The sequence below is a fragment of the Micromonospora craterilacus genome (genome assembly GCF_003236315.1).
GTDB classification, from domain to species: domain Bacteria; phylum Actinomycetota; class Actinomycetes; order Mycobacteriales; family Micromonosporaceae; genus Micromonospora; species Micromonospora craterilacus.
On record NZ_POTY01000010.1, the window covers coordinates 1 to 51586 of the forward strand.

General features: G+C 72.8%; 42 protein-coding genes and 4 pseudogenes. 24 read left to right on the top strand and 22 right to left on the bottom strand.

The features are described 5' to 3' along the window. The 3 genes and pseudogenes from C1I95_RS03325 to C1I95_RS03335 form a co-directional block, all read right to left on the bottom strand. A pseudogene (locus tag C1I95_RS03325) lies at window positions 1-368 on the bottom strand (hypothetical protein); the annotation flags it as partial. A 279-nt stretch (window positions 369-647) separates the two neighbouring features. Continuing rightward, window positions 648-1145 (bottom strand): hypothetical protein, encoded by a 498-nt coding sequence (locus tag C1I95_RS03330; protein ID WP_146605623.1) that lies wholly within the window; start codon window positions 1143-1145, stop codon window positions 648-650. A gap of 109 nt (window positions 1146-1254) precedes the next feature. Then, window positions 1255-2502 (bottom strand): acyltransferase family protein, encoded by a 1248-nt coding sequence (locus C1I95_RS03335; RefSeq protein WP_233513342.1) that lies wholly within the window; start codon window positions 2500-2502, stop codon window positions 1255-1257. Window positions 2503-2658: 156 nt separating this feature from the next. Between C1I95_RS03335 and C1I95_RS03340 the strand changes: the two genes are divergently transcribed. From C1I95_RS03340 to C1I95_RS34720, 4 genes are all read left to right on the top strand, one after another. Next, on the top strand, window positions 2659-3783 hold the full coding sequence (locus tag C1I95_RS03340) for a glycosyltransferase (RefSeq protein WP_111212267.1): 1125 nt from the start codon (window positions 2659-2661) through the stop codon (window positions 3781-3783). Continuing rightward, window positions 3780-4829 carry a pseudaminic acid synthase gene (gene pseI, locus C1I95_RS03345; RefSeq protein ID WP_111212268.1) on the top strand — a complete coding sequence of 350 codons (1050 nt, stop codon included), beginning with the start codon at window positions 3780-3782 and terminating at the stop codon, window positions 4827-4829. The genes C1I95_RS03340 and pseI overlap by 4 nt, the downstream gene beginning before the upstream one ends. A gap of 740 nt (window positions 4830-5569) precedes the next feature. Further along, a complete protein-coding gene (locus C1I95_RS03350) occupies window positions 5570-6040 on the top strand; it encodes a hypothetical protein (protein WP_146605624.1) in 471 nt (156 codons plus the stop codon). 91 nt (window positions 6041-6131) lie between these two features. Then, entirely contained in the window at window positions 6132-6503 is a 372-nt protein-coding gene (locus tag C1I95_RS34720) for a hypothetical protein (protein WP_146605625.1), read from the top strand. 183 nt (window positions 6504-6686) lie between these two features. Here the strand turns inward: C1I95_RS34720 and C1I95_RS03355 are convergent, their stop codons facing one another. From C1I95_RS03355 to C1I95_RS03370, 4 genes are read right to left on the bottom strand one after another with little or no spacing between them, the layout of a single operon-like run. Further along, window positions 6687-7142 carry a hypothetical protein gene (locus C1I95_RS03355; RefSeq protein ID WP_233513343.1) on the bottom strand — a complete coding sequence of 152 codons (456 nt, stop codon included), beginning with the start codon at window positions 7140-7142 and terminating at the stop codon, window positions 6687-6689. After that, window positions 7126-7884, bottom strand: coding sequence for an SDR family NAD(P)-dependent oxidoreductase (locus C1I95_RS03360; RefSeq protein ID WP_111212270.1), 759 nt, complete (start codon window positions 7882-7884; stop codon window positions 7126-7128). Before C1I95_RS03360 ends, C1I95_RS03355 begins: the two co-directional genes overlap by 17 nt. Continuing rightward, entirely contained in the window at window positions 7877-9226 is a 1350-nt protein-coding gene (locus C1I95_RS03365) for an AMP-binding protein (protein ID WP_111212271.1), read from the bottom strand. The genes C1I95_RS03360 and C1I95_RS03365 overlap by 8 nt, the downstream gene beginning before the upstream one ends. After that, the gene (locus C1I95_RS03370) at window positions 9223-9474 is read right to left on the bottom strand and encodes an acyl carrier protein (RefSeq protein ID WP_111212272.1); all 252 of its coding nucleotides are present in this window, start codon (window positions 9472-9474) and stop codon (window positions 9223-9225) included. Before C1I95_RS03370 ends, C1I95_RS03365 begins: the two co-directional genes overlap by 4 nt. A gap of 37 nt (window positions 9475-9511) precedes the next feature. On the opposite strand from C1I95_RS03370, the gene C1I95_RS03375 reads away from it, so the two are divergent. Beyond that, a complete protein-coding gene (locus C1I95_RS03375) occupies window positions 9512-10063 on the top strand; it encodes a GNAT family N-acetyltransferase (RefSeq protein WP_233513348.1) in 552 nt (183 codons plus the stop codon). A gap of 80 nt (window positions 10064-10143) precedes the next feature. Here the strand turns inward: C1I95_RS03375 and C1I95_RS03380 are convergent, their stop codons facing one another. Beyond that, window positions 10144-11868 (bottom strand): glycosyltransferase family protein, encoded by a 1725-nt coding sequence (locus tag C1I95_RS03380; protein ID WP_158566272.1) that lies wholly within the window; start codon window positions 11866-11868, stop codon window positions 10144-10146. Window positions 11869-12142: 274 nt separating this feature from the next. Between C1I95_RS03380 and pseB the strand changes: the two genes are divergently transcribed. The 7 genes from pseB to C1I95_RS03415 are packed head-to-tail and all read left to right on the top strand — an operon-like array spanning window position 12143 to window position 19448. After that, window positions 12143-13126 (top strand): UDP-N-acetylglucosamine 4,6-dehydratase (inverting), encoded by a 984-nt coding sequence (pseB, locus tag C1I95_RS03385; RefSeq protein ID WP_111212274.1) that lies wholly within the window; start codon window positions 12143-12145, stop codon window positions 13124-13126. Beyond that, the gene (locus C1I95_RS03390; RefSeq protein ID WP_111212275.1) at window positions 13123-14280 is read left to right on the top strand and encodes a DegT/DnrJ/EryC1/StrS family aminotransferase; all 1158 of its coding nucleotides are present in this window, start codon (window positions 13123-13125) and stop codon (window positions 14278-14280) included. Before pseB ends, C1I95_RS03390 begins: the two co-directional genes overlap by 4 nt. Before the next feature lie 10 nt (window positions 14281-14290). Then, window positions 14291-15124 carry a hypothetical protein gene (locus C1I95_RS03395; protein ID WP_111212276.1) on the top strand — a complete coding sequence of 278 codons (834 nt, stop codon included), beginning with the start codon at window positions 14291-14293 and terminating at the stop codon, window positions 15122-15124. After that, entirely contained in the window at window positions 15121-16965 is a 1845-nt protein-coding gene (locus tag C1I95_RS03400) for a class I SAM-dependent methyltransferase (protein ID WP_111212277.1), read from the top strand. Before C1I95_RS03395 ends, C1I95_RS03400 begins: the two co-directional genes overlap by 4 nt. A gap of 22 nt (window positions 16966-16987) precedes the next feature. Next, a complete protein-coding gene (locus C1I95_RS03405; RefSeq protein ID WP_111212278.1) occupies window positions 16988-17731 on the top strand; it encodes a cytidylyltransferase domain-containing protein in 744 nt (247 codons plus the stop codon). Beyond that, window positions 17728-18792 (top strand): PseG/SpsG family protein, encoded by a 1065-nt coding sequence (locus C1I95_RS03410; RefSeq protein ID WP_111212297.1) that lies wholly within the window; start codon window positions 17728-17730, stop codon window positions 18790-18792. The genes C1I95_RS03405 and C1I95_RS03410 overlap by 4 nt, the downstream gene beginning before the upstream one ends. A 20-nt stretch (window positions 18793-18812) precedes the next feature. Beyond that, window positions 18813-19448 (top strand): alpha-ketoglutarate-dependent dioxygenase AlkB, encoded by a 636-nt coding sequence (locus C1I95_RS03415; protein WP_111212279.1) that lies wholly within the window; start codon window positions 18813-18815, stop codon window positions 19446-19448. Window positions 19449-19514: 66 nt separating this feature from the next. Here the strand turns inward: C1I95_RS03415 and C1I95_RS03420 are convergent, their stop codons facing one another. The 5 genes from C1I95_RS03420 to C1I95_RS03440 form a co-directional block, all read right to left on the bottom strand. Further along, complete coding sequence (locus tag C1I95_RS03420; protein ID WP_111212280.1) at window positions 19515-21065, bottom strand: tripartite tricarboxylate transporter permease; 1551 nt, start codon at window positions 21063-21065, stop codon at window positions 19515-19517. Then, on the bottom strand, window positions 21062-21646 hold the full coding sequence (locus C1I95_RS03425; RefSeq protein WP_111212281.1) for a tripartite tricarboxylate transporter TctB family protein: 585 nt from the start codon (window positions 21644-21646) through the stop codon (window positions 21062-21064). Before C1I95_RS03425 ends, C1I95_RS03420 begins: the two co-directional genes overlap by 4 nt. A gap of 2 nt (window positions 21647-21648) precedes the next feature. After that, complete coding sequence (locus C1I95_RS03430; protein ID WP_111212282.1) at window positions 21649-22695, bottom strand: Bug family tripartite tricarboxylate transporter substrate binding protein; 1047 nt, start codon at window positions 22693-22695, stop codon at window positions 21649-21651. Window positions 22696-22839: 144 nt separating this feature from the next. Continuing rightward, window positions 22840-23508, bottom strand: a complete 669-nt coding sequence (locus C1I95_RS03435; RefSeq protein ID WP_111212283.1) for a response regulator — start codon at window positions 23506-23508, stop codon at window positions 22840-22842. Continuing rightward, window positions 23505-25085: a sensor histidine kinase gene (locus tag C1I95_RS03440; RefSeq protein WP_199523590.1), complete on the bottom strand. Its 1581-nt coding sequence runs from the start codon at window positions 25083-25085 to the stop codon at window positions 23505-23507. Before C1I95_RS03440 ends, C1I95_RS03435 begins: the two co-directional genes overlap by 4 nt. A 155-nt stretch (window positions 25086-25240) precedes the next feature. Between C1I95_RS03440 and C1I95_RS03445 the strand changes: the two genes are divergently transcribed. Further along, window positions 25241-26221: a Bug family tripartite tricarboxylate transporter substrate binding protein gene (locus C1I95_RS03445; RefSeq protein WP_233513344.1), complete on the top strand. Its 981-nt coding sequence runs from the start codon at window positions 25241-25243 to the stop codon at window positions 26219-26221. 55 nt (window positions 26222-26276) lie between these two features. Here the strand turns inward: C1I95_RS03445 and C1I95_RS03450 are convergent, their stop codons facing one another. The 4 genes and pseudogenes from C1I95_RS03450 to C1I95_RS37065 form a co-directional block, all read right to left on the bottom strand. Beyond that, the gene (locus tag C1I95_RS03450) at window positions 26277-28760 is read right to left on the bottom strand and encodes a DNA gyrase/topoisomerase IV subunit A (RefSeq protein ID WP_111212284.1); all 2484 of its coding nucleotides are present in this window, start codon (window positions 28758-28760) and stop codon (window positions 26277-26279) included. 30 nt (window positions 28761-28790) lie between these two features. Next, window positions 28791-29426: pseudogene (locus C1I95_RS37055) on the bottom strand (toprim domain-containing protein); the annotation flags it as partial. A gap of 9 nt (window positions 29427-29435) precedes the next feature. Beyond that, window positions 29436-30908 (bottom strand): annotated as a pseudogene (locus C1I95_RS37060) (Hint domain-containing protein); the annotation flags it as partial. After that, a pseudogene (locus tag C1I95_RS37065) lies at window positions 30882-32300 on the bottom strand (ATP-binding protein); the annotation flags it as partial. The pseudogenes C1I95_RS37065 and C1I95_RS37060, both read right to left, overlap by 27 nt. Window positions 32301-32658: 358 nt before the next feature. On the opposite strand from C1I95_RS37065, the gene C1I95_RS03460 reads away from it, so the two are divergent. The 8 genes from C1I95_RS03460 to C1I95_RS03495 all read left to right on the top strand — a co-directional run bounded on the left by C1I95_RS03460 (window position 32659) and on the right by C1I95_RS03495 (window position 39566). Next, window positions 32659-33918 carry an SGNH/GDSL hydrolase family protein gene (locus C1I95_RS03460; RefSeq protein ID WP_111212285.1) on the top strand — a complete coding sequence of 420 codons (1260 nt, stop codon included), beginning with the start codon at window positions 32659-32661 and terminating at the stop codon, window positions 33916-33918. 92 nt (window positions 33919-34010) lie between these two features. Continuing rightward, window positions 34011-34868 (top strand): alpha/beta hydrolase family protein, encoded by an 858-nt coding sequence (locus C1I95_RS03465; RefSeq protein WP_111212301.1) that lies wholly within the window; start codon window positions 34011-34013, stop codon window positions 34866-34868. Window positions 34869-34944: 76 nt separating this feature from the next. Then, the gene (locus C1I95_RS03470) at window positions 34945-35586 is read left to right on the top strand and encodes a hypothetical protein (protein WP_111212302.1); all 642 of its coding nucleotides are present in this window, start codon (window positions 34945-34947) and stop codon (window positions 35584-35586) included. A 70-nt stretch (window positions 35587-35656) separates the two neighbouring features. Continuing rightward, on the top strand, window positions 35657-36037 hold the full coding sequence (locus tag C1I95_RS03475) for a hypothetical protein (RefSeq protein WP_111212286.1): 381 nt from the start codon (window positions 35657-35659) through the stop codon (window positions 36035-36037). 107 nt (window positions 36038-36144) lie between these two features. After that, on the top strand, window positions 36145-36867 hold the full coding sequence (locus C1I95_RS03480) for a Pr6Pr family membrane protein (RefSeq protein ID WP_199523591.1): 723 nt from the start codon (window positions 36145-36147) through the stop codon (window positions 36865-36867). Then, window positions 36864-37895: a glycoside hydrolase family 88 protein gene (locus C1I95_RS03485; RefSeq protein ID WP_233513346.1), complete on the top strand. Its 1032-nt coding sequence runs from the start codon at window positions 36864-36866 to the stop codon at window positions 37893-37895. The genes C1I95_RS03480 and C1I95_RS03485 overlap by 4 nt, the downstream gene beginning before the upstream one ends. Before the next feature lie 95 nt (window positions 37896-37990). Next, a complete protein-coding gene (locus C1I95_RS03490; RefSeq protein ID WP_111212287.1) occupies window positions 37991-39037 on the top strand; it encodes an NAD(P)-dependent alcohol dehydrogenase in 1047 nt (348 codons plus the stop codon). 13 nt (window positions 39038-39050) lie between these two features. After that, on the top strand, window positions 39051-39566 hold the full coding sequence (locus C1I95_RS03495) for a 2'-5' RNA ligase family protein (RefSeq protein ID WP_111212288.1): 516 nt from the start codon (window positions 39051-39053) through the stop codon (window positions 39564-39566). Here C1I95_RS03495 and C1I95_RS03500 read toward each other — a convergent pair. The 4 genes from C1I95_RS03500 to C1I95_RS03515 are packed head-to-tail and all read right to left on the bottom strand — an operon-like array spanning window position 39563 to window position 44463. Next, window positions 39563-40468: a siderophore-interacting protein gene (locus C1I95_RS03500; protein WP_111212289.1), complete on the bottom strand. Its 906-nt coding sequence runs from the start codon at window positions 40466-40468 to the stop codon at window positions 39563-39565. The genes C1I95_RS03495 and C1I95_RS03500 overlap by 4 nt on opposite strands. 37 nt (window positions 40469-40505) lie before the next feature. After that, window positions 40506-42605: an iron ABC transporter permease gene (locus tag C1I95_RS03505; RefSeq protein WP_111212304.1), complete on the bottom strand. Its 2100-nt coding sequence runs from the start codon at window positions 42603-42605 to the stop codon at window positions 40506-40508. Window positions 42606-42610: 5 nt separating this feature from the next. Continuing rightward, complete coding sequence (locus C1I95_RS03510) at window positions 42611-43591, bottom strand: ABC transporter substrate-binding protein (RefSeq protein ID WP_111212290.1); 981 nt, start codon at window positions 43589-43591, stop codon at window positions 42611-42613. A gap of 38 nt (window positions 43592-43629) precedes the next feature. After that, window positions 43630-44463 (bottom strand): ABC transporter ATP-binding protein, encoded by an 834-nt coding sequence (locus C1I95_RS03515; RefSeq protein WP_111212291.1) that lies wholly within the window; start codon window positions 44461-44463, stop codon window positions 43630-43632. 314 nt (window positions 44464-44777) lie between these two features. Here C1I95_RS03515 and C1I95_RS03520 point away from each other — a divergent pair, with 314 nt between their 5' ends. After that, window positions 44778-46487 carry a hypothetical protein gene (locus tag C1I95_RS03520; protein WP_111212292.1) on the top strand — a complete coding sequence of 570 codons (1710 nt, stop codon included), beginning with the start codon at window positions 44778-44780 and terminating at the stop codon, window positions 46485-46487. An 88-nt stretch (window positions 46488-46575) separates the two neighbouring features. On the opposite strand, the gene C1I95_RS36125 is transcribed toward C1I95_RS03520, so the two are convergent. After that, entirely contained in the window at window positions 46576-47151 is a 576-nt protein-coding gene (locus C1I95_RS36125) for a hypothetical protein (RefSeq protein WP_233513347.1), read from the bottom strand. A 410-nt stretch (window positions 47152-47561) separates the two neighbouring features. Here C1I95_RS36125 and C1I95_RS03530 point away from each other — a divergent pair, with 410 nt between their 5' ends. Together C1I95_RS03530 and C1I95_RS03535 are read left to right on the top strand one after the other, a co-directional pair. Beyond that, window positions 47562-48524 (top strand): AraC family transcriptional regulator, encoded by a 963-nt coding sequence (locus C1I95_RS03530; RefSeq protein ID WP_158566274.1) that lies wholly within the window; start codon window positions 47562-47564, stop codon window positions 48522-48524. A 120-nt stretch (window positions 48525-48644) separates the two neighbouring features. Further along, window positions 48645-51392 carry an AAA family ATPase gene (locus C1I95_RS03535; protein ID WP_111212294.1) on the top strand — a complete coding sequence of 916 codons (2748 nt, stop codon included), beginning with the start codon at window positions 48645-48647 and terminating at the stop codon, window positions 51390-51392. Window positions 51393-51586: the final 194 nt, after the last annotated feature.

Here is a 51586-nt window from a genome sequence, read left to right on the forward strand (position 1 = left end):
GGCGTACGGGGGGCGGGCAGCGCGGCGGCGCGCGTGAGCCGCCGGGTCGCGGACTCCGCCTCGTCGTACCCGGCCCAGGCACGGTCGAGTTCCGCCTGGGCGGCCTGCCACGCGTCGCGTCGCCGACGGGCGTTCTGCGCGGCGCCGGTCGCCGCCACCGCCACCTCACCGGCGTAGCGGTGCAGGTCGGCCGCGGCGGTCACGGCGGGATCCTCGACCGGGCCGGCGGGTTCATCGTCGGCCGGCCGGGCCGGCTCGGGCCGGGCGACCAGGGCGGTGAGTACGCCCAGCGCGAGCACGAGCAGCACCGACCAGATGGCGGCGGCCCGGGGTACCTCGATCAGGAACTGGTAGACAACGCTCTCCATGGCGGTTCCTCATGGCAGGTGGTGCGGTGACGGTGGCCGCGCCGACGCCGGGTCACCTGATGGCGGTACCACGGGTCGGGCGGTGGGAGGTGCATCCGAGGGAGACGGCGCCCGTGACCGGGCCCGGTCGCAGCAGCCCGGTGCCGGCGTCCTGCCGGCGTGGGCGGCGCGACGGTGGCGGACCGGGACGACGGTGCGGCGGTCGTCCGGTACCGCCGGGCACCGGGCGGTGGATCCAGGTTCTCCGGCAACACCGCCGCGATCGACCGGCGAACGGACTCAGGCGCGGGGCGGAGCGCGAGCGGTGCTGGCACCCGGAACGGCCGCGACGGGAGCGGGCACGACCGCAGCGGCACCGGTCCCGGCGGCGGGCAGGTGCGGCTGGGCCGGCACCCCCGGCAGCGTTCCGGGCCCGCCGCCCAGGTCGGCGCGGTCCCCGAGGTCGACCCCGCTCGGTGCCGCGGCGTCGACCGACCCGCTCGCCGCGGCCAACTTCCACCCGCTGGACGCTGGCGGCACCACCGGGCCCGCCGACGGGTGGGCGGGAGCCCCCGCGGCGAACTGCCCGGCCGGGGTGAGCTGCGCGGCGGGCGCAACAGTTGCGTTGAGCTGCCCGGCGAGCGCATCCGCCGTGGGGACCGGCCCGGCGGGCGCGGCGTGGGCGGGCATCGCCCAGGCCCCGATCGTGAACGCGGCGGCGACCGCGAAACCGGTCAGCAGTCGGTTGACCCAGCGCGCCAGCCACCACAGGGGACGGGCGGACGCGACGGGAGGCACCACGCCACGCTACCGCCACGACCACCGGCCCGCACCGTCACCGGGCGTGTCGCACCAGGACTCACCGCCGGTCGGCGCGGCTCGTCCCGCAGGTCACCGGCGACCCGCCTCACCGTCCGGGATGGACGCCCGATCCGTTCTCGGCGTACGTCGCCGGGCTCGTGTCATGCTGCGGGGCCCTCGGCCGGGGCACCGCGCTCGCCGGCACGGCCGGGGGTGAGCCGTCCGGCGGCGTGGCCTGCGGCGGCCCGCCCGATGCCGCTCGGCGCGGTGCCAGCCGGCGCATCATCGGCTGTTCCACGTACCGGTGCAGCAGCGCGGCCAGCGCCAGGGTGAGCAGCAGGAAGCCGATCACCGCGGTGGCGCCCCACCAGCCGGGCAGGCCCGTTCCCCAGTCGCCGGTGATCCGCAGGATCGTCATGATCACGAATACGTGCACCAGGTAGAAGGCGAACGAGACCTCACCGAGCCAGACCATCGGGCGGGACCGCAGCGGCGAGCGACGCCCGTGCACGTCGGCGTCCGCCGCCGCGGCGATGACCAGGACGTACGCCGCCGAGAGCAACGCCGCCCAGAGCTCGGCCCGGATCCACTGGGAGGCCACCACCCAGGTCCCCACGAAGATCAGGGTGGCCACCGGCAGCCGCGGACCTCGCCACCGGCCGCGCAGCATGAGTTCGGCGGCGGCCACGCCCATCCAGAACTCCAGCGACCGGACCAGCGGGAACACCTGGGCGAACCACCAGCGGCTCTGCTCCGGCACCAGCGCCTGGCCCGGCCAGAGCGCCAGGATCAGCAGCGGCACCGCGACCACCACGGCCCACAGCATCCACGGCCTGGCCCGCCGCACCAGCGGCAGCGCCAGGGGCAGGCAGAGGTAGAAGAACAGCTCGCAGGAGAGCGACCAGCTCACGTTGTTGACGCTGTAGAAGTACCCGGGCCGGGGATCCCAGGCCTGGAGCAGGAACAGATTCTCCAACGCGGCCACCGGGTTGATCGGGTCGGCGAACCAGAACGCCGCCAGCATGGCCAGTGCCCACAACACCAGGTGGTTCGGGTAGATCTTGGCGAACCGGCGCCGCCAGAACCGCCGCCGGGAGTCACCCGGCCGGGCCGACCAGACCAGCACGAAGCCGCTGAGGATGAAGAAGAACTGCACCCCGGACAGGCCCAGGGTGAAGATCTCGCTGACCACCGCCTGATGGCCCGGCTCGGCGATGATCCGCATGGTGCCGGCGTGGAACCCGAAGACCAGCAGCGCGGCGACCCAGCGCAGCCCGGTCAGCGACGGCAGCCGGCTCGCGTCGCCGCCTCCGGTAGCAGGTGCCGGTCGATCGACGACGGTAGCGCTGGCCATCCGGGCACCCTACCGGTTCGGGCACTCCCCCTCGAATCGGGCAGGACACACCTGGCGGTTCCGTTAACCCAGAGGTGCCCTGCTGTTCAAACACTCCACCACCACCGGCCACGTCAGGTTCCGAGCCCGTCCACCCGGCCGGTCAAAGGTTTCCGGGTGGTCAATCAGCCGACGCGCACGCCGCTGCTCAGCATCGTCGTGCCGGTGTACGGCGTCGAGGCGTACCTGCCGCAGTGCCTGGACTCGATCCACGCCGACATCCCGGCGGGCGAGGCGGCGGCGGTGGAGGTGGTCGCCGTGGACGACGCCTCGCCGGACGGCTGCGGGCAACTGCTGCGCGAGTACGCCGCCGACCACCCGGGCGTACGGGTCCTGCACCTGAGCAAGAACGTCGGCCTCGGGTTGGCCCGCAACGCCGGCCTGGACGCGGCCACCGGCCGGTACGTGTGGTTCGTCGACAGCGACGACTGGCTGCCGCCAGGGACGATCCCGGCGGTGCTCGACCGGCTGCGCACCGACCGGCCCGACGTGATGATGATCGACCACCTGCGGGTGCACGAGTGCGGGCGCCGAGAGGTGGACGTCAGCAGCCGGCTGCTGCGCGGCACACCCGGGGTGGTGCGGCTCGCCGACCGACCGCAGCTGCTGCGGGTGCAGCACACCGCCTGGAACAAGGTGGTACGCCGCGAGTTCATGGCCGAGCTGGGCCTACGCTTCCACCCCGGCTGGTACGAGGACATCCCGTTCAGCCACCCGCTGCTGATCGGCGCCGAGCGGATCTCGGTGCTGGACGAGGTCTGCTACCTGTACCGCCAGGGCCGCCAGGGTGCCATCACCTCGACCCGCAGCGGCCGCCACTTCGACGCCTTCGAGCAGTACGACCGGCTGTTCGCCTGGCTGCGCCAACGGCACCCCGACGGGCGCTGGCACGCGGAGCTGTTCGACCTGATGGTGAACCACTTCCTGGTGGTGGTGGGCAACGACGACCGGCTGCACCCGCACCTGCGGCGGTCCTTCTTCCGCCGGGTGGCCGGGCACTACCGTCGGTACCTGCCGGGCGGCGGATACCCGCGACCGGGCGGAGTGGCCGGGCTCAAGCACCGGTTGGTCGGCCAGGACAGCTACCTGGCGTACGCCGCACTGCGGCGGGCCCACCGGCTGGCCGGCCGGCTGCGCAGCCCGGCGGCCACCTCGACCTCGACGGACGGTGCCGACACGGCGCCGGACCCCACTTCGGAAAGCCGCACGCTGGTGCGGACGCAGGGAAACGGATCGGAATGACGACGCTGAAGATCGGGCCGCACCTGGTCGGCACCGGGGAACGCCCCTTCGTGGTGGCCGAGATGTCCGGAAACCACAACGGTGACCTGGATCGGGCACTGGCCATCGTGGACGCGGTGGCGGCCAGCGGCGCGCACGCGCTGAAGCTCCAGACGTACCGCCCGGACACCATCACCATCGACGTCGACACGCCGGCCTTCCGCATCTCCGGGGGCCACGAGCTGTGGGGTGGGCAGAACCTCTACCGGCTCTACGAGCGGGCACACACCCCGTACGAGTGGCACCGGCCGATCTTCGAGCGCGCCCGCGAGCAGGGGTTGACGGTCTTCTCCTCCCCCTTCGACCCCTCGGCGGTGGAGCTGCTGGAGGAGCTAAACGCGCCGGCGTACAAGATCGCCTCGTCGGAGCTGGTCGACCTGCCGCTGATCCGGCTGGTCGCCGCCACCGGCAAGCCGATGGTCATCTCCACCGGGATGGCCACGCTGGCCGAGATCGACGCCGCGGTCCGCACCGCCCGCGACGGCGGTGCCGGCGGGATCGTGCTGCTGGCCTGCACCGCCTCCTACCCGGCACCGCCCGCCGACAGCAACCTGCGGCGCATTCCGGTGCTGGCGGACGCGTTCGGCGTGCCGGTCGGCCTCTCCGACCACACCCCCGGCATCGGCGTACCGGTCGCCTCGGTGGCGCTCGGGGCCTGCTTCATCGAGAAGCACGTCACCCTGGACCGCGCCGACGGCGGCGTGGACTCCGACTTCTCCCTCAACCCGGCGGAGCTGGCGGCCCTGGTGGTCGAGTCGGAGCGGGCGCACGCGGCGCTCGGCGGCACCGCCGTCGGCCCGACCCCGGCCGAGCAGGAGGGACTACGGTTCCGGCGCTCGCTCTACGTGGTGGCCGACGTGCGCGCCGGCGACGAGGTCACCGCGCAGAACGTCCGATCGATCCGGCCGGCCGGCGGGCTGCCCCCGGTGGAGATCGACCGGGTGCTGGGCCGCCACTTCACCACCGACGTCGCCCGCGGCACCCCGCTGAGCTGGGACCTGGTCTGACGACTGGCGCGCGGGGCGGTGTTCGAGGGTGACCGGAAGAGAGCGCGGAAGAGCGTGTCCGCGTCAACTGGCGACCTACCGCGAAATTGAGCCGGGCCAACCGTGTCAGACAAGGTTGGGCTGAGCGAACACGAACACGAACACGAACACGAACGCTCGCCGCAGCCCGATGCACGCTCATCGGCACGCCGACACCTCATGCGGGTGAAGTTCCGGCGCAGAGGATGTCGGGCTGCCCAGCCGTCTGCCATCTTGGCCGTATTCTGCGCCCCCCAAGTTTAGCCGCTCCAGATCGATGCTCTACCGTCCCAGCCATCACTGTTGTGCGCTTGGGTCGAGGAATTTCGGCCGCCCTTGTGCGGCAGGCCGTCCGGCCCGGTGTAGCGCGCCTGCCGTTTTCCGAGGGCAGGTGCCGAACGCTTCCGAAGCGACGCTTACGACCTGTGAGAACTCCGCTCAAACGCGGCCCCAGCGGGTCGCGAGGGCGCGCGAGTCGAGGTAGGCCTTCAGCATGCAGGTAGTTCGAACAGGTCTTCATCGAAGCCTCGAACAACTTCGAACGATGTCGAACGCGCAGCTGAATTGACTGGGGTATAGCGCCCGCAAGACGATGGTCAGCGACGCGGCGGAGGGTTTGGCAGGATCGGGCGGTATAGCCAGACCTCATCACCAACTCAAATCACGGCATCCTCCCGTCGTGGCGCCATTATGCCAAAAGAGCAAATGAAGGGAGCACAGGAATGCGGGTCAACATCCTGCACAGCCGGCGTCGGATACCTCGAACCCGATTCGGCCGAGCCATGGCGACCATGTTCACGCTGGCCGCAATCACCGCCGCAACCCTCGTCACCACTGCCAGTCCGGCTGCCGCCACCGCGAGTGGGTGCACCGCAGCGCGGGACATAGGGCTGGTGTGCGGCGAGGTCATTGGCAGTGGACTGCATATCAGTACCGCCACGGTCACGCGCACCAGGCCGGGCTGGCCTGTCTCTGGCAACGTCTGCGACTACCAGGGCCTAATCACCGTGTACAACAGCAGCGGCTCGCAGATCTATCAGCAGCGCAGCCCGAAACACTCCGGCTGCACCTTCTACATTGGATGGTTTGACTTCAACGTCAACAGGTACTTCCCCAACAATTCCAAGATATCGCTGTCATTCTATGAATATGGTGTTCATCAAGGCACGGTGAGCTTCAAAATAACGACGTAAGGGAAACGCGAAGTCGATTCGTCGAGTTTGGGCACCGCCCTGCCGGTCGCAGCGCGGCAAGAACCAAACCGCAGCACAGAAGGGAGCAGTTGTGAAGGCGTCAAGACGTCTCGGAATCCTCGCCGTAACGGCGGCCACGTCGGTTGCGATGCTGATACCGGCAACCCCTGCTCAAGCCGCCACCGAATGCACCACACTGTGGCTCACTGCCGGCTCTGCTGACGTCTGCAAGAGTTACAGCGCAGTCGGAGGCGGGTACTACGACGGATACGTCGAGGTGAAGCGGGCCAACTCGCGGGTGTCGACCCAGGTGTACCTGGACGGCTCGATCTATGCACTGACCTATCCGGGCAAGACCGGCAGGAAATACTTCTCATACATGAAAAAGGTCCACATCAGGGCATGCATCGGCGAACCTGAAATTAATGGCAAGATCACTTCCAACTGCGGAATCTTCTGGTGACGCACCCCCACGAGTGAGACAGTCTCCAACAGTACGACGGGCGCTAGCCTGAACCTACCGATGAGACTGGCGTGATGCGGGGAGTTGGATACCCGGTGCCCTCCGAGCGGCGAGATTGAAGTGCTTGCGCTTTGATCGACCCGTTCGAGAGGGCACTAGGTGTCCGGCAGCCGCCGGCGGGCGTCAGCGGCGGTGGGGGCCGGCGGCGAAGGCGACGGTGACGACCATGTCGGCCAGGGTCAGGGTGCGCCACAGCCAGCGGGTGCCGGGGGGTACCTCCAGGCCGTGCCGCTGCCACCAGATCGCCACCGGCACGTCGGCCAACTTGGACAGACACTCGGCGCGGGTCCACCGGGCCCAGAAGTCGGTGGCGCCGAACCGGCGGGCCAGCGCGGGAGGCAGCGGACCGTCGGCGCGCTCGGCGTCGATCGCCACCCGCCAGCCCGGCACCGGTGGGGCGTACCAGCCGACGCAGCGCCCGTCACCCAGGTGGCTGCGGGTCACCGCGTCGACCGAAGCCTCCGCCGGCGCCACCCGTAGGTGTCGCGGCGCGGCGGCGAGCAGGGCGGAAACCGGTGCTGGTCCCGCGCCGCCGTCGGCGCGGGACCAGCGTTCGGTCGGTTCAGATCGAGGCGGCACCGTCGACCACGATGACCTGGCCGTTGATGTTGGTCTGCTCGCGCAGCAGCATCCGCACGACCGGCACCACCTCCTCCGGCTCGGTGAGGTGACCGGTCGGGGTACGGCGCACGATCTGGTCGAGCTGGGTCTGGCCGAGCACCGCCGACATCTCCGAGGCGAAGAAGCCGGGTGCGACGGCGTTGACCAGCACCCGACCACCCAGCTCGCGGGCCAGCGAGCGGGTGGCGGCGTCCATTCCGCCCTTGGTGGCGGAGTACGCGACCAGGCCGGGGAAACCGCGCTGCGCGCAGATCGAGGTGATGTTGACGATCCGGCCGCGCAGCCCCTGAGCCAGCATCCGCCGCACGGTGAGCCGGGTGAGCTGCAACGGCGCGGTCAGGTTGGTCTCGATGATCCGGGCGATGTCGGCGGTCGCGGTGTGCACGTGCAGCGAGTCCTGCCCGACGGCGGCGTTGTTGACCACACCGTCGATCGGCCCGAGCCGCTCCTCCGCGGCCCGGACGAACGCCTGTGCGGCGGCGAGGTCGGTGACGTCGACCGAACCGACGTGCGACCGGTCCGGGTGGGCGTCGGCGAGCTTGGCCAGCTCCGGGGTGACCGTACGGGCGAAGGCAGCCACCTTGACGCCCGATTCGAGCAGGTCGGTGACGATGGCGAGGCCCAGGCCGCGGGATCCGCCGGAGACGAGCACCACGGAGGACGGCGGGACGAGCTGGGTGTGGGCGGCGGGGTCAGACATCGCTTTTCAGGGTCTCCTTGACGGGGATCTCGGTCAGCACGCGGATCCGGCGGGGCACGGCGTACTCGGGCAGCCGGTCGGCGCACCAGCGCACCAGCGCCGCCTCGTCCAGCGCCGGCAGCGGGCCGGCCGCCGGGGACGGATCGGCCGGGGTGGGCACCACCTCGGCGACCACCATGTGGCCGAGCAGCGGGGCGCGCCGGCCGGTGACCCGCGCCCAGGCCACCTGCGGATGGCCGGTGAGCACGTCACGGACCAGGCCGGCGGAGACCTTGCTGCCACCGACGTTGATCTCGTCGGAGTCCAGCCGACCGGTGATCAGCACCCGGTCGTCGACGATCTGCACCCGGTCGCCGGTACGGACCGGGCCGTCCAGCCCGGCACCGTGGTAGGGCGAGGTGACCACCAGTTCCCCGTCGCGTACGCCCAGGGTGGGGCGGCCGGGCGCGGCCCGGTCCAGCCAGTCGACCGGGAACCCGGCCCGCCCGTCGTGCACCACGATGGCGGCGCCGACCTCGGAGGAGGCGTAGATCCAGGAGATCCGGCTCGCCGGGAACACCTCCCGCAGCCGGTCCAGGATCGCCTGGTCGACCGGTTCGCCGCCGAGGGTGAGCTGGCGCAGCGGCACCCGGGCCAGCGCGGCCGGATCGTGGTGCAGGGCCCGGCGCCAGAAGGTCGGCGTGCCGGAGGCGGCGTCCACGCCGTGCGCGGCGGCCAGCGCGGGCCAGTCGTCGAGCTGGTCCGGCTCGATCACCACCAGGTGCTGCCCCGGCTGGGTCAGCGACAGCGTCACCACCTGCCACCAGGCGTACGTGCCCGGGGCGTACGGGCAGAGCCAGGTCCGGCTCGGCTGGTGGCCGCGAACGGTGGTCAGCGATTCCAGGGTGTGCCCGACCCGCTTGGGGCGACCGGTGGAACCGGAGGTCAGCAGCCAGAGCCGGCCGGGGTCGGCCGGGCGCGGCCGGGCCGGGGCCGCCGCATCGGCGGAGTCGGCCGCGACCTCGACACCGGCGGCGACACCAGTTCCGGCCGCCACGTCGGCGTCGGCGTCGGCGTCGGCGTCGGCGTCGGCGTCGATCACGGTGAAGCCGGCGTCGCGCAGCTCGTCCCGCATCGCCGGGTCGACCCGGCTGGCCGTGCTGAGCAGCAGTTCGGTGCCGTGCACGGCGTGGTGGCGGGCGGCGGCGAGCGCGTCCCGGGCGGAGTGGGCGAGCACGGCGGCCGGGCCCGCCAGGGTCAGCTCCGGCAGGTCCCGCCAGGTCAGCACCGTGCCGTCGACGACGATGCGGTTGTCGGCGCCGGCCGGGTGCGGGGCGGCCCGGTGGGCGGTCGCGACGCTCACTGCCGCTGGAGCTCGACGAGGAAGTCGAGCACGTCGCCGACGGTGGCGATCCGGCGCAGCCCGGGGGCGTCGAAGTTCAGCTCCTCCCCCGTCTCGTCCTCCACCCGCAGCGCCAGCTCGGAGAAGTCCAGCGACCGGAACCCGACCTCCCGCAGATCCGCGGCGTCGTCGTCGGGCAGCACCTTGCCCTGGTTCTTGAGGACCTCGCCCATGAGGTCGCGAATCTGCGCGCGACTCAATTCCTTCATGGGCCGGAGTGTACAGCCAGGTGAATCGTTGATTAGGGTGCCCGGTGACCACGGAAACGAACCGGAAAGCGAGCGGTACGTGCTGCGTGACGCCACCGAGGACGACGTTAACCTGATGTTGTCCTGGCGTAATCAGGAAGTCAACCGGCAGGTCAGCAAGACCAGCCACGTCATCGGCGCCGACGAGCACCGGCGCTGGTGGTCGGCGGTCCGCACCGACCCCACCCGCCGGGTGCTCAGCTACCTGCGCGATGGGGTGCCCGCCGGCGTGGTCACCTTCTTCGACCTGCGGCTGGATGGTCCGCGTACCGGGTCCTGGGGCTTCTACCTGGACGCCGACGGGCTGGCCGAGCGGGGCGAGACGCTGCCCGCCTGGCTGGAGGTCATGCGGGAGGCCGTGGATCACGCCTTCGACGTGTTGACGCTGGACCGGCTGGCGGGCGAGGTACTCGCCCACAACACCGTCGTGCGCCAGATGAACCGTCGGTTCCGTTTCGTCGAGGGCGAAGGTCGCCAGGAGATCCATGACGGCCGGGAAATCACCGTCATCCCCATTTCCCTGGATCGCGCCAATCGCCGCCGACGGTAGCTTTTCCGGCCGTCCACTGATTGTTCACCCGACGTTCGGAAAATCGGCGTGCACCGTTTCCCGGGGCGCGGTGAATTGCGTCAACCGCGCCGCCAGGCGGCCCACTTCTGCGCCGGGTCACCGCCGAGCCGGACAAAGCCGTACCGCGTGCCGTCCCAGTCGTCCGGCTCGCCCGGCGCCCATCGGGCGAAGACCACGTCGGCCGCGGCCGGTGGACGGTCGGCAAACCACGACACCTCGGTCCAGGTGACCTGGTGGCTGAGGTTGAACCGGATCAGGTACGGCACGCCGGTGGAGGCCCGGACCCGCTCCCCCGGCTGGATCCCGAGGTCGGCGACGCTCGGCGCGGGCGTGCCGGCGGCGGCCATCGGGCGCACCAGCCGCTGCGCGATCACCTGCATGGCGGCGAGGTTGACCACGACCAGGGCGGCGAGCGCCACCGCCCGGGACCGCCGGTGCCGGGCCACCACCACGAGCAGCAGGCCGGCGCCGACACCGACCGCAGCCCCGGCCAACGGCCGCATCTGCCGCCACCCACCCGTCAACGCCATCAGGTCCGGCGCGCTGAACCCGCCGTAACGCAGTGCCTCACCCCGCGTCTCGGCGTACGCCAACCGGGCGTGGACCAGCACCCCGCCGGCGGCCAGCACGGTCACCGTGACGGCGGCATGCCGCAGCAGTGGCCGGTACGCCGTGCCGAGCAGCACGCCGACGCCGACCACCAGCCAGAACGGGGCGAGCATCTGCACGTACCGGCCGTAGATGGCGTCCGCCGGCTTGTCCGTGATGCCGGCCAGGACAACCGCCGCACCCACGGCCACCCCGACGGTGGTCGCCAGCGCCACCCCGAGCGTCCACCCGGTCGGGTCGTCGCGGCCCGCGCGGCGCAGCCGGGCCACGGCGGCGCTGCCGGCCAGCCCGGCCAGCCCGAAGGTGATGACCACCAGGTACCACAGCTGGGTGCCGACCGCCGCCAGCACCCGCAGCAGACCCGGCCCGGAGGCCACCGCCCGCAGGGTTCTCTCGCCGGGCGGGTCGCCGAGCAGTCGGACCGTGTCGCCGAGCAGCCGCACCCCGGCCTCGTTGCCGAGGGCGGCGGCCAGCACCGGCAACGTCGCGGCCAGCAACCCGGCCGGGCCGAGCCGGCGGCGGCCGACCAGCAGCAGCACCAGCCCGGCGTAGCCGGCCACGATCACCACCCCACGCGAGTGCAGCAGGTGGCCTGCGCCGGCGAGCGTCCCGGCCACGGCGGCGGTGAGCGGCCCCGGCCGCTCGACCAGCCGGTGCACGGCGAGCAGCCAGCCGACCAGCAGCGGGGCGAGTACCGCGTCGGTCATCGCCACGCCGGCGTAGAAGACCGCGGCGGGCAGCGTCGCCGCCACCGCGGCGGCGACCAGGGCGGGCCAGCGGGGCAGGTTCAGCAGCCGCCGGCCGAGCAGGTACGCCAGCGGCAGCAGGGCCGCGTTGAGCGCCGCGTTGACCACCCGCACCAGCAGGTACGTGTCGACGAAGTCCCGGTCGAGCAGGAAGGCCGGCGCGATCAGCAGCGGGTAGCCGATCCGGCGCAGTGTCCCGTTCTCGCTGCTGAACCCGCCGGGACCACCGGCCAGCGCCCGGGCCGTGTTGAGGTAGCTGTCCTCGTCGGTGTGCGCGATCGGCATGCTGCTGTGCCGGGCCAGCCAGATCCGCCAGGCCACGCCGAGCAGCCAGCCGAGCACCAGCAGCAGGGGCAGCACCATGCGCCGGCGCGGCGGCACCGGCCCGGCCGGTTCCCCGGCCCGGACCACCTGGACTCCGACGGTCATCGTCCCTCCCGAGACGGGCACCGGGACGAATTCCGTCGGCGGCCGTCGAGTCGCCCTGCCCGGTCGGGGCGAGACACTACTGACCAGGTCAGGAGCGGTCCGCAGGCACGCCGAGGGACGGCGAGTGTTCGCCGATCGGGTGCCCGCCATTCACCGCCCGAGCGAATCCGGTTAACCGCAGGGCGTGGGCGTGTTAACCCGCCGCGTCTAGCGTTCCCACCCGGCCGGCCGGCCGAGACTCCGCCGGATCATCGACGAACACGGGAGCACCACATTGAGCGAGCTGAGCGGATCGTCCATCCTTGTCACCGGAGGAACGGGTTCCTTCGGCCGGACCTTCCTGCGGCATCTCCTCGCCGAGGTCGATCCGGCCCGCGTGGTGGTCTTCTCGCGTGACGAACTCAAGCAGTACGAGCTGCGCCAGCAGCTCGGCGACGACCCCCGGCTGCGTTGGTTCATCGGCGACATCCGGGACCGGCACCGGCTGACCCGGGCCATGCACGGGGTCGACCACGTGGTGCACGCCGCGGCCCTCAAGCAGGTCGACACGGCCGAGTACAACCCCTCGGAGTTCATCGCCACCAACATCACCGGCTCCCAGCACGTGGTGGACGCGGCGATCGAGGCCGGGGTGAGGAAGGTCGTCGCCCTCTCCACCGACAAGGCGTCCAGCCCGATCAACCTGTACGGCGCGACCAAGCTGGTCGGCGACAAGCTGTTCGTGTCGGCCAACCACTACGCCGCGCAGCACCCGACCCGGTTCGCGGTGGTGCGTTACGGCAACGTGGTTGGTAGCCGCGGCTCCGTGGTCCCGCTGTTCCGCCGGCTCGCCGCCGAGGGCAAGAGCCTGCCGATCACGGACAAGCGGATGACCCGCTTCTGGATCACCCTGGAGCAGGCCGTGCAGTTCGTCATCGACTCGTTCGACCAGATGCAGGGCGGCGAGCTGTTCGTGCCGCGCATCCCCAGCATGCGCATCCTCGACCTGGTCGAGGCGGTCGCCCCGGACGCCACCACGCACGAGATCGGCATCCGTCCGGGCGAGAAGCTGCACGAGGAGATGATCGCCCCGGACGACAGCCGCCGGACGCTGATCGCCAAGGACCGCTTCATCGTGCAGCCGACCATCGCCACCTGGGGCTACCAGCCACCGGTGGACTGCGAGCCGGTGGCCGACGGCTTCGCGTACCAGTCGGACAGCAACGACGAGTGGCTCACCGTGCCGCAGCTGCGCGAGATGCTCGGCCTCACGGCATGACCTCGTTCCTCCCGCAGGGCCGGCAGTCGGTCACCGAGGACGACGTCGCCGCCGTGGTCGCCGCCCTGCGCAGCGACTGGCTCACCACCGGCCCGGAGGTCGCCGCCTTCGAGGCGGACATCTCCGGCTGGGCCGGCGGGGCGGGGGTGACCACCGTCTCCAACGGCACCGCGGCGCTGCACGTGGCGTACGCGGCGGCCGGCATCGGCCCCGGCGACGAGGTGATCGTGCCGCCGATGACGTTCGTGGCCACCGCCAGCAGCGCCGTGGCGCTCGGCGCCCGGGTCGTCTTCGCCGACGTCGAGGAGGAGACCTTCACCCTCGACCCGGCCGCGGTGGCGGAGGCGACCACCGAGCGGACGAAGGTCGTCGCCGCGGTGGACTACGCCGGCCACCCGGCCGACTACGACGCGCTGCGCGCCGCGCTCGCCGACAGCGACGCGCTGCTGCTCGCCGACGCCGCCCACTCGATCGGGGCCACCTACCGGGGCCGGCCGGTCGGCACGCTGGCCGACCTGACCACGTTCTCGTTCTTCCCCACCAAGAACCTGACCACCGCCGAGGGCGGCGCGGTCGCCACCACCCACCCGGAGCTGCTCAAGCGGGCCCGCCGGTTCCGCAACATCGGGCTGGTCCGGGAACGCGACGAGCAGCGCTGGCCGGACGAGGGCGGCTGGCACCAGGAGGTGCACGAGTTCGGGCTGAACTACCGCCTGCCCGACGTGCTCTGCGCGCTCGGTCGCAGCCAGCTGCGCCGCCTCGGTGACTTCCTGGCCCGCCGGGCCGAGCTGGTGGCCCGCTACGACGAGGCGCTGGCCGACCTGCCCGGCGTGCTGACCCCGGGCCGGCGGGACTGGGCCGCACCGGCCTGGCATCTGTACCCGATCCGGGTCCTCGACGGCCGACGCCGCGAGGTGTACGACCGGATGCGCGCCGCCGGCATCGGGGTGCAGGTAAACTACATCCCCGCACACTGGCACCCCGCCTTCGCCGACCTCGGCTACCGCCGCGGCAGCTGCCCAGTGGCGGAGGCCTTCTACGCCCAGCAGCTGTCGCTGCCGCTGTACCCGGGGCTGAGCGACGCCGACCAGGACCGGGTCATCGACACGCTGGCCGCGACGTTGCGCGGAGTTCCGGTCCGGCCCGCCGCCTGAGGGGACGTGGATGCACCACGCGAACCACTTCTACGGCCACGCCCATGTGCTGGCCCGTTACGCGGGGCTGGGTGACGGGCACCCGCCCCGGATCAACGGCTACGTCCAGCACGGCTGGAACATCGGCGACGGTCTCGCCCCCGGGCACCCGTACGCCGAACGGACACCGAGCCTGCTGTGGTCCGAGCAGACCCGGCGGCGGGCCTGGTCGGTCGGGCGGCGCAACGTCACCGTGATCGGGGCGCCCTTCGTCTACCTGCTGGCCATGCAGGCCGACGAACCGCAGCCCGAGCGGGCGGGCACCATCTGGTACCCGTTCCACGGCTGGGAGGGCCAGCACGTCAAGGGCGACCACAAGGAGCTGATCGCCCGGATCCGGGACACCGAACCCGGCCCGGTCACCGTCTGCCTCTACTGGCACGAGCACCGGATGCGCCGGGTCCGCCGGCTCTACGAGAACGCCGGCTTCCGGGTCATCTGCCACGGCTACCGCGGCCACTGGTGGAAGGACACCGACCCGGAGTTCCTGGACCGTCAGCTCGCCGAGCTGCGCCGGCACGCCCGGGTCGCCTCCAACCGGCTGACCAGCGCCATCTTCTACGGCATCGCCGCCGGCTGCGAACCGGCCGTGTACGGCGACCCGATGGTGCTGGCCAACGAGGACCCGACCTTCGGCGGCACCGCCCGGATCCGTCGACAGTGGCCCGAACTGCACGGCGAACAGGTGCACCTACCGACCGCCGTGGAGATCGCCCGCGCCGAGCTGGGCACCGACCACCGCTACCCGCCCGCCGCGCTGCGGGAGTTGCTGGGCTGGGCGCACCTGCAGGAGGAGACGACGTGACAACGGAGACGGCGCCCGCGGTGGCGCTGCCCGGCGGCGAGATGCTGAGCTGGTCCGACCAGCGCGGCGAGGCCGGCAACGACCCGCTCGCGGCGCTCGCCGCGCGACTGGTGCCGGCCGGCGCCCGGGTGCTGCTGGCCGGGCCGCACGACCCGGCCCTGCTCGACGCGCTGACCCACGCCCGCATCACCTGCCTGTTGCGCGGTTACCCGGACGCGGCGGCGGTCGCCGGCCGGGTCGACCGGGTGCTGGTGGCCGGCCCGCACGGCCTCCCGCCCGGCGAGGAGTACGACGTGGTGATCGCCGGCGGCGGGCTGGACGCCGTCGAGTCGGTCGAGGGCGCCCGGCTGGGCTGGGACGCGGCGCTGGCCCGCCTGGTGGCGGCCGTCCGACCGGGCGGCCAGTTGCTGTTGCGGCTGGACAACCCGCTCGGCGTGCACCGGCTGGTCGCCGCCGCCAGCTGGTACGCCGGCCGGGACGACGCCGAGTGGACGGTCGGCGGGGTGCTCGACGCCCACCGCCCGGCCAACCTGGACCAGCTGCGCGTACGGCTGGCCGCGGCCGGAATGCGGGCCGGGGCCAGCTACGCCGCGTACCCCCGCCCCGACCTGACCACCGCGTTGCTGGCGACCGACCAGCTGGCCCGACGGACCAGCTCCGGGCTGTTCGACGCGGTGCTGCACGACGCCTGCACCAGCGGGTTCGGCGGCCGGTTCGTGCTCGCCGACCCGGCCCGGCTGGCCGTGGACGCGCTGCACGCCGGCCGCGCCGCCGAGCTGGCCCCGTCCTGGCTGGTGGTCGCCCACCGGGCCGTTGACCCGTTGACGACCGACGAGCGCTACGGCACCGCCGCCGTCGACGGCGACGGGCTGCCGGTGGCGCTGGTGCAGGCCGGCGGGCCGGGCAACACCGTGGTCGAGGTGGTCGACGGGCCGCAGGGCTGGTCCTGGCACCGCCCCGACCCGGGCGACCGCACCGAGGCGGCAGCCGCGCCGTACGCCAGCCGGGAGGCCGCCTTCCGCGACCCGGCAGCACCGGACGGGCCGGTGCCCGACGGACGCCTGCTGCGCAGCCTGCTGCTCGACGGTTGCCTGCGCCGCGACACGACCCTGCTGCGCCGGCTGCTGCGCGGCTACGCCGACTGGCTCGCCGACCAGGCGGGCGACGGGCGGCTCACCGGGGCGGTGGCGCTGGCCGGCGCGGACAACCTGGTCGTCGCCGGCGACCGCTTCGCGGTGCTCGACCCGACCTGGCGGGCCAACGCACCATTGCCGGTCGACGTGGTGCTGGCCCGAACCCTATGGCGTTTCTCCGCCGAGCTGCTCACCGGCGGCTACGCCCACCCGTGGACCTCCACCCTGGACGTGGCCGGGCTGACCGTGGTGCTCGGCGGGGTGGCCGGGCGGGACTTCGACCGGGCCGTCGTGGACGCCGCGGTGGAGACCGAAGCAGCAGTCGGCGCCGCGGTACGCGGACTGGACGCCGACGGGCGGGTCGGCCTCGACACCGAGTTGCGGGCGGTCACGCCGACCGACCCGCCGCCCGGACCGGGCAGCTACCAGCAGCTGCGCGAGGCGTGGCTGCGCCAGCGGGAGGAGAACACCCGGCTCACCGCACTGCTCAAGTGGACCGAGGATCTGCTCACCTCGCGCGAGCGCGCGCTGCGCCGGTCCGAGGCGGCGGTCAACCTGCTCAGCGGCTCACTCAGCTACAAGGTCGGCCGGCTGGCGATCACTCCGGCCCGGCTGGCCAAGCGGGGCGCCCGAGCCGCCAAGCGCCGGGCCGTGGCCGCCATCGCCCAGAAGCAGCAGGACCGCCCGGATAAGCAGGAGCAGCAGTGAACAAGCGACGTGGGGTGCCGTCATGAGCGAGCGCAGCGAGCGGATTGTCGGCATCGTGCAGGCCCGGATGGGCTCGTCCCGGCTGCCCGGCAAGGTGCTGCGCCCGCTGGCCGGGCGCAGCGTCCTCGGCCGGGTGGTCCGCGCCGCCCAGGACAGCGGGGTGCTGGCCGACCTGGTGGTGGCGACGAGCACCGACGCCGTCGACGACCCGGTGGTGGCCGAGTGCGACCGGCTCGGGGTGGCCTGGCACCGGGGCCCGGTCGACGACGTGCTGACCCGGTTCGTCGGTGCCCTCGACGCGCACCCCGGCGACGCCGTCATGCGGTTCACCGCGGACTGCCCGCTGCTGGACCCGGAGATCGTCACGTTGGTCGCCTCGGTGTACCGCGCGGTGCCGGGCCTCGACTACGCCAGCACGTCGATCGCCCGTACCCTGCCCCGCGGGTTGGACGTGGAGATCATCCGGGCCGACGCGCTGCGCACCCTGGACCGCCTCGCCGCCGACCACCACCGGGTGCACGTCACCTCGTACGCGTACGCCCATCCCGAGCTGTTCCGGGTGCTCGGCGTGACCCTCACGCCGGACCGCTCGCCGTTGCGGCTCACCCTGGACACCGAACGGGACTGGGAGCTGATCCGCGCGGTAACGGACCACTTCGGTGACGTCAGCGTGCCGCTGGCCAAGCTCGCCGACTGGCTCGACGGGCAGCCGACGCTCCGCGCGCTCAACGCCGGCGTCGAGCAGAAGCAGTTGGAGGAGTGCTGAGCACGGTACGCGTCGGCCTGCGCTGCGACGCCGGCCCGCAGCGCGGCGTCGGGCATCTGGTCCGCTGTCTCGCGCTCGGCGAGGAGTTCCTGGCCCGGGGCGCCACGGTCGAGGTGTTCGGCACGGTGGACGGCGTCGACTGGGCGGCCGGGCAGCTCGCCGCCCGGGGCATCCCGCTGCACCCCGGCCCGGACACCCCGGACGGGCTGGTCGAGGCGGCCCGCCGACACCACCTGGACGTGCTGGTGCTCGACTCGTACGAGCTGGATCCCGCCGGGGCGGGTGCGCTGCGCGCCGCCGGCGTGGTGACCCTGGCCATCGTCGACGGCGACACCCGGGGCCAGGACGCCGACCTCTATCTCGACCAGAACTTCGGCACCGACCTGGTGGTGCCGGCGGGGCGGCTGCTGGCCGGCAGCGACTACGCCCTGCTGCGCGACTCGGTGCTGGCCGCCCGACCGGCCACCGCCCGCCCGGCGGCGGAGCTGGACCGGCCGTCGGTGCTGGCCTTCTTCGGCGGCACCGACGCGGCCGGCGCGGCACCGGTGCTGACCGAGCTGCTGCTGTCGACCGGCCGGCCGATGGAACTCACCGTCGTCGCCGGCCGGCCCGAGGTGGCCGACCGGCTCGCCCGGCTGACGCCCGGACCGGGGCAGTCGCTGCGCCCGGTGCCACCCACCGGCACGCTGCCCGCCCTGATCGCCGCGGCGGACCTGGTGGTCAGCGCGGCCGGCACGTCGACCTGGGAGTTGTGCTGCCTGGGTGCCCCGTCGGCGCTGGTCTGGGTGGTGGACAACCAGCGCGAGTCGTACCACCGGGTGGTCGCGGCCGGGCTGGCCGCCGGGCTCGGCGAGCTGCCGGCGCTGGCCGCCGGCGGGTCGGCCGGGCAGGTCGCCCGCGCCGCCGCCACGCACACCCTGGCCGAGCTGCTGGCCAGCGGGCCACGGCGGGCGGAGTTGTCCGCGCAGGCCCGGGAAGCGGTCGACGGGCGTGGACGCGGGCGGGTCGTCGACGCGGTCCTCGACACACTCCACCGCCAGCAGGTAGCACAGGTGTACTAATCCCCTGCTAGGGTGGCCGCATGTCGCAGGCCGCGTACCAGCCGTCGATGCTGGAGGTCACCGACGCGGCCCCGGCGCTCGGGCCGCTGCCCGGTGGGCTGCGCCGGCACCCGCTGAGCCGGGGCGCCTGGGTCGACCACCTGCCGGGCTGGGTGCACGGCTCCGACCAGGTGCTCGACGTGCTGCTGCGGGAGGTGCCGTGGCGGGCCGAGCGGCGCACCATGTACGACGCCGAGGTCGACGTGCCCCGCCTGCTCTGCTGGTACGGCGCCGGCCGACCGCTGCCGCACGCGGTGCTGCTGGCCGCGCGAAAGACGCTGACCCGGCACTACGCCGCCGAGCTGGGCGAGCCGTTCGTGACCGCCGGCATGTGCCTCTACCGCGACGGCCGCGACAGCGTGGCCTGGCACGGCGACACCCAGGGCCGCTCCGCACACACCGACACGATGGTCGCCATCGTCTCCTTCGGCTCGCCCCGTCAGCTGTTGCTGCGCCCGCGCGGCGGCGGCGTCAGCCTGCGCTTCCCGCTCGGCCACGGCGACCTGGTCGTGATGGGCGGCTCCTGCCAGCGCACCTGGGAGCACGCCGTACCCAAGACCGCCCGCCCGGTCGGCCCCCGGGTCAGCGTCCAGTTCCGCCCCACCGGCGTCGCCTGACCGGGCTCGGGGCGCCCCCGAGCCGGTGGAACGGCATCGGGGACGCCCGCACCTGGGCCGGGCCGGTCAGTCGTCTTCGGCGAAGACCAGGCGGTCCGGCGAGGCGCGCCGGCCACGCAGCCGCGCGATGATCCGCGGCAAGTACGGCACCACCAGCGCCAACACGGTGAGCAGCAGCAGGGTGAGGGTGAGCGGCCGGGTCACGAAGATCGTCAGGTCCCCGTTGCCGACCAGCAACGCCCGCCGGAACTGCAACTCCATCATCGGCCCGAGGATCACGCCGAGGATGACCGGCGCGATCGGGAAGTCGAAGTGGCGCATCCCCCACCCGAGCAGGCCGATGGCGTACGCGATGAAGACCTGGTTCACGCTGCTCGTCGCGGCGTACACGCCGAGCGTGGCGAAGAGCAGGATCCCGGCGTAGAGCATCGGTCGGGGAATCTGCAGCACCTTGACCCAGACCTTGATCAGCGGCAGGTTCAGCGCCAGCAGCAGCACGTTGCCGACGTAGAGCGACGCGATCAGCGCCCAGACCAGCTCGGGCGACCGGTCGAAGAGCTGCGGCCCGGGCTGGAGGTTGAAGATCTGGAACGCGGCGAGCATGACCGCCGCCGTCGCCGACGTCGGGATCCCGAGCGTCAGCATCGGCACCAGTACGCCCGAGAACGCCGCGTTGTTCGCGGCCTCCGGCCCGGCGACCCCCTCGATCGCACCCTTGCCGAACTGCTCCTTGTTCTTCGACCGGTGCTTCTCGTAGGTGTAGGACAGGAACGTCGGCACGTCGGCACCGCCGGACGGCAGCGCGCCGAACGGGAACCCGAACGCCGTACCCCGCAACCAGGGCCGCCACGACCGGCGCCAGTCGTCCCGGGTCATCCAGCCGAAGCCGGCCGATCCGCCGGGCGAGAGTGGCGCGACGTGCTCGGGAAGCTGCCGCAGCCGGCTCGCCACGTGTAGCGTCTCGCCGATCGCGAAGAGTCCGACGATCACCACCACGACGTCGATGCCTTCGAGCAACTCCATCGTGCCGAAGGTGAACCGGGCCTGGCCGGTCAGACCGTCTATGCCGACGAGCCCGAGGAAGAGCCCGAGGACCAGCGAGATCAGCCCCCGGACGAGCGAACGGCCGACCAGCGCGGTCACCGCCACCATCGCGAGCAGGGTCAGCGCGAAGTAGTCCGCCGCCCGGAACGTGGTGGCGAGCTTCGCCACCGGCTGCGCGAACACGCTCAGCAGCAGGGTGGAGATGGTGCCGGCGACGAACGAGCCGATGGCCGCCGTCGCCAACGCGGCCTTGGCCCGGCCCCGACGCGCCATCTGGTGGCCCTCGATGGCGGTCGCCACCGAGGCCGACTCGCCCGGTGTGTTCAGCAGGATCGAGGTCGTCGACCCGCCGTACATGGCGCCGTAGTAGATGCCGGCGAACATGATGAACGCGCCGATCGGCTCGTCGAGGCTGAAGGTCACCGGCAGCAGCAGCGCGATCGTCAGCGCCGGCCCGATGCCGGGCAGCACGCCGACGAACGTGCCGAGCGTGACGCCGATCGCGGCGTAGAGCAGGTATTCCGGGCTCAGCACCGTGCCGAAGCCGGAGAGCAGGTCACCGAAGACGTTCATAGCGGCAGGACACCGCCGGGCAGGAAGAGGTCGAGCAACCTCGTGAACGCCAGGTAGATGGCCAGCGAGAGGACGACAGCCACGACGCTGTCGCGGATCCAGTTCCGGCTACCCAGTACGCGGGCCGTCCAGACGAAGAACCCGACGGCGGAGAGGACGAAGCCGGCGTACTCCAGGGCGATCGCGAAGCCGACCAGCCCGATGACGACCAGGACGGGTGCCACCAGACCCACCGGAGTGGGCTCGCCGGTCTCCAGCTCGTCAGGGTCGGGGGCCGGCCCCTCAACATCGGGCGCCGGCTCGTCGGCGGCGGGTTCGGCGGCGGTGGCCGCCGAGGCTCGCCCGGGGCGGAACTGCGCCAGGTAGACGGCGCAGACCATCACCCACGCGCCGGTCACCATGACCGGCGCCAGGTACGGCCCCTTCGGGTCGAAGTCGCCGTCGGCCGCCTGGATCGCGATCCAGAACAGCGCGATCCCGGCGGTCAGCAGCCCGACCGCGACGACGGCGTGCGCGGGGAAGCGGCCGGCGGGCCGGTCCTCCTGGGACCGGCCCACCGGTTCGTCGAACGTGACGGCCATGGTCAGCCCAGTCCGATCTCGGTCAGCACCGCCGTGATGCGTTCGGTCTCGCTGGTGAAGAACGCGGCCGCCTCGTCGCCACTCTTGTAGAAGTCCTCCCAGCCCTGTTCGGCCACGATGGACTTCCACGACTCCGAGGCGTGCACCCGGTCGACCAGGTCGATGATCGCCTGCTTGGTCGCGTCGTCGATCCCGGGCGGGGCGACCAGGCCGCGCCAGTTCATCAGTTCGACGTCGTACCCCTCCTCCTTGATGGTCCTGGTCGGGGTGCCGGTGCCGAGGTCGATGCCGGTGCTGCCGGAGACCGCCAGCGCACGCACCGTGCCGCTCGCGACGAGGTCCCGGAACTCGCTCTGCCCGGAGACCGCGGCGGTCAGGTCGCCGGCCAGCAGCGCGGCCTTCGACTCGCCACCGCCCGAGTAGGCGACGTACTTCATCTGCTTCGGGTCGGCGCCCGCCGCCCTGGCGAGCAGGCCGACGAGGATCTGGTCGGTGCCGCCCGCCGAACCGCCACCCCAGTTGATCGACGAGGGGTTGGCCTTGGCGTCGTCCATGAGCTGGGTGAGGGTCTGGTACTTGGAGTTCGCGGGGACGACGATGACCTCCTGCTCGGCGGTCACGGTCGCGATCGGCGTGGTCTGGGCGAGGCTGACCGGCGACTTGTTGGTCACCACGCCACCGACCATGACCAGCCCGGTCACCATCAGCGTGTGCGGATCGCCGTTGCTCTTCGACGCGAGCTGAGCGAGGCCGAGCGTGCCGGCGGCCCCGGGGACGTTGAAGACCTCGACGGACTGGTCCACCAGCTTGCCGTCCGTGATCGCCTTCTGGATCGACCGAGCGGTGATGTCCCAGCCGCCACCCGGCGCCGCCGGTGCCATCAACTGCAGAGTCCTCGTCGGGTAGGCGGCGGCGTTGCCGGCGCCGTCGGCCGTGTCCTTCGCGCAGGCCGCAGTCGTCAACAGCGCGGCCACGGCGACGGCCACGAACGCCCGGCGGGACCGGTGGCCGACCGGTCGGGGGCCCGCGGGGGTGACCGGGTACGTCATGACGTCCTCCTTGCACGACGCGTTGCGGCGCCGTGAAGCACATGTTTCGGGGATGCTGCGTCGGATGACGCTGAGCGGTGATGCTGCCCACACCGGCGACCGCCGTCACCGTTGCGTAACCGGAGTGCGTTGTGAAACTTCTGGTCACGCGATCCAGCGGTAGCGACGCTGCGGGCGGCCGGCGGCGCCGTACCGCAGCCGGACCTCCGCCTTCCCCGTGCCGACGAAGTGCTCGAGGTACCGCCGGACGCTCACCCGGGACAGGCCGGTCTTCTCCCCGCACTCACCGGCCGAAAGGTCACCCGCGTGGTCCCGCAGCGTCTCCGCGATCATCTCGGCGGTCGCCGTGGTGAGGCCCTTTGGCAACGTCGACTGGGCCGGGCGCAGCGCCACGAAAAGCTCGTCGACGTCGTCCTGCCCGACCGAGTCGGTACCGGCGAGCCGCCCGTACGCCGCCGCGTAGCGCTCCAGCCGGTCCCGGAGCACATCGAAGCCGAACGGCTTCAGCACGTAGTGGACGACACCGCCACGCAGCGCCGCGCGTACCGTCGGCACGTCACGGGCTGCGGTAACGACCAGGACGTCCGGGCCGTCGCCCGACTCACGCAGCTGGCGCATCACCTCCAGGCCGGTGATGTCGGGCAGGTAGATGTCGAGCAGCACCAGGTCGGGGCGGAGGGTCGCGATCTGTGCCAGCGCGTCGGCGCCGGTGTAGGCCACGCCGACGGTGCAGAAGCCGGGGATCCGGTCCACGAAGCCGCGATGCACCCGGGCCACCATGAAATCGTCGTCGACGACGAACACCCGGATCATGCGATCGCCTCCAGTACGGACGGAAGCCGGGCGACGAACGTCGCACCGTCCACCGTGACGCTGCCGCCACGATGGACGCAGATCAGCCGGATCATCGCGAGGCCGAGCCCGTGGTGGCCCTGCTCGCCGTCCTTGGTGCTGTAGCCCTGCTCGAACACCCGCTCGGCCAGCGCCGCCGCCACCCCGGCGCCGGAGTCACGCACGGTCACCACGACCTCGGTCGCGTCGGCGACCACGGAAACCTCCACCCGGCCGCCCGGACCGATCGCGTCGAAGGCGTTGTCGACGAGGTTCCCGACGACCGTCACCAGGTCCGCGGAGAGCCGGTCACCACCGCCCGGCAGCTCCCCGACCGCCGGCAGGTCCGAGTCCCCCGTGATCGACAGCGTGACGCCCTGCTCGGCCGCGAGGCTCGACTTGGCGATCAGCAGCGCCGCCAGCGCCGGATCGCGGATCAGCCGGGTCACCTCCCGGTTGAGGCTCTCGTGCAGCTCGCTGGTACGCGTGATGTAGCGGACCACCTCGTCGTGCTCGCCCAGCTCGACCAGGCCGGCGATGGTGTGCAGCCGGTTGACGAACTCGTGCGCCTGGGCGCGCAGCGTGTCGGTGGTGTGCCGGCTCACGTCCAGCTCCCGGCGCAGGGCGGTCAGCTCGGTGCGGTCGCGCAGCGTGGTCACCGAACCGACCGGACGGCCACGCAACAGCACGGGCTGCCGGTTCAGCACGATCACCCGGTCGTCACTGAGCACCACCTGGTCGACCCCGGTCACCTCGCCGGTCAGCACATCCAACAGCCGCCGTTCGAGGCCCTGGTCGAGCAGCGACCGGCCGACCGCATCGGCGTCGAGGCCGAGCAGCCGGATCGCCTCGTCGTTGACCAGCGTCACCCGGTGCGCGCTGTCGGTGCCGATCACCCCCTCCTTGATGCCGTGCAGCATCGCCTCACGATGCTCGACCAGACCACTGATCTCGCGCGGTTCGAGCCCGAGCGTCTGCCACTTGACCCGGCGGGCGAGCAGCAGCGAGCCGACGACGCCGAGCGCGACCCCGACCACCAGGTAGGTCAGCAGGTTGGTCAACGCCGCGCCGAGCTGGTCCACCAGCGTGGGATAGGGGTGACCGACGACGATCATGCCGATGAACCGACCGTCCTCCTCGTCCAGCACCGGAACGTGGGCGACCAGTTCCTTGCTGCCGTGGTCGATCACGCCGACCCAGGACCGCCCGGTCAGCCCGGTGCTCGACCCCATCGGGGTGAGCTGCCCGGCGTCCGGGCCGGTGACGATCGTGCCGCGAGCGTCGGTGACCACCACGTAGGAGGCGCCGGAGACCGCCCGCGCCGTCTCCGCCACCGTCTCCAGCGCGTCGTGACCGAGCGGGTTGTTGAGCCCCAGCCGGACCGTCCGGTTGATCGCCGCGTTCTCGCCGACCGAGCGGAGCCGGTCACCCTCGCTGCGCCGGAACGCCACGTCGGCCTCCGCGACCGAGACGGCCGCGACCGCGAGGACCACCAGCAGCACGATGCCGAGCTGCAGGAGGAGCATCTGCCCCGCCAGCGACAAACGTTGAGGCACCATCCCCTCCTCCCGTGGCCGATCGCACGGCACTTTGTACCCCGGTCGGGGTTTTGGCGTTTTTGGTGGTAGCCGCAATTCGCGTGTGACCAGCAAAGTGCGTGCGACGGCCGGCCGCAAGCCTGGTGTTGCCGGAAGGTTTCTTGCAGGATCGACCCGTGCGGCGCAGGCGGGTGCTGGGAGGCGCGCTGGCGCTGGCCGGAAACGCCGTCGTCGGCGGGTACCTGGCGGGTTGCGACCAATCGCCAGACCTGTCCGACCTGCGGCTGATGGTGCCCAACCCGCCGGGCAGCGGATACGACATCACCGCCCGCGTGCTCGCCAACACGCTCGACACCGCCGGGATCGCCCGCGGCATCGAGGTCTTCAACCTCCCCGGCGGCGGTGGGGTGGTGGCGCTGCGCCGGCTGGCCTACGAACGCGGAAACGGCCGCCTGGCGATGATGATGGGACTCGGCGTCGTCGGCGCGCAGAGCGCCACCGGCACACAGGTCACCCTGCAGGAGATGACACCGATCGCCCGGCTGGTGCAGGAGCCGGCGGTCATCGTGGTGACCCGCGACTCGCCCTACCGTGACCTGGACGCGCTCGTCTCGGCCTGGCGCGCCGACCCGGCCGAGATGGTGATCGGCGGCGGCTCCTCGATCGGCGGGCCGGACCACCTCGCAACCATGCTGGTCGCGGACGCGATCGGCGTCGCCCCGGTCACGGTCGCCTACCGACGCTACGACGGCGGCGGCGACCTGCTGGCGGCGATCCTCGGCCGCGAGGTCGCGTTCGGCATGTCCGGGCTCAGCGAGTACGCCAACCAGATCGCGGAGGGCCAACTCCGCGCGCTCGCCGTGACCAGCGCCGAACCCGTGGCGCAACTGCCGGCACCCACGATGCGCTCAGCCGGGGTCGACACGGTCTTCAACAACTGGCGCGGCATCGTGGCCCCACCCGACCTCGCCGACTCCGACGCCGAGTCGATCCGCGCGCTGATCGCGCGGCTGCACGAATACCCGGCCTGGGCGAGCGCGCGGACCCGCTTCGGCTGGACCGACGCGTACCTGTCAGGTACGGCCTTCAAGACCTTCATGCGCGAGGAGAGCGACCGCTGGGCGTCGGTGCTCGCCGGGCTGGGCCTACGCCGCTAGGACCGGGTCGAAGGCTTGGACCAGCCCCAGGCCGGCCAAATACTTCGACCAGGCCCTAGCCGCGTTCGATCTGGTGGCCGACCACGGTCGGGCCGAGCATCACGGCGAAGCCCGAGCCGTCGCGGCGCGGATCCGCCGCAGGCAGCTCGACCGGCTCACCGTTGGCGGTCGAGCCCACCGGGCGCGGACCCACCCAGGCGACGACCACGTCGGTCTCACCCTTGAGGAACCGCTGGGCACGCACCCCGCCGGTCGCCCGCCCCTTCGCCGGGTACGCCGCCAGCGGCGTCACCTTGACCGTCCCGCCGGTGGAGGTGACCACCATCGGGTCGCCGTGCTCCGGGTCGTCGGTGCGGATCGCGCCGAAGAAGACCACCTGCGCGTCGTCCGGCAGGGCGATCCCCGCCATGCCGCCACCCTTGAGCCCCTGCGGGCGGACCAGCCCAGCGGGAAAGCGCAGCAGCGACGCCGCGCTGGTGAGGAAGGTCAGCGACTGGGCCACGTCGGTCAGCCAGGTCGCCCCGACCACCTCGTCGCCCTCGCGCAGCCCGATCACCTCGAACTCGTCGGAGCGCACCGGCCAGTCCGGGGCACAGACCTTCACCACACCCTGCCGGGTGCCCAACGCCAGCCCGGGCGAACCCTCGGCGGTCGGACCCAGCGGCGCCAGCCCGACCACGGTCTCCCCCGGCTCCAGCGGCACCAACTCGGCGGCGGACATCCCACCGCGCAGCGACACCGTGCCGGCCTGCTCGGGCAGCACCGGCAGCGGCAGCACGTCCACCTTGAACGCCCGGCCCGCGCTGGTCACCAGCAGCACCCGGCCACGGGCGGTGGAGTGCACCACCGCGCGTACCGCGTCGTGCTTGACCCGGCCGTGCCGGCGGCGCCCCTCGGCGGCCTCCTCCGACTCGGCCGCGGTGCGGGCGACCAGCCCGGTGGCCGACAGGATCACCTGGCACGGGTCGTCGGCCACCTCCAGCGGCCCGGCCGGCACGGACGCGGCCAGCACCTCCTTGAGGTCGCCGTCGACCAGGGTGGTCCGGCGCGGCGCGGTGAACTGCTTGACCACCGCGGCCAGTTCGTCGGAGACGACCTTCTTCAGCACGTTATCGTCGTCCAGAATGGTGGACAGCTCGGCGATCTCCGTACGCAGCTTCTCCTGCTCGGCCTCCAGTTCCAGCCGGTCGTACTTGGTCAGCCGGCGCAGCGGAGTGTCCAGGATGTAGGTCGCCTGGATCTCGGAGAGCTTGAACTGCCGCATCAGGCCGGACTTCGCCGCCTGGGCGTCCTCGCTGGCCCGGATCAGCTTGACCACCTTGTCGATGTCGAGCAGGGCGATCAGCAGGCCGTCGACCAGGTGCAGCCGCTCCTCCCGCTTGCGCTTGCGGTACGCGCTGCGCCGGGTCACCACCTCGTAGCGGTGCGCCAGGAAGACTTCCAGCAGTTCCTTGAGCCCGAGGGTGCGCGGCTGACCGTCGACCAGCACCAGGTTGTTGACGCCGAAGGACTGCTCCAACGGCGTGAGCCGGTAGAGGTCGGCGAGCAGCGCCTGCGGGTTGACCCCGACCTTGCACTCGATGACCAGGCGGGTGCCGCTCTCCCGGTCGGTGAGGTCCTTGACGTCGGCGATCCCGGTGAGCCGCTTGGTCTTGTTGACCTCGTTGGTGATGGCCGCGATGACCTTCTCCGCGCCCACCCCGTACGGCAGCTCGACCACGGTGATCGCCTGCCGGCCACGGCTGCCCTCCAGCGGGCCGATCTCCACCTTGCCGCGCATCCGCACCACGCCACGACCGGTCTCGTACGCCCGGCGCACCTCGTCGAGGCCGAGCAGCAGACCGCCGGTGGGCAGGTCGGGGCCGGGCACGAACTCCATCAGCTTGTCGAGGGTGGCGTTCGGGTGCCGGATCAGCCAGCGGGCGGCCGAGACGACCTCGCCCAGATTGTGCGGGATCATGTTGGTCGCCATCCCGACCGCGATCCCGGAGGTGCCGTTGACCAGCAGGTTCGGGAAGGCGGCGGGCAGCACGGTGGGCTGGGTCAGCGAACCGTCGTAGTTGGGCTCGACGTCGACGGTCTCCTCGCCCAACTCGCCGACGAGCAGCATCGCCTCCCGCGACATCCGGGCCTCGGTGTACCGCGCGGCGGCCGGTCCGTCGTCTGGGCTCCCAAAATTTCCATGCCCGTCGATGAGTGGGACGTTGAGCGAGAAGTCCTGCGCCATCCGGACCATCGCGTCGTAGATCGCGGTGTCGCCGTGCGGGTGGTAGCGACCCATCACGTCACCGACCACGCGGGCCGACTTGACGTGCGCGCGGTCCGGCCGGAACCCCGACTCGTGCATCGAGTAGAGGATGCGCCGATGGACCGGCTTGAGGCCGTCCCGGGCGTCGGGCAGGGCACGGGAGTGGATGACCGAGAAGGCGTACTCCAGGTAGGAGTCGGAGACCTCTGCGGTCAGCGGGGTGTCGATGATCCGCGCGCCGGCCCGGTCGAACGCGGAGTAGTCGACCTTCGTCTCCTTGCGGCGTGCCATGGCTCAGCTTTCCTTCCGAAGAAACGACGGTCAGGCGTCGATGGCGTCACGGTCGACCAGGTCGGCGGAGTCGATCAGCCAGTTGCGGCGCGGCTCGACCTTCTCCCCCATCAGCAGGTCGAGAATCCGCTCGGCGGCGTCGACGTCGTCGAGGGTGATCCGGCGTACCGACCGGGTGGCCGGGTTCATCGTGGTCTCCCACAGCTCGTCGGCGTCCATCTCGCCGAGACCCTTGAACCGCGGGATCGGGGTGACGATCTGCTTGCCGACCTTCTCCAGCTTGTGCACCGTCGCCTCCATCTCCACCTGGGTGTAGGTGAAGATGGTTTCCGGGTTACGCCCCTTCGTGGTGATCTTGTGCAGGGGCGGCATCGCGGCGTAGAGCCGGCCCGCCTCGATCAGCGGCCGCATGTAGCGGGCGAAGAGGGTGATCAGCAGCGTCCGGATGTGCGCGCCGTCGACGTCGGCGTCGGCCATGATGAGCACCCGGCCGTACCGCATGGCGGACAGGTCGAAGGTACGCCCCGACCCGGCGCCGAGCACCTGCACGATCGCCGCGCACTCGGCGTTGTCCAGCACCTGCTGGAGGTTGGCCTTCTGCACGTTGAGGATCTTGCCGCGAATCGGAAGAAGCGCCTGGTATTCCGAGGTACGGGCGACCCGGGCGCTGTTGTGGACGAAGACCCCTGCTTCCAACGCGAAATTGTGGTAGCCCTCGACCGTCAGGTCATAGACGTCCGCTGTCTCGTCCAGTGGCTCGACAGACACCACCTGATGGTTGACCAGGGCAGCCGATTCACGGAGGCGGGCGTAGTCGCCGTCGTAGTGCTTGAGGAGCCGCTCAAAGCGCAGGCCGGTACGAGCCGAGCTCAGGCGCTCGGATTCGTACGCCGACGCGAGCTCACCGTCTTCGAGCGCAAGCATCGGAGCGAGTCGGCGTAGCGCAGCGAGCCGCCGCCCATCCTGCTGACGACTGACCCGTTCCGCGCGGGGCACGTTCGCCACGTAACGCGCTCGTCCGGCCTGCACCTTCGCGAGGTGACCGGTGGTCGGGTCGGCCAGCCGCTGCTTCATCAGGCGGGAGTGGCGCTCGCCAAACTCCGGGTTGTCCTCGTGCCACGCCAACACCGCGTTGCGCTGGCGGTCGCGTTCCGCCGGATCGGCGAACTGTTCGATCGTCATCCGCGAGCGCCAGGTACGCAGCTCGGAGTCTTGCCACTGCCGCACGGAACGCTCTCGCCATTGCTCGCGCCGGGCCGGATCGGTGAAGTACCTGCGGACCCGCTCTGCAGCCGCCGCCCGGTGCGCGGGATCCGACCAGTAGCGCGCCTGCCGTTCCCGCATCCGCTCGGCGTAGGCACGCCGCTGGTCGTCGCCAAGCGCGTTGTACCACTCCTGGAATGCCTTTTCGATCTTGGCCCGGAAGGCCGGCGACTCGTTGAGCGCGAAGAGCCGGGCCAGGCATGCCTCACGGAAGGCTGGATCTTGCCACTGCGCGGTGAGCATGGCGGATTTGAATTCCCGGCCACCGTTCTCGAACCACTCACGCCACCCGGCTTGGACGTGCTCACCCATCATCGCGGCGTGCAGCGCCGAGTGGTCGGCCCAGGTCATGCGCTGGATGTTGCGCGGGTCGTTGTTGCGCTTGTCGATGTCGATGTGGTGCCGCACGTTGCCGTTGACCGCGCTGTCCCTGCCATGCCGCAGGTTCCAGGCATCGGCGAGGTAGTGGGTATAGACCCACTCATTCTTGTCGTTCATCCAGACCCGCTCGTACCCCTGCAGCTTCTGCCCGGCGGCCTTGCTGGACAGGCTGCGGTAGAGCGGCATGAGGGAATCGCCGGGCTCAAGGGCGTCGGCGCGGCGGTAGGAGCCGTCGCGCAGCCGGAAGAGGTGGTCCGGGGTGCATCTGACCGACTCGCCGTTGTCGAGGGTCACCCGGACCAACGGCGCATCCCGCTTGGTGAGTCGCGGCTCGACCAGTGGTGCAACGACGACACGGCCGGCCTTGTTGGTGGTGTAGCCGAAGTGGGTGACACCCCGCTGCCAGTCGTCGGCGAGATCGGCGAACGAGCGGCTCACCCCGGAGGCCAGCGCGACCATGGTGTCGCCGGTAAAGCACCCCAGGGCGCTGTCTCCCTCGACGATGAACAGCTCGCTGCGGTCCACCCCGGTTGCGCGGCAGTCGACCAGCTTGGGCGGCATCGACGCGCCCTCCAGGGCGGTCTTGCGCCGGGCGGCGTCCTTCTGCTGCTTCTGGGTGAGCCGCACCCGGGCCGCGTCGACGATCTTCTGCAGGACCGTCCGGGCCTCGGTCTTCGTCTTCCGGTCGTCCAGCCAGGACTTGACGTGCTGTTCGATCAGGCCCTGGACGACCTTGGTGACGCCGGCGGTGGAGAGTTCGTCCTTGGTCTGCGAGGTGAACTGCGGCTCGGGCACGCGGACGTGCACCACCGCGGTCATGCCCTCCAGGACGTCGTCCAGGGTCGGGGCGTCCTCCTTGGCCTTGAGCAGCCCCCGGGTGTTGCGCACGGCCTCGGCGAGGGTACGCGCGAGGGCCCGCTCGAAGCCCTTGCGGTGGGTGCCGCCGTGCGCGTTGCGAATGGTGTTGGTGAAGCACTCGACGGTGCGCTCGTAGCCGGTGCCCCAGCGGAACGCCACCTCGATCTCGGCGCGCCGCTGCACGTTGGACTGCATGACGCCGTTGGCGTCGGCCGCGTTCTCCCGGTATGTCCCCTCGCCGGTGACCAGTAGGGTGCCGGAGACCGGCCGGTCGCCGGCCGGGGCGAGGAAGTCCACCATGTCGGTGAGCCCGTTGGGGTAGTGGAAGCGTTCCTCGCTCGGCTGCTCGCCGGTGCGGTCCTGCAGGGTGTAGCTGACGCCCGGCACCAGGAAGGCGGTGTTGCGCAGCTTGGCCCGGACAGCGTCGTGGTCCAGCGCGGCGCCGGTCTCGAAGTAGCGGGGGTCGTGCCAGTAGCGGATCGAGGTGCCGGTGCGGTGGCCGCGCTTCATGGCGCCGACGACCTGGAGCCCGGGGCCGGGAGTGAACGGCGCCTCCGGGCCGTCGCCGTCGAAGATGCCGGGCACGCCGTGCCGGAAGGACATGGCGTGCACCTTCCCGGCGCGGCGGACGGTGACGTCGAACCGGCGGGACAGCGCGTTGACCGCCGAGGCGCCCACGCCGTGCAGGCCGCCGGAGGTCTTGTAGCCGGAGCCGCCGAACTTGCCGCCGGCGTGCAGGCGGGTGAGCACCAGCTCGACGCCGGAGATGCCGGAGCGGGCGTGCACGTCGGTGGGGATGCCCCGGCCGTCGTCGTCGACCTGCACCGAGCCGTCGGCGTGCAGCGTCACCTCGACTTTTGTCGCGTGGCCGGCCACACCCTCGTCGGTGGAGTTGTCGAGGATCTCGTTGACGAGGTGACCCACGCCACGGCTGTCGGTGGAGCCGATGTACATGCCGGGCCGCTTGCGGACGGCATCCAGCCCCTCGAGGTGCGTGAGGTCGTCGGCCCCGTACAGGGTCTCAGGCTCTGCGGTCAACTGGTCGTACTCCCCGGTCTCGGCGATGTGCTGCCCCGCACCGTCGGCGGTCGGCCCGGCGCGGGCACGCCGCAGCGAGCGTAGCTGTACGTCCCGACAAGCCGACGCGGACACCCGCGCGGCACGCCGTGGGCCGCTGCTGGCGGACCTGTCGCGGTCAACGCCCCGACCCCGGGCCTTATGCCCGACGCCCTCGCCGGACAGTGGCCGGCGGGTGCCGAGCGCCCACCGTGTGGGCTCAGGGCCGTCCTGCCTCAGGTGTCACAGGTGTTTCCCATTGTTGACGTACGTCACACCTGCGTGATCTCATCACCAGCATCGGAGGATCTTTCACATTTCCATGAATGGATGTGATGCCATGTCCGCGTTGCGCCGTACCGCTGCCGCGATGGCCCTGGCCATCGCCACGGCGGCCCTCCCCGCCGCCGTACCGACGCCCGCCGCCGCGTCGGCGGCGCTGCCCACCGCGGCGATCGCCCTCGGCGACAGCTTCATCAGCGGCGAGGGCGCCGGGGCGTACCAGCCGGTGGTCGACTCGGGTGGCGCCGCCCAGGGCTTCCCGGGGTGGACCGCGCCGAACAGCAACGCCTTCTTCTGCCACCGCTCGGCCAACGCCTCGCTGCACCGGGCGGCGCTGCCCGGCATCCAGGACCGGTTCAACCTGGCCTGCTCCGGCGGCCAGCCGCACGACATCGCCGCCGCCCCGTCGGCCCGGGCGGGCGGACGCCAGGTGGCCGCCCAGCTCGACCAACTGCGCGCGGTCGCCCGGACCCACGACATCGACCTGGTGCTGATCGGCCTCGGCTCCAACAACAGCTCGTTCACCTTCGGCGGGGTCGCCGAGAAGTGCGCCAACCGGTTCATCGCCGACGCCTGGACAGGCTGGTGGGAGTTCTGGGCGTACCTGAACGGGCCGGTGGAGCAGAAGCCGTGCACGGACGCCGACCTGGCCACCGCCGCCCAGCTCAGCGCCGCCACCGCCGAGACCACCGCGGCCGTACGCCAGATCCTGACCACCCTGCGCGAGGTGGACGCCGACGGCCAGCACCGGGTGGTCCTGCAGGACTACACCAATCCGCTGCCGCTCGAACTCGACCCGACCTACCACTCCGAGGACGGCCGCGACGACACCCGGGACAAGTTCCGCGCCCTCGGGGCCGAGCGGTACGCGGCCGGCTGCCCGATCCACCGGGCCAGCCTCGCCCCGGGGCACCGGTTCTCGCAGGGCCTCGGCACCATCGTGCGCTCCACCCGGGACACCCTCGCCGCCGAGTTCCCCGGTGCCGACCTGGTGTATCTCAACGTCCAGCGGGCCTTCGACGGCGCCCGGCTGTGCGAGAAGCCGACCAGCCCGACCGGCACCCTGGCCACCCCGATCCGGCTGATGGACAACCCGCCCAACGGCACCTTCGTGACCAGCCTGTCCGGCAAGGACAAGATCGCCATCCAGCGGATCGCGAACACCTGCGTGACCTACTTCCAGACCTGCCAGGAGTCCTGGCACCCGAACGCCGCCGGGCACCAGGCGCTCGGCCAGTGCCTCGCCGGCGCGGCCGTCACCACCGCCCGCTCGGTCGCCTGCGTACGCGGCTCGGACGGCGCGGTGACCGTCTCCTGACCGGGAGTCGCCCCGGCGCGTCCACCCCGCGTGCCGGGGCGACTTCCCACCCGTTGGCTACTCGCCGGTAGCCTGGCGGCGTGAGCGCGACGGTGGAATACGTGCAGGAGTTCGTCCAGGTCGACGGCGCCCGCCTCGGCATCCAGGTCTACCCGGAGCCCGCGGGCCTGACCGGGGCGCCGGTGGTGCTGGTCGTACCGGCGATGGGGGTCCGGGCCCGCTACTACCGGCCGTTCGCCGCGGCGCTGCGTGCCGCCGGGCTGGCCGTGGTCGTGGCCGACCTGCGCGGCACCGGCGAGAGCACGCCCCGGCCGAGCCGCGTCTGCCGGTACGGCTACGCCGAGCTGGCCGCCGACATCGGGGCGGTACGGGCGGCGGTGAAGGACCGCCTGGACGGGCGACGCATGCTGCTGCTGGGGCACTCCCTCGGCGGGCAGGCCGCCGTGCTGCATCTGGCCCTGCACGGTGAGCAGGAGGTGGACGGGCTGGCGTTGGTGGCCGTCGGCATCCCGTACTGGCGGGACTTCGCCGGCCCCCGGCGTTACGGCGTGCTGCCGTACACCCAGGGCATCGCCGCCACCACCCGGCTGCTCGGCGTCTGGCCCGGGTGGGGGTTCGGCGGCCGGCAGGCCCGCGGCGTGATCCGCGACTGGGCGCGCACCGCGCGGACCGGTCGTTTCCCGCACCTCGACGGGGTGGACGCCGAGGCGGCGGTGGGCCGGATCCGCACCCCCGTGCTGGCGGTAAGCGTCGACGGCGACCAGTACACCCCGCACCCCACGGTGGACCGGCTCTGCGCCAAGCTCACCGCGGCCCCCGTCGTACGCGAGCGCTACCCCGCGCCGGACGGCGCCGCCCTGGACCACTTCACCTGGGTACGCGCCGCCGAGCCGATGGCCGCGCGGGTCGCCGACTTCGCTGCCGGCCTACCCGCCCGGTCGGACGGGTAGGCCGGCGCAGGGGGCGGGATTAGCCGTCCGGGGCGCGGGTAAGCGACAGCGCCCGACACAGCGGATGGGGGACCAGATGGCTGACAGTCACACCGCACTGCGCTCGATGCACGACCTGGGCCTGGCGGCCTGGTTCGGCGGCTCTCTGATGGGTGCCTTCGGCGTCAACGGCGCCGCCGCGCGAATCGGCGACCCGACCCAGCGGCTTCCGGTGGCCTCGGCGGGCTGGTCCCGGTGGACCCCGGTCAACGCGGCGGCGATCGGCGCTCACCTCGCCGGGGCGGTCGGTGAACTGGTGACCGAGAGCCCGCGGATGGCCGCCCAGGCCGGCGTCGGACGGGCCAGCACCTTGAAAACCGCGCTGACCATCAGCGCCCTGGCGGTGACCGGCTACAGCCGGTTGCTCGGGATGCGGCTGGCGAAGTCCGGGGCGCCCTCTGTGCAGGGCGTCACGGAACCGAACCCGCAGACGCCGGCGAACGTGGCGGCCAACCAGCGCAAGCTGAGGATGCTGCAGTGGGCGGTACCGGCGCTGACCGGCGCGCTGATCGTGGTTACCGCGCACCTGGGCGAGCAGCAGAAGCCGGGGCAGGTGCTGCGCGGCATGCTGGGCCGGGCCAACGGCCTGATGAACGGCTCGATGGCGATGGGCAGGAACGCCGGCCGGATCGCGGCGGTGAAGGCGGTCCGGCGGCAGATGGCGATGTCGGGCCGCTGACGGCCCGACGGCAGGAGCCCGATCGCCGGCCGGCAGACCTGGCGCCGGCGCACCGACCAGCGAGGTGGCCATGACCGACAAGGACAGGCAGGACCGGGGACCGGAGGGTGTCGCTCCCTGGGGCACCACGGACGGCTTCGACGCGGATCCGCCGTGGGGAGCCGGTGACGACTCGCCCATGGACGAGGGCAGTGAGGCGACCGCGGTGTCCGAGGGTCGGCGCGGCGAACAGCGAGCGGGCGAGACCCCGACGGAGCACCAGCCCGCCGGCCGGCACGGGTTCGGGTCGGTGGAGCCGACCCGTACGCCGGCGGCCGGTCCGGGCGCGCCACCGGATCCGGCGCCGTCGGGGCGTACCTTCCCGGACGACGAGGCCGGCGAGGACCTGCCGGACAACGCGCTGGAGGAGGCGACCGGCATGCGGCCGGAAGGGGTCTCCTGGCACAGCTGAGCCGGCGGGGCGTGCCTGACGCGCGGTTACCAGCCGCAGCGCCGGGCGGGCGGATCGACGACCGCTGGGCGGTGACCGCGGGGGCGACTGGTTGGTAACGTGCCGCGATGAGTCTGCGGCGGCGTCGACCGGCGGCGGTGGCCTTCCGCGTGGCGGTCGTGATCAGCGTGCTGGCGGGCATCGTGCTCACCGCGCTCGGTCCGGCCACGGTGACCGGCCTCCTGCCGTACTTCACCATCCAGAGCAACATCGCGGTCGGCCTGGTCGCCGGGTACGCCGCCTGGCGAGCCTGGCAGGGTCGGCCGGATCCGCCGGCCGCGGTCAAGGGCGCCGTGACCCTGTACATCACCATCACCGGGGTGGTCTACCACCTGGTGCTGGCCAACCCGGCCAGCCCGTTCGCCATGCCGGAGCCCGATCGGGCCCTCGGCGAGGCGCTGGGCAACCAGTTCCTGCACACCGTGGTGCCGCTGCTCACCGTGGCCGACTGGGTGCTGCTGGACCGGCGCGGCCGGCTGCGCCTGCGGTACGCGCTCTGGTGGCTGGCCTTCCCGCTGGGCTACCTGGGCTTCGCGCTGCTCCGTGGGCTGGTGGTGCACCGCTACCCGTACCCGTTCGTGGACGTCGGGGCGCTGGGCTACGGCGGCGTGGCGATCGTCGCGGCTGTCCTCGCGGTGGTGTTCTGGCTGCTCGGCCTGATGTTCGTCGGCGCCGACCGAGCCCTGGCCCGGTTCCGGCCGGCGCCCGCCGCCCCGGACGGTGCGGTCGGGACGGAATCAGCGGCTGCCGCCCCGGCCGACGTGGCGGCCACCGGCCGCTCCGCGCGGTGAGCGCGTCCGGGGCGGGGACCGCCGCCGGGTCGACCGAACAGCGGGTGTTGACGGCGCTGTTGGCCATGCAGCGGCAGTCCTGGGAGCAGGGCGTCGCCGGGCACGCGGCACTGGACCTGGGGCTCGGCGAGTTGGCGGTGCTGCTGGCCGACGCGGCGGTGACCCGGCAGCAGCCCGACGGCCGGCTCGGCGACGCCGGCGGGGAGCAGGGTGCGGTCAACGGCGCGGCCTACGGCGAGGCGGTGCGGTACGCGGCGCAGGTCACCGGGGATCCGCGTTTCGCCTCCGCACTGGACGCGCAGCTGCGCTGGCTGCGGGTCGAGGCACCCCGGGCCGACGACGGCACGCTGTTCCATCTGCTCGGCGGCCGTGAGGTCTGGGCCGACACGGTGTACATGGTGGTGCCGCTGCTGGCGGTGACCAGGCATCCCGAGTTGGCCGTCGCACAGGTGCGCGGGCATCGTGACCGGCTGCACGACCGGCGCAGCGGGCTCTACGCCGCCCGCTGGGACAGCGACCAGAGCCGGTTGACCCATCCGGAGCACTGGGGCACCGGCAACGGCTGGGTGGTCGCCGGGATCAGCCGGGCGCTACGGCTGCGCGCCGACTGGCCGGCCGGTGTCCGCGACGAACTGGCCGGGCACGCCCGCGAGGTGATCGACGCCTGCCTGGCGTACCGGGGTGAGGACGGGCTCTTTCCGGACGTGTTGGACGATCCGGCCACCTTCCGAGAGGCGAACGTGGCGCAGATGCTCGGGTACGCGACGCTGACCGGGGTCGCCGACGGCTGGCTGCCGTCCTCGTACGCCGTCCCCGGCCGGGATCTCGTGGCCGCCGCCGACCGACGGGTCGACGGGCGTGGGCTGGTCACCGGGGTGTCCGGGGCACCGGCGTTCACCGCGCCGGGCACCTCCAGCGAGGCGCAGGCCTTCCACCTGATGGCCCATGCCGCGCTGCGCCGGCTGCCGGCGGCGGACGCAGGTGCCGGTCGGCCGGGGCCGGCGGGACCAAGGACACTGCCGCGCTGACCGGCGCGCTGCCACCGTAGCGGGTAGAGGCGGGTTTGGCCTGGCATCTGCTGGGGAGCCGACCCGCTGACGATGCTCGACAACGGGAGGCAAGGATGCGTGCGCTGCGGCTGACCGCCTGGAAGACCGAACCGGAGCTGGTCGAGGTCGACGAGCCGACGCCGGGCCCGGGTCAGGTGGTGGTGAAGATCGGTGGTGCCGGAGCCTGCCACTCCGACCTGCACCTGATGCACGACTTCGAGCCGGGCGCCGTGCCGTGGAACCCGCCGTTCACGCTCGGCCACGAGAACGCCGGCTGGGTGCACGCGCTCGGCGCCGGAGTCACCGGGCTGGAGATCGGCCAGCCGGTCGCCGTGTACGGCCCGTGGGGATGCGGCACCTGCGCCCGCTGCCGGGTCGGCGTCGACACCTACTGCGAGAACCCGGCCGGCGCCCCGGTGCCCGGCGGCGGCGGTGGGCTCGGGCTGGACGGTGGCATGGCCGAGTACGAGCTGGTGCCGGCCGCCCGACACGTCGTGCCGCTGCCCGAGGGTCTGGACCCGGTGCTGGCGGCGCCGCTGACCGACGCCGGCCTCACCCCGTACCACGCGATCCGGCGGTCCTGGTCCAAGCTGCCGCCCGGCAGCACCGCGGTGGTGATCGGTGTCGGCGGGCTCGGGCACGTCGGCGTGCAGATCCTGAAGGCCACCACCGCGGCCCGGGTCATCGCGGTGGACAACCGGGACGACGCGTTGCGGCTCGCCGAGGAGTGCGGCGCCGACCTGACGCTGCGGTCGGGTGAGCGCACCGCCGAGGAGATCCGGGCGGCCACCGGCGGTCGGGGCGCCGACGTGGTGCTCGACTTCGTCGGCGTCGACGCCACCCTGCGCACCGGTGCCGCCGCCGCACGCACCGTGGGTGACCTGACCATCGTCGGCATCGGCGGTGGCACGCTGCCGGTGAGCTTCTTCTCGGTGCCGTACGAGGTCAGCATCCAGACCACGTACTGGGGCAGCCGCCCAGAGCTGATCGAGGTACTCGACCTCGGCGCGCGGGGGCTGGTGCGGCCGAAGACGACCACGTTCCGCCTGGACGACGCGATGACCGCGTACCGGATGATGCAGGAGGGCACGCTGGAGGGCCGGGCCGTCATCGTGCCGTGACTACAGTGATCATGTGGTCGCCGCGTTGGAGCTCTATCTGGACACCGCCGCCACCCGACGGATCCGGGTGCTCTGGGACGCCCTGGAGGCCGAGGGGGTGCAGAGCATGCGCTCCCTGCTGGAGCAGCGGCACCGGCCCCACGTCTCGCTCGCGGTCGCGCCGAGTTTCGACCCGGATCAGGTCGCGGCGGCGCTGGCCGGCACCACGGTGGCGGCGCCGCTGCGGCTGTCCTTCCAGCACGCCGGGCAGTTCGTCGGCCGGGTGCTCTGGCTGGGCCCGGTGCCCACGGTGGAGCTGCTGGCGCACCACCGGACGGTGCACCACCGACTCGCCGCGGCCGGTATCCAGCTGGTCGAGCACTACCAGCCGGGCCGGTGGGTGCCGCACTGCACGCTGTCCATGCGGGTACCGAACACGCTGATGGCCGCCGCCGTACGCCGGTGCCTGGAGGTGCTGCCGCTGGAGGCCACCGTGGTCGCCGCCGCCCTCACCGACCACGCCCGCGGCATCTCCCACCCTCTTCCCTAGACGGGGGTGGCGCGGCCGTGACGCCAGTAACCCATGAAGGCCACTGCGCGACGGTCCAGGCCCCGCTCGGCGACCAGGTGCCGGCGCAGGGTACGGATCACCCCCGCCTCCCCCGCCAGCCACGCGTAGAGCGGGGCCGTCGGGATCACGTCCGGCACCTCCCAGAGGATCTCGCGGTCCACGTCGACGTCGTCCACCGGCTGGGTGGCCGGCGACCCGGCGCCGGAGAGCAGTTCCCCCGCCGCGGCGGCAACGGCGCCGACCAGCCGACTGCCGTGCGGGTCGGTGCCCCGGGGCAGCCAGGTCACCTCCACTCCGGGCGGCGTGACCAGCGGCAGCACGTCCTCCGCCGCCGGTACCTCCAGCAGCACCCGGCCCTGCGCGTGCAGCGGCAGCCGCTCGCAGATGCCGCCGATCGCCGGCACGGCCGTCTCGTCCCCGGCCAGCAGCAGGCACCCGGTCGACGGGGGCCGGAACTCGACCCCACCGTGGTCGCCGCCGTACTCCGCGTCCGGTCCCAGGATCGCGATCTCGTCGCCGAGCCGGACCCGCCGGGCCCACCGGGTCGCCGGACCACCGTCGCCGTGCAGCACCAGGTCGACGTCCAGCTCGCTCAGGTACGGCCGGACCGCCCGGGCGGTGTAGGTGCGGATCGGGTTGCGCCGGTGCTCCGGCAGCGCCCGCCACTGCGCGTACCAGTCCGGGCCCTGGGGCAGGTACACCCCGCGCTGGCCGGGCAGCGGCAGGGCCAGCTTGATCCGCTGGTCGTAGCCGTTGTCGGCGAAGCGGTCCAGGTCCGGGCCGGTGAAGGTGACGCGGACGAAGGACGGGCTGAGTCGGCGTACCGCGCGGACCTCGACGGTGAACATCCGCCACGGTGCGATGGGCAGGGTGTTGGTCATGTGTCTCTCTCTTTGCGGGCCGGGTCGCGTCCGGGCGCTACCGGGGTGGGGACGCCGAGGCGCGCGAGCGCCACAGCAGCCAGACGAAGTACGGGGTGCCGATCAGGGCGGTGACCAGGCCGGCCGGGATCTGGGCCGGGGCGATCACGGTGCGGCCGAGGGTGTCGGCGAGGCTGACCAGGGCCGCGCCGATCAGCGCGGCGACCGGAAGCACCCGGGCGTGCCGGCCACCGACGAGGGCGCGGGCGGCGTGCGGGCCGACCAGCCCGACGAAGCCGATCACACCGACGGCGGAGACCGCGGTCGAGGTGAGCAGCGCCGCCGCGCCGAGCGCGACCAGCCGGGTGCGTTCCAGCCGGACGCCGAGCACCCGGGGGGTGTCGTCGTCGAGCGTCATCAGGTCCAGTTCGCGCCGGGCGGCGACCACGGCCGGGGTGAGCACCAGCAGGGCGATCGCCACCGGCAGCACCTGGGTGGCGGTACGGCCGTAGGTGGAGCCGGAGAGCCAGGTCAACGCCTTGCCGGTGTTCCAGGGGTCGAAGGCGACGATCAAGAAGGTGATCATCGCCAGGCCACCCTGCCAGGCGCCGAAGCCGATCAGCACCAGCCGGTCGGAGCTGAGCCCGCCGCGCCAGGCCGCCCCGTAGACGAGGGCGAAGGCCAACATCGCGCCGAGCCCGGCCACCCCGGAGACGGCCCACACGCTGGCCAGCGGCACGAAGGTGAGCAGCGAGACCGCGCCCAGCCCGGCGCCGGCGGTGATGCCGAGGATGCCGGGCTCGGCGAGCGGGTTGCGGCAGACCGCCTGCACGGTGGTGCCGGCGACCGCGAGCGCCGCGCCGGCCAGCATTGCCGCGGCGACCCGCGGCCACCGCTGGTCCAGCACGAAGGTGTACGCCGGCCCGGTGCTCCCGTTGAGCCAGTTGGCGATGTCGCCGAGCAGCACCCAGGTGTCCCCCGCGAGCATGCCGAGCAGCACCGCGGCGACGGTGACCGTGCCGGCGACGGCGACGACACCGCGGCGGAAGGCCGCCGAGCGGACCGCCACCGGGCCGCCGGGCGGGCGGCGGGTGGGGCCGGCGTCGCGGTGCCGGCGGGCCAGCCAGATGAGGATGGCGGCGCCGAGCAGGGTGGTCACCACACCGGTGGGGATGTCGACGCCGGCCTGGCCGCCCATGACGGCCCGCAGCAGCACGTCGGAGCCGAGGACGATGACCACCCCGGCGAGGCCGGACAGCGGCAGCAGGACCCGGTGCCGGTGCACCCCGGGTACGAGGGGGGCGAGCAGCCGGACGATCACCGGCGCGCAGAGGCCCACGAAGCCGACCGGGCCGGTGAGGGTGACCGCCGCGGCGGACAGCAGCACGGCGAGCACCGTGACGAGCAGTCGGGTACGCCGCACGTCGAGGCCGAGCACGGTGGCGGTGTCGTCGCCGAGGGCGAGGATGTCGAGGCGGTGCCCGAGCAGCATCAGCGCACCGACGGCGGCACCGATCACCGGCGCGAGCTGGGTGAAGGCGGTCAGGTCGCTCTGTACCAGCGAGCCGTTGCCCCAGGCGAACAGGCCGATGGTGGCCTGCTCGAAGAGCAGGAGCAGCAGGGTGGTCACCGAGCCGAGCGCCAGTGCGGTGGCCGAGCCGGCGAGGATCAGCCGGGTGGTGCCGGCCTGCCCGCCGGCCGACATCGCCATCACCAGACCGGCCGCGGCGAGCCCGCCGCAGAAGGCGAGGCCCCCGGCGGGCAGCGCGGGCAGGGTGATGCCGAACGCGGCGACCGACACGATGGCCAGGTGGGCGCCGGCGTTGACGGCGAGGGTGTCCGGCGAGGCGAGCGGGTTGCGGGCGATCGACTGTAGGGCGGCGCCGGCGAAGCCGAGGGCGACGCCGATGGCCAGCCCGGCGAGCAGCCGGGGCAGCCGGGAGGCGACCAGCACCCGGGCGGTCTCGTCGTCGCCCCCGGTGAGCAGGCGCAGCAGGTCGAGCGCGCCGATCGAGGAGGTGCCCTGGGTGAGGTGCACCGCCGCGACCACCAGCAGCAGCGCGGTGGCCACGATGAAGGCCCCGGCGACGCGGGGGGCCGAGAGGCGCCCGGCCGGAGCCGGCCGGACGGCCGGCTCCGGGCGCGGGGGCGCGGTCAGCGCGGTCACACCGCGTAGGTGTTGACGAGCTGGTCGATGTACTGCTTGCCGGAGAGCGGCCCACCGAAGGTCCAGATGCCGTCGGGCATCCGGTGCAGGTTGCCCTGCTTGACGAAGGGCAGCGACTTCCAGATGGCGTTGCCGGCGAGGCCGTCGGCGAAGACGTCGGCGCCGTCCGAGGCGTTGTAGAAGAAGTGCAGGTCCGGGCTGGACAGGGCGGTCAGCCCCTCGACGTCGGTCTGGCCCAGGCCCCACGCCTCGTCGGTCTTGCCGGTCCAGGCGTTGGTGAGGCCGAGCTGGATGCCGATCTGGGAGACCAGCGCCCCCTGCCCGAACATCCGGACGCTGACCGTGCTGCCTTCCTTCCAGCCGTCGGCGATGGCGAACGGCTTGCCGGCCGCGCCGGCGCCGGCGATCTTCTTCTTCCCGTCCGCGACGGCGGCGTCGAAGTCGGCGAGCAACTGCTGCGCCTCGGTGGTCCTGCCGACCGCCTTGGCGATCATGTTCAGGTCCGCGCGCATCCGGCCGAGGTTGTCCGAGGCGTCGCTGCCCTTGGTGACGATGACCGGGACGTACTGCTCAAGCTGGGTCACCAGGTTGGCGCCGCGGTCGTCCTCCATGACCACCAGGTCGGGTTGCAGCGCGACGATCGAGTCGACGCTCGGCTCGCCCCGGGTGCCGACGTCCTTGGCGCCCGGGTCAAGCTTGGCGGCGCTGACCCAGGTGGCGTAGCCCTTGGTGTCGGCGACGCCGACCGGCATGACGCCGAGGCCGACGAGCATCTCGACCTCGCCCCACTCCAGGGCGACGACCTTGGTGGCGGGGTTGTCGAGCTTGATCTCCTTGCCGCGGCTGTCGGTGACGGTGACCGGTCCGCCGGCGGCGGCGGAGGCCGCGGGCTCGGTGGTGTTCTCGGTGGTGCCGCAGGCGGCCAGCAGCAGCGCGGTGACGGCGGCGACCAGGGCGGTGACACGGGTACGGGACATGACGTTCTTTCTCTGGTGCGGTTGCTGACTGGTCTGGTTCAGACCGGGATGCGGGTCAGGTGCCGGCCGACGGGGCGGGTGGTCACCAGTCCGGTGAGCGGATCGGCGGTGACCTCGATGGCGATCCCGTAGGTCTCGGTCAGGTCCTGCTCGGTGAGGACCTCGGCCGGGGTGCCGGTGGCGCGGATCCGGCCGTCGTGCAGCAGGACCACCTCGTCGGCCACCGCGGCGGCCTGGTTGAGGTCGTGCAGCACGACGCCGACCGCGACGCCGTGGTCGTCGGCGAGGTCACGCATCAGGTCGAGGATCTCGACCTGGTAGCGCAGGTCGAGGAAGGTGGTGGGTTCGTCGAGCAGCAGCACCGGGGTGTCCTGGGCCAGGCAGGTCGCCAACCAGACCCGTTGCAGCTCGCCGCCGGACAGCTCGTCCACCGGCCGGTCGGCCATCGCGGTGACCCCGGTGACGTCCATCGCGCGAGCGACGGCGGTGGGCCCGTCGGGGTCGTCGGCGCGCCAGCGGCCCCGGTAGGGGTGGCGGCCGTAGCCGACCACGTCGCGGACGGTGACCCCGCTGGGCACCGGCCGGCTCTGGGCGAGCAGGGTGACCCGGCGGGCGAACTCCTTGGCCGGCAGGCCGGCCGCGGTGCTGCCGTCGGCGAAGTGCACCGTGCCGCTGCCGATCGGGTGCAGCCGGGCGAGCGCCCGCAGCAGGGTGGATTTGCCGCTGCCGTTCGGCCCGACGAGGGCGGTCACCGCGCCGGGCCGCAGGGTGATCGTGGCACCGTGCACCACGGTCGTGCCGTGGTAGCCCAGGCGGAGGTCCACCCCGCGAAGGCTCTGCTCGGCGTCGCCCGACGCAAGTCCGCTCGACATGAGGTTAGGTTAACCTAACCTAACTTGCTGTCAAGGCGGGGGGCCGGCCGCCGTCCACGGTCCGGGTGACGGCAACGTCCCAGGTAGACACAGCCCTATGCGTCGCCCAGGAACGCCGCAGGCCACCCTGGGTGGACACTCCCGTCCCGCCCGGATACCCCGACTACGCGCGGACGCCGTGCCGGCACCGCCCGGTGAGCGGCGCGAAACGGTACCGGGGTGGGACGACAGACCCGCGATAGCAGCGGTAGCGTTGCGCGTCACCGCCGCCGGGCCGCCGGTATGGCGCTCGCGATTGGTACGGAGGATGGGGCATGTCCATCGGCGAGGAGCCGTTCGCAGCCCGCGACGACCTGGCCTCGCGGCCGAACTTCGAGGTCGCCCTGCGCGGGTTCGACAAAAAGCAGGTCGACCGCTACGTCGAGCAGATGGACGGCCGAGTCGCCGCGGTCTCGGCCGAGCGGGATCGAGCCCTCAAGCATGCGCGGGACCTCACCGCCAAGCTCCAGGCGTTCCAGGGCGAGGTGGCCGAGCTGCGACAGCGCCCCGCGCAGATGGACAGGGCGTCCTTCCGGGACCTGGGCCCGATGGTCGACCAGATCCTGGACCTCGCCGAGAAGCAGGCCGGGGCGATCGTCGAGACCGCCACGCAGCGGTCCGGCAAACTCCAGGCGGAGGCGGAGAAGACGCTCGCCAACGCGCGGGAGCGGACCGTCAAGACGCTGGCGGACCTCGAAGAGGAGCTGGCCGGCCGACGGGCCGAGCACGAGAAGACGTACGAGGAACTGCGTACGGCGGCCGACGCCGAGCTGACCGAGACCCGCGAGCGGGCCGACAAGCTGCGCGCCGAGGGTGAGGCCGCGCACGAGCGCGCCTTGCAGGAGGCGAAGAAGATCGGCGAGCAGTGCCGCCAGCAGGTCGAGCAGGCGCGGTCGGCGGCCGAGGCGCTGGCCACCTCCGCCCGTACGCAGATCCACCAGGAGATCCAGGCGGCCCGGTCGAAGAGCCAGCAGGAGCTGGCCCAGTGGCGGACCACCGTCGAGGAGGAGCTGGCGGAGCGGCGCGCCACCGCCGAGGAGGACCTGACCGAACAGCGGGCGGCGGTCGAGCGCGAACTGGCCGCCCAGCGGTCCACCGCGGAGCAGCGGGTCAGCTCGATGATCGCGGACGCGCAGCAGTACTCCGCGGAGATCCGCAAGCGCGCCGACGAGCAGGCGGCCGAGGTCCGCGAGCAGAGCGACGAGCAGGCCGCAGCCGCCGAGGAGCAGCTCCACGCCGTACAGCTGGAGGTCGGTCAGCAGCAGGACGCACTGGCCCAGGTGCGGGAGGAGCTGGACGGCGCCCGGCAGCAGCTCGACGAGACCCGCCGGGACAAGGACGCCACGGACGCCGAGCTGACCGGGCTGCGGCAGCAGCTCGAGGACACCAGCCGGGAGCTCGCGGCGGAGAGCCGGCGGCTGGACGAGGTGCGCCGGGCCGTCGAGGCCGCCGAGCGGCACGCGAAGGAGACCCGGGCTCGGGTGCAGCGGGAGGCCAAGCGGGTCGCCGACCTGGCGGCCGCGGCCGTGATGGCCGCCGCGGCCGGCGGCGGTGAGACCGCCGAGTACCCGATGGTGGCCGCCCGCGCCGCGAACATCCCGGCGCCCCGGGCCGGCGGGGAGCCGGGCATGGCACCCCTCGGCCGGCCCCAGCCCGGCGAGGACGTCGCCGGCCGTACGGACGCCGTCCCGGTGGGTGCCGACCACGCCGGGCCGGCCACCGACCGGACGGCGGCCGAGGACACGGACCCGGCCACCCATGATCCGGACGGCACCGACGATGGTCGGGCCGGCCAGCCGCAGCCCGAGGCCACCGCCGGCCCGCCACACGACCCGGTGGCCCGCGCGGCGGCGGCCGTGGCGGCCGGCGGGCCGGGCGGCATCGACTGGTTCGCCGGCCCCCCGCCGACAGGTCAGGACGAGGCCGACCGCCCGGCGGCCGAGACGACCGACACCGACCGCGCGCCCGAGCCCGCGCCACGCTGACATCCGGCCAGCGGGCCCCGTAGGCCGCCCCGTGCCCACCGTGGCGCACGGGGCGGCCCGGTCCTGGCCAGGGACGGGCAGTCGGAGATCAGAACGGTCGGCGCGGCAACCAGCCGAGGAACCGGTTCCGGGCCTGGGCCAACGGCAGGCCGGGCAGGTCCCGGGCGGCGGCGACCAGGCACGAGCCGAGGTAGACCGCGAGGGCGGCGCGGGTGCCCCCGAACTCGGCCAGCAGCTGGCTCTGCTTGACCGCGCACGGCCACTCCCGGCCACACCCGGTGCAGGTCCAGGCCGGCGGCGAGGGCAGGTGCTCCGGCGGCTTCGCCGAGCGGTAGCGGGCGGCGGCGCCGTTGTGCCGGCCCGCGTGGGCACGGACCGGCGGCGGGTCGCCTGACGGTTGCCGGGGGGTGAACAGTTCCCTGCGCGCCAACCCGAGCGTGCCACCGACCCGCACCAGCGCGTCCGGTCCCGGGCGGCACCCGACCAGGGCGCCCAGCACGTGGTGCCCCAGCAGGTCGAAGGCGCCGGGCCCGAGGTCGAGGTCCCGGCACAGCGCGATCAGCCGTGGCGGTGCCACCACGCACTGCATCACCAGGGCGGCGCGCAGCACGTCCCGCAGAGCATCGCCGAGGGCGGCCAGCCGGGTACCCAGGATGCCGGCCAAGAGTGGCTCCCCGGCGATCCACCGGAGCGATTCAGCCGTCGCCAGACGAACGATGTCAGTCGGATCCTTGGTCTCCAACGCGCCCATCCCTTATCTGTTCGGTCGACAGCTACCCCTCGTTTGGCACGATCCACATGATCAGGGATACGTTCAGTCACCGGCTAGGCCGACGCGCGCAGAGACGAGCGTGTGCTAGCCCGAAAACGAAGCCCCTGCCGTCGGCAACGAGCGACAGCCCGCCCGAAAGACGGGTATACCATGACAGCGACCTGGGATTCCCTCCTCTATGGATAGCATCAGCAGGAATCCTGACTTTTGACCATGCGCATCACCGGATCCACCACGTCCCGCGCCCGACGCCATCCGGCACGACGGGCCACGCGCCCTCCGTCCGGGTCGATGGAGTCGCATTGAAGACGAAGGTTCCGACCGCCCACCGGTTCGACAGCCACGACCCGGACATCATCCACGACTTCCTGACGAACGCCTACGGCATCGAGATGACGCTCCGGGCGGCCGGGAGCTACCGGTTCCGCCATCACCGCGTGGACGCCGGCCACTTCTGGCTGGAGACGGTGGAGCATTCCACTCGGCTGGAGATCGAGGTCGGCCGCGTCGGCGCGCTGGTGATCGGCCAGGTCGTCAGCGGTCAGATCGACCGTACCTGCGCCAGGGTGAGCGGCCGGTTCGGACCGGGGGACGTCTTCCTCGCCGCCGCGCCCGGCCTGCCGTACTCGGTGCGATGGCTGCCCGGCAAGGTCAGGTTGTGCGTGCTCAACCTCTCCGTACTGACCAAGGTGACCGGCGGTGCCCCGCCCGACCGGGTGGGAACGATCCAGTTCATCGGGTTGGCTCCCGCCTCACCGGCGCTGGCCCAGCTGTGGCGGAACACCACCAGCTACGTCAACCACGTCGTGCTGGGCAACCCGTACGCGTACCAACAGCCGCTGGTGATCGCCAACGCCGCGCGGATGCTGGCCGCCTCGGCCCTCGCGGTCTTCCCCAACACCACCGCCGGCTGGCCGACCACGACGGACCGGCGCGACGCGACGAACGCGACATTGCGCCGGGCGACGGCGTTCATCGACGAGTACGCCGACCGTGACATCGAGGCGGCCGACATCGCCGCCGCGGCCCAGGTCTCGCTGCGGGCCCTGCAACTGGCGTTCCGCCGCCATCTCGACACCACCCCGATGACACATCTGCGCCGCGTCCGGCTCGACCGTGCCCACCGCGACCTGTTGCAGGCCGATCCACGGCAGGAGACGGTGTCGGCCATCGCCTTCCGGTGGGGATTCCTGAGCCACAGCCGGTTCACCGCCCGCTACCACGCGATCTACGGGTTCCCGCCGAGCCGCACGCTGCACGCCTGAGGAGTGCGGTGTCCAGGGATATTTCCAGTGTCTGGACACCGCACCGGCCTGGCCGACCGCCGGCGGCGGCGCACCGTCCGCACGATGGTCACCGACCGTGGCCGGTGCCAGAATCGCCCCATGCGGCATGCGCTCGTCGGCCGGGACGAGGTGTTCGACCATGCCTGGCGCTCGTTGCGCGAGCCCGGGCCGGTGCTGCTGGAGGGTCCGGTCGGGATCGGCAAGACGGCGTTGCTGCGGGTGCTGATCGCCGAGGCTACGCAGGCCGGCTGGCCCGTGCTGACCTGCGCGCCGACCGAGTGCGAGACCGACCTGCCGTTCGCCGCCCTCGCCGACCTGCTGCGCCCGCTGGCGGACCTGGTGGTGGACCTGCCGCGTCCACAACGCGTCGCGGCCGAGGTGGTGCTGCTCACCCGGGACAGTGACGAGACGGTCGACGAGCGGGTGGTCGGCGCGGCCACCCGGTCGCTGCTGGAGGCAGCGCTCGCCGCGGGCCGGCCGGTGCTGGTCGCCGTGGACGACGCGCCGTGGCTGGACCGGCCGAGCGAACGCGCGCTGCGGTTCGCGCTGCGCCGGGTGGGCCCGGGGCTGGCCACCCTGGTCAGCTGTCGGAGCAGCAACGGGCCGGCGCTGCGGGCCGCTCCCCTCGGGCTCGACACCGGCCGCGGCCGGCTGACCCGGCTGGCCCTGACACCGCTCGACGTGGGGGCCCTGCACCACGTCCTCCGGGAGCGGATCGGGGCCACGTTGAGCCGCCCGCTGCTCGCCCGGATCGCCCGGGAGGCCGACGGCAACCCGCTGGTCGCCATCGAGGTGGCCCGCGCGGTGCAACGCCTGCCGCAGCCACCGGAGCCGGCGCAGGACCTGCCGGTGGCCTCGTCCATTCACCAGCTCCTCGGCGACGTGCTCGGCGGGCTGCCGGCCTGGTGCCGGGACGCCGTACGGTTGGCCGCCCTGCTCAGCGTCCCGCTGCTGCGGGATCTGGCGGCGGCCGGGGTGGCCCCTCAGGCGTTCGACGCCGCGGAGGAGGCGGGGCTGCTGGTGGTGACGCCGGTGCGCGTCGAGTTCGCCCATCCGGTGTACGCGGCGGCGGTCCGCGCCGGCATCCCGCCGGGTGTCCGGCGCGGCCTGCACCGCAGGCTGGCCGAGGTGGTGGCCGACCCGGACGAACGGGTCCGGCACCTCGCCCTCTGCACCACCAGCGCGGATCCGGTGGTGGCCGACGCCCTCGCCGCGGCCGCCGCCCGGCAGTACGCGCGGGGCGCGCCGGAGGCCGCCGCAAACCTCTACGAGGCGGCGGCGCGGCTCACCCCGGCCGACGACCGGGCCGGACACGGGGAGCGCCTGCTGGCGGCGGCCCGGTGCCGGTTCGACTGCGGCGACCATCCGGGCGCGCGGGCCGCCGCCGAGGCGGTGGCCGCCGGTTTCCATGGCGACGTCCGCGCCGAGGCGCTGCTGCTGCGCGCCGTGGTCGCCTGGAGCGCCGACGAGCCGGGAGTCACCGCGGTCGAGGCCGCCGGGCAGGCGCTGACGGCGGCGCGACCGGATTCTCCGCTGGCCGGCCGGATCCACGCCCACCTGGCCCTCTTCGTCGACCTGCCGGACCCGGCGCGCGCGCACGCGGAGGCGGCCATCGCCCTGCTCACCGGCCCCGGCGGCGACCGCTCGCTGCTGGCCGCCGCGCTGCTGCACCTGTTCTTCAACGAGGTACGCGCCGGTGAGCCGCCCCGCACCGAGCTGCTCGACCGCGCGCTCGTCATGGAGGGGGCGGAGCCCTCGTGGCTGGCCGGCACGATCCCGGCGATCTGGTGGAAGGCCATCGACGACCCGGCCCAGGCCCGGACCCGGCTGGCGGGACTGCTGGACCGGGCCGCGGCCCGGGGCGACGAACCCTCCCAGTACGAACTACTCAAGCACCTCGGCGAGACCGAGCTGCTGGCGGGGCGTTGGTCGGCGGCCGAGCGGCACATCGCGGCGGCCCGCGACCTCGGTGAGTTGCTGGGCACCGAACTGACCGCGGAGACCTGGCTGGCCGGGCTGCTCGACGCCCTCCGGGGCCGGCTCGACTCGGCGGGGCGGGTGGCCGAGGCGGGGATACGGCTCGGCGAGGAACTCGACGACGACTGGTGCCGACGCATCCACCTGCAGCTGGGTGCGTTCGTCGCACTCTGCGCCGGACGGACGGCCGAGGCGGCGGCCGGATACGGCCGGCTCGCCGCAACGGTCGACCGGATGGGCCTGGCCGAGCCGCTCGCCCAGCGCTTCGAACCGGACTGGATCGAGGCGTGCGTGGGCGCCGGTGACCTGGCCACCGCCCGGGCGACCCTGGACCGGCTGGCGGAGCGGCACCGGCGGATGCCCCGGCCCTGGACGCTGCTCGGCCTGGCCCGCAGTCGAGCCCTGCTGGACAGCGCCGGTGGCGTCGACCCGTCGGCCGCCCTGGACGACCTCGCCGCCGCGCGCGCCGCGGTGGCGCCGGATGTCCTGCCGCTGGACCGAGCCAGATGCCTGCTGGTCGCCGGCATGGTGCAACGCCGGTTGCGCCGCAAGCGCCCGGCCCGGGAGGCGCTACAGGTCGCGGCGGCCGAGTTCGACGCGATCGGCGCGACGGCGTTCGCCGGGCGGGCCCGGGCGGAGGCGGCCCGGCTCGGTGGACGCCCGCCCGCACCGTCGGACCTCACCGCCACCGAGGAGCGGGTGGCCCGGCTCGCCGCGCAGGGGCGGACCAGCCGGGCCATCGCCGACGAACTGTTCGTCAGCCCCAAGACGGTCGAGACGAACCTTTCCCGCGTCTACCGCAAGCTGGGCATCTCCCGCCGGGCCGAACTCGGTGCCGCGCTGGCCCGATCCAGCGACGTGAAGAGTTGATGCGCGGCGCGGGGCAGCGGCGTCCACGGCCGACGATCGCGCCGGCCGGGGCCAGCGCCATTCAAAGGCTAGTGGGCTGTCCATGAACGTTCACCGGGTCGGTGACACGCCGGGCGGCGTCCACGCGGACCAGGCGGTAGGGGCTCACCCTCGACGGCGGTGATGTTGGCTGCCGAGAGTGGGGTGGGCGGGTT

Bases quoted from the DNA above. Each gene is read 5' to 3' on its own strand.
- C1I95_RS03515 (WP_111212291.1), bottom strand. From the start codon at position 44,463: ATGTCGAGCGGACTTGCGTCGGGCGACGCCGAGCAGAGCCTTCGCGGG.
- C1I95_RS03520 (WP_111212292.1), top strand. From the start codon at position 44,778: ATGTCCATCGGCGAGGAGCCGTTCGCAGCCCGCGACGACCTGGCCTCG.
- C1I95_RS03430 (WP_111212282.1), bottom strand. From the start codon at position 22,695: ATGACGTACCCGGTCACCCCCGCGGGCCCCCGACCGGTCGGCCACCGG.
- C1I95_RS03460 (WP_111212285.1), top strand. From the start codon at position 32,659: ATGTCCGCGTTGCGCCGTACCGCTGCCGCGATGGCCCTGGCCATCGCC.
- C1I95_RS03435 (WP_111212283.1), bottom strand. From the start codon at position 23,508: ATGATCCGGGTGTTCGTCGTCGACGACGATTTCATGGTGGCCCGGGTG.
- C1I95_RS03500 (WP_111212289.1), bottom strand. From the start codon at position 40,468: ATGACCAACACCCTGCCCATCGCACCGTGGCGGATGTTCACCGTCGAG.
- C1I95_RS03405 (WP_111212278.1), top strand. From the start codon at position 16,988: ATGAGCGAGCGCAGCGAGCGGATTGTCGGCATCGTGCAGGCCCGGATG.
- C1I95_RS03420 (WP_111212280.1), bottom strand. From the start codon at position 21,065: ATGAACGTCTTCGGTGACCTGCTCTCCGGCTTCGGCACGGTGCTGAGC.
- C1I95_RS03490 (WP_111212287.1), top strand. From the start codon at position 37,991: ATGCGTGCGCTGCGGCTGACCGCCTGGAAGACCGAACCGGAGCTGGTC.
- C1I95_RS03450 (WP_111212284.1), bottom strand. From the start codon at position 28,760: ATGGCACGCCGCAAGGAGACGAAGGTCGACTACTCCGCGTTCGACCGG.
- C1I95_RS03390 (WP_111212275.1), top strand. From the start codon at position 13,123: ATGACCTCGTTCCTCCCGCAGGGCCGGCAGTCGGTCACCGAGGACGAC.
- C1I95_RS03380 (WP_158566272.1), bottom strand. From the start codon at position 11,868: ATGACCGTCGGAGTCCAGGTGGTCCGGGCCGGGGAACCGGCCGGGCCG.
- C1I95_RS03440 (WP_199523590.1), bottom strand. From the start codon at position 25,085: ATGGTGCCTCAACGTTTGTCGCTGGCGGGGCAGATGCTCCTCCTGCAG.
- C1I95_RS03510 (WP_111212290.1), bottom strand. From the start codon at position 43,591: ATGTCCCGTACCCGTGTCACCGCCCTGGTCGCCGCCGTCACCGCGCTG.
- C1I95_RS03475 (WP_111212286.1), top strand. From the start codon at position 35,657: ATGACCGACAAGGACAGGCAGGACCGGGGACCGGAGGGTGTCGCTCCC.
- pseI (WP_111212268.1), top strand. From the start codon at position 3,780: ATGACGACGCTGAAGATCGGGCCGCACCTGGTCGGCACCGGGGAACGC.
- C1I95_RS03335 (WP_233513342.1), bottom strand. From the start codon at position 2,502: ATGGCCAGCGCTACCGTCGTCGATCGACCGGCACCTGCTACCGGAGGC.
- C1I95_RS03415 (WP_111212279.1), top strand. From the start codon at position 18,813: ATGTCGCAGGCCGCGTACCAGCCGTCGATGCTGGAGGTCACCGACGCG.
- C1I95_RS03370 (WP_111212272.1), bottom strand. From the start codon at position 9,474: ATGAAGGAATTGAGTCGCGCGCAGATTCGCGACCTCATGGGCGAGGTC.
- C1I95_RS03360 (WP_111212270.1), bottom strand. From the start codon at position 7,884: ATGTCTGACCCCGCCGCCCACACCCAGCTCGTCCCGCCGTCCTCCGTG.
- C1I95_RS03480 (WP_199523591.1), top strand. From the start codon at position 36,145: ATGAGTCTGCGGCGGCGTCGACCGGCGGCGGTGGCCTTCCGCGTGGCG.
- C1I95_RS03470 (WP_111212302.1), top strand. From the start codon at position 34,945: ATGGCTGACAGTCACACCGCACTGCGCTCGATGCACGACCTGGGCCTG.
- C1I95_RS03425 (WP_111212281.1), bottom strand. From the start codon at position 21,646: ATGGCCGTCACGTTCGACGAACCGGTGGGCCGGTCCCAGGAGGACCGG.
- C1I95_RS03535 (WP_111212294.1), top strand. From the start codon at position 48,645: ATGCGGCATGCGCTCGTCGGCCGGGACGAGGTGTTCGACCATGCCTGG.
- C1I95_RS03395 (WP_111212276.1), top strand. From the start codon at position 14,291: ATGCACCACGCGAACCACTTCTACGGCCACGCCCATGTGCTGGCCCGT.
- C1I95_RS03350 (WP_146605624.1), top strand. From the start codon at position 5,570: ATGCGGGTCAACATCCTGCACAGCCGGCGTCGGATACCTCGAACCCGA.